This is a genomic window from Lentzea sp. NPDC004782 (assembly GCF_040609115.1).
In the GTDB taxonomy this organism is placed as follows: Bacteria; Actinomycetota; Actinomycetes; order Mycobacteriales; family Pseudonocardiaceae; genus Lentzea.
In genome coordinates this window covers 1-56,482 of record NZ_JBEXJN010000026.1, presented here as the reverse complement: position 1 = coordinate 56,482, position 56,482 = coordinate 1, and the positions used below count along the sequence as shown (strand labels likewise).

Sequence of the window (56,482 nt, the reverse complement as noted above, 5' to 3'; positions counted from 1 at the left end):
GCACCGAAGTTCCACAAAGGCCGGATGTACGACAAGTTCCGCCCGTTCGTCGGCAACGGGCTCGCGGTGTCGAGCGGCACGTTCCACCTGCGTCAGCGCCGGATGATGCAGCCGGCCTTCCACCGCGACCGGATCGCCGGTTACGCCGACGTCATGGTTCGCGCGGCACGTGAGCTGGTCGAGGGGTGGCGACCGGGCGAGGTGCGGCGGATCGAAGCCGACATGCAGGGCGTGGCCGTCACGATCGTCGGCGAGGCCCTCTTCTCCACCGAGATCGGCAGACGCGCGATCGACGAAGCCCGCCGGTCCGTGTTCGTGATCATCAGGAACGGCATCGTGCGCGCGCTCTCACCGGGGTTCGTCGAGAAGCTGCCCATCCCGGCCAACCGCGAGTTCGACGAGGCGATCGCCCGGATGCGCGCGATCGTGCACGAGGTGATCGACAGCAGGCGCGACGACGACACCGACCACGGCGATCTGCTTTCCGTGCTGTTGCTCGCCAGGGATCCCGGGACCGGCGCCCCGATGACCGACGACCAGGTCTTCGACGAGGTCATCACGCTGCTGACCGCGGGTATCGAGACCACCGCGCTGGCGCTCGCCTGGATCTTCCACGAGATCGCCGCCAACCCCGAGGTCGAACGGCGGGTGCTGGCGGAGGTCGACGAGGTGCTGGCGGGTCGCCAGGTGACGATCGACGACGTGCCGAAGCTGACCTACCTCGGCCAGGTGACGAACGAGGTCCTGCGGAAGTACCCGCTCTGGCTCGTCATGCGCCGCACGGCCGAGGAGGTCGAGCTCGGCGGCGTCCGGCTGCCCGCGGGTACCGAGGTGATCCTCAGCCCGCACACGATGCACCACGACCCCGCGAACTACCCCGACCCCGAGCGCTTCGACCCGGACCGCTGGACGCCCGAACGCGTCAGGCAGTTGCCGAAGGGCGCGTTCGTGCCGTTCGGCGGCGGGATCCACCAGTGCATCGGGAACCACTTCGCGCTGACCGAGATCGCCATCGTGGTGGCGACGGTCTGCTCCCGACACCGGCTGGTCCCCGACCGCCCGGTGCGCACCAAGTTCACCAACGCGGCCTACCCCAACGACCTGATGATGAAGGTCGTCCCCCGCTAGCTGGAGGTTGTTCCCCCATGCGTTTCCGTCGGCTCTGTGCCGCCGTGCTGCTCGCTGCCCTCGTGCCGGTGCCCGCGCCGGCGAACGCCGACACCACCTGTCAGGACGTCTACACGCCCGTCCAGTTCGGACTCGTCCAGCAGGTGATGTACGGCCGGCTGTGCGTGCCCCAAGGAGCGACGACGGTCCAGGTGCTCGTCCCCGGTGGCACGTACACCAGCGGCTACTGGGACATCCCCGTGGACAGCGACACCCGTTCGGTCACCCGCGCGATGAACGCCGCGGGCGTCGCCACCATGGCGGTGGACCGGATCGGCTCCGGCAGGAGCTCCAAACCGCTGAGCGTCCTGGTCGACGTGCCCAGCCAGGCGCAGGCGGTGCACCAGGTGATCGGGAACCTGCGCGAGCGGTTCGCGAAGGTGCTGCTCGGCGGGCACTCGATCGGCTCGGCCGTCGCGATGGTCGAGGCGGGCACGTACCGCGACGTCGACGGCCTGCTGATCACCGGCATGACGCACCAGTGGGACTACGTCCGCGCCGTGCCCGCGCTGACCAACCTGATCCCCGCGTCACTCGACCCGAGGCTCGCCCTGCGCGGGCTCGACGCCGGCTACCTGACCACGGCGCCGGGCACCCGCTACACCATGTTCCACGCACCGGGCCCCAACATCCCCGCCGTGATCGACCTCGACGAGTCCACAAAGGACGTCGTCTCGACCAACGAGTTCGTCACCACCGCGCTGATGTCCAACCTCGTGCTTCCGGCCAGCGCCAACATCACGGCGCCGGTGATGATGGTGCAGACGTCGGCCGACTACTTCTGCGGCACCCCGCCGCTCGGCGCCGACTGCTCGTCGCCTGAGGCGCTGGTCGCGTCCGAGCGACCGTTCTACCCGCAGGCACCGCGCCTGAACGCCTTCGTCGTCAACGGTTACGGGCACGTCTTCAACTTCGACGCCGATGACGCCGCGTCCTACCACGCGGCGGTCATCGCGTGGCAGCGCGGCGTCTGAGCACCTGGCCAGAAGTCCGCCCGCAGCTCGCCGAGTGCTCGATGAAGGGCTCCTTCCTCCACCTGACATGCAATGCCAGGAACTCAAGCGGCGACACGTTGCGCCGACCTTCGCGGGCAGGCTCGCGATGAACGGCGCATTTGTTCACCTCAGGTGGACAAATGCGCCGTTCATCCCAGTCGGGTTCGCCGCTCCCGCCGGGCATGCCAGATCTGCCGCACTGCCACGCACCGTGCGATCTGGCCTCGCCAGGCGCGTGGCGACGTGGATGAAGGCGCCCTTGACCCACACCAGGTGGAGCAAAGAGCCCTTCATCGACGAAGGTCGCGCAAGCGTCAGAGGTTCCTCAGGAACTCGCCCGCGTCCAGCGGGCCACCGAAGTGGGCGCCGATCGCGAGGTCGGCGCCCGCGTCGTTCCACCACTTCGCCTGCGCCTCGGTGTCGACGCCGTTCACGCAGATCCGCACGCCGTGCTCGTGCACCGCGGCGATCAGCGCGGCGGAGCGGGGGTCCTGGCGCCGTGTCAGGTCCGGTGGCACGAGCACGGACACCACGGGCAACTCGGAGAGCCATGCGAGGTCACGCGGGCCGAGGCCGAAGTCGTCGAGCGTGATCCGCACGCCCATGTCCGCCAGCGTGGTCATGTTGTCGAGCGCCTCGGCCACGTCCAGGACGCCGACGGGCATGCTGATCGTCAGTCGTCCGTGTGGCATGTCGGTGTCGTAGAGGACCTTCGCCACGCGGGACGCCAGGTCCGCGTCGGTCGACTGGTGGTGCGTGAGCCGCACGCCGAACTGCTGGTCGAGCTCGCCGCGCTGCCGCCACCACTGCGCCTGGCCCGCCGCGATCCGCATCAGCCACTCGCCCATCGGCAGGATGATGCCGCTGGAGTTCGCGAGTTCGGCGGGCCGGTCCGAGAGATCCCAGTGCAGGACGGCCTCGACGCCGGCCAGCTCACCGGTCGCCAGCACGCGGACGGGCTGGTAGCGCACGCCGATGTCACCCTGCTCCCACGCGCCGGGCATCACCACGGCCAGCGCGGCGTCCCGGCGTTCCGCGGCGTCCTGGTTGGTGTGGAACAGCTGCCACTGGCCGCGCCGGTCGCGCTTCGCCTGCCGCAACGCCAGGTCGGCCGTGCGCAACAGCTCCACGGGGTCGATGTCGGGTGACGGCCGGTGCACGACACCCGCGCTCACCGACACCGCCAGCCCGTGATCGTCCACATAGGTCGGTTCGGCGAGGTCGGCGTTGATGGTGGCCATCGTGGTGGCGACGTCCGGTGTGGTCGCGGTGTTCTCCACCACGATGCCGAACTCGTCGCCGTCGAACCGCGCGATCATCGCCCGCTCGCGGGACATCAGCGCCTGCAGCCGGCGCGCCACGTGCTGCAACAGGTGCTCACCGACCCGCGCGCCGAGGCTGTTGCACACCAGGCCGAACGCGTCCAGGTCGAGGTGGAAGATCGTCACGCCGAACTCGGGGTCGGCGCGGCGCAGCACGGTTTCCAGGTGCGTGGTGAAGAACTGCCGGTTCGGCAGCCCGGTCAGCACGTCGTGCAACGACTGCTTGCGCAGTTCTCCTTGCAGCAGCGCGAGTTCCGTGTCGTCGTCAACGATCACCAGCACGTGGCTCGCGCGTCCGTCGTCGTCGCGCAGCAACGACGCCGTGAGCGTCACCTTGGCGAACTCGCCGTCGGCGCGCACGAGCTGCATCGGTTCCCGTTCGAACTCGTCGCGTTCGGCGAGCACCTTCTCCGTCATCTCGCGGAACACCGCGATCGACGTCGGCGCGATCAGCTCCACCAGCCGCGTGCCCGGTTCCGCCGGCCGTCCGATGATCTCGCCGATCGCGTCGTTGCCCCAGACCAGTCGTCCGTCGAGGCCGACGATCAGCACGCCGTTGGTCGACGAGGACGCGAAGCCCTCGAACTTGGCCTCGCTGTGCCGCTGGTCCCGTTGCGCGTCGTGGGCGGCCTTGAGCAACGAGCGCTGCATGCTCTCCTGCTGGTCCAGGATCGAACGGGCCCGCGCAGCGGTGAACCCGCACGCGAGCGCGCCGATCCCGCCGACCACGCGGACCGTGTGCCGGCTCGTGCCGCGGAACTCGTCCAGCGCCAGCAGGCCCTTGCCGAGCACGTCGACGGTCCGGCGCAGGCCCGGCTCGTTGACGTAGCCGAGAGCGACGAGCCGCTCGCCCACCTCCTCGAAGGGAGTGGGGTCGAACGGCTCGTTGTGCAGTGCCGCGCACAACGCGTCGAGCTGGGCGCCCAGTTCAGCGTCCAGCTCGTCTCTGCTCAGCGCGACCACCACGACGCTGCTGATCAGGTAGCTCCACTTGCGCGCCAAGGCTTCTCGCACACGGACGGTGGCGGTGTCCTGAGGTGGAGCGGCATCGGGTTTTCGGCTCGGTTTCGTCATTCCCGTTGCCCTGTATGGGTTTGAAGAGTGCCCGGCAGTCTACCCACCGGGAGTCGACGCCCGTTGCGCCGACAGTGTGAACCTCCGACACTACAGGGTGGTTTCAGTCCTTACGACCGACCCCGGCGTACAGGAACATGTTCATGCTCGCCTCGTCCGCGATGTCGCCGGGTCCGTCCGGCCGCCACTCGCCGCAGCCGACCAGGCCGGGCTCGACCAGCGAAAACCCGTCGAACAACGCGCTGACCTGCGCATGCGTGCGCATGTGCATCTGGTCGACGCTCCTGCTGCGGTTGACCACCTCGGCGGCCTGGTCGACGCTCGCGTCGATCTGGTCCTTGGCGACGTGCGTCATCACGAGGAAGCTGCCGGCGGGCAGTGCGTCGCGGTAGTTGGCGACGAGCTTCCGCGGGTCGTCCTCGTCGGGCACCCAGTGCAGCATCAGCAGCATCAACAGCCCGATCGGCTCGTCGAACCGCAGCAGCCCGGTGAGCTCGGGACTCGACAGCACGGCCTCGGGATCGCGCATGTCAGCCTGCACGATCGCCGTGTTCTCGTTGTCAGCCAACATCAATTGGCTGTGGGCCACGGCAACGGGATCCTTGTCGACGTAGACGACCCGCGCGCCGGGGTCGCGTTCCTGCGCGACCTGGTGCACGTTCGCGACCGTCGGAATGCCGGACCCGATGTCGAGGAACTGCCGAACGCCTTGTCCCAGCAGGAAGTTCACCGCCCGGCCGAGGAACCGCCGGTTGAGCCGGGCGACGCTGCGCAGTCCGGGCACGAGCTTCTCGATCTGGGTCCCGACCTGCCGGTCGGCGGCGAAGTTGTGGGCGCCGCCGAGGATGTAGTCGTAGACGCGGGCCATGCTCGGCACGGTGGTGTCGATGCCGAGGGGCACCCAACTCCGGGGCTCTGCCACGGTGCACACCTCTCCGGTTCGTGTGCGGTTCGGAGGAAGACGCACGAGCTTAGTCACCCGAGCGACCCACGCGCTGAACCAGAAGAGTGACCCTGGAACCACCCGATCGGGCACTGTCGTCTTCCCCCAAACGGCTCCTAGGGTGGTCCGTCCCCATCCGGCCCAACTCTTCAGGAGTCTGGATGCCCGTCCCGGTGGCTCCCCGCCGCTGGCCGTTACTAGGGCACACCCCGGCGATGCTCATCCAGCGCGCCAGGTTCACCGACGCGCTGCACCAGCACGGCGACGTGGTGCGCCTGGATCTCGGCCCGCTGCACGCGTACTTCGTCACGGACGCCGCGCTCACCCACGAAGTGCTGGTGTCCCAGGGCTCGAAGTTCCGCAAGGGCGCGATGTTCGACAAGTTCCAGCCGTACCTGGGGACCGGTCTGCTGCTGTCGAACGGCGAGCACCACCTGCGCCAGCGCCGGCTGATGCAACCGGCGTTCCACCGGGAACGGATCGAAAACTACGCCCCGACAATGGCTCGTGCTGCTGCCGGGCTGGCCGCGCGCTGGCAGCCGGGCGAAGTCCGCGTCGTCGAGAACGACATGCAGGAGCTCGCGGTCACCGTCGTCGGTGAGACGCTCTTCTCGACGGAGATCGGCGCCCGCGCGGTCGAGGAGGTCCGCCGGTCCATCTTCACCGTCATCCAGCAGGGCATGATCCGCGCTCTGTCCCCGTCGTTCGTCGAAAAGCTCCCGCTGCCGGGCAACCGCGAGTTCGACACGGCCATCGCCCGCATGAAAACCGTTGTGCAGCAGGTGATCGAGAGCTGGCGCGCCGACGGCACCGACCACGGCGACGTCCTGTCCACACTGCTGTTGGCGGGCATGACCGACCAGCAGACCTACGACGAGGTCCTGACCCTGCTGACCGCCGGCATCGAGACCACCGCGATCGCCCTGGCCTGGGCCCTGTACGAGGTCGGCAACAACCCGGAGATCGAACACCGCCTGCACACCGAGCTCGACTCGGTGCTGGCCGGCCGCCCACCTGCTTTCGCCGACGTGGAGGCCCTGCCGTACACCACCCAGATCGTGCAGGAAACCCTGCGCCACTACCCGATCTGGTTCGTGATGCGCCGAACCCTCACCGAGGTCCAGCTGGGCGACGCCCACCTCCCGGCAGGCACCGAGGTGATCATCAGCCCGCACGCCCTGCACCACGACGAGCGTTACTTCCCAGACCCCCGGCGCTTCTCGCCGGACCGCTGGACCCCTTCCTTCACCGCCTCGCTCCCGCGCGGCGCGTTCGTCCCGTTCGGCGGCGGCAACCGCCAATGCCTGGGCAACACCTTCGCCACCACCGAGATCGTCATCACGCTCGCCACCATCGCGAGCCGCTGGCGTCTCGTTCCCACCCGTCCGGCGCGCGTGAAGTTCACGTCCGCCCCGTACCCCAGCGGCCTGCTGATGAAGGCCGTCCCCCGAAACTAGCTTGGAGGTCCTCTCCCATGCGTTTCCGCCGGTTGTGCGCCGCGACCCTGCTCGCCACCGGAACACTGCTAGCCCCACAACCCGCCTCCGCCGCCGTGTCCTGCCAGGACGTCACCTACCCGGTGCGGATCCAACTGGCCCCGCTGGTCACCTCGCTGGAAACCATGGCCGGCAGGCTGTGCGTCCCCACCGGTGCCACCACGATCCAGGTCCTGATCCCCGGCGGCACCTACGACCGGACGTACTGGGACATCGGCTTCGAACCGGAAACCCGCTCGTTCACCCGATCCCAGAACGCCGCGGGCTTCGCCACCCTGGCCCTGGACCGCCTGGGCACCGGCCAAAGCTCCAAACCGCTGAGCACCTCCGTCACCGCCTCCACCGAGGCGAGCGCCGTCCACCAGGTGATCCAGGCCGTGAAATCCCAGTTCCCCGAGGTCGTCGTCGGGGGCCACTCCATCGGCTCGGCCATGGCCCTGATCGAAGCAGGCACCTACCGCGACGTGAACGGCGTCCTGGTGACCGGCTTCACGCACAAGATGAACGACATAACCGTTCTCCCGGTCATGGCCAACATGATCCCCGCAGGCCTGGACGCCGGTTACCTCACCACCATGCCGGACACCCGCTACAACTCGTTCCACGCCCCTGGCCCGCTGGTCGAAGGCGCCATCGCCTACGACGAGTCCACGAAGGACGTCTTCGCCGCCACCGAGGCCGTGGACACCATCCTCCTGAACAACGTCATCATCCCGATCTCCCGCAACATCAACGTCCCGGTCCTCGTAGTCCTGGGCGAGGACCACCACTTCTGCAGCTCCGGCATCCCCCTGATGGGCAGCGACTGCTCATCCCCCGCCGCCCTCAAAGCCGACGAGTCCCCGTTCTACCCGTCCGCCCCCACCCTCGACACCTACCTGCTCAGCGGCTACGGCCACTCCATCAACTACGCCCCGAACGCCCCCGACTACCAAGCCGTGGTGGCCACCTGGGCCCAGCGCCTCTAAGCATCGGGCCAAGCCCTACGCGCGTTCGCCGTCGATGAAGGGCTCCTTCCTGCACCTGAGGTGGAAGAAGGAGCCCTTCATCGAGCACCTGGCGCGCCGCGTTCGTGCGCCCGTCACGGACGGAACTTCCGACCAGGTGCTTTGGCTAAACTCGAAGGATGGACGAAGAGATCCACGAGCGGATCCGCGACTTCATCAAGGCCATCCCACGCGGACGTGTCGCCACCTACGGCGACATCGCTGATCTCGCGAAGGCCCCGTCACCGCGGCTGGTCGGCCGCATCCTCAACGAGGACGGCCACGACCTCCCGTGGCAACGAGTCCTCAAGGCCGACGGCACCTGCGCGCCGCACCTGCGGGACACCCAGCTCCAGCTGCTGCACGAGGAGGGCGTCCCCAACCTCGACGGCAAGGTGAACCTCCGCGAGTACCGCTGGGAAGACGCCCGCAAGGAAGAGCTCCCAGGCCTCTGGTAGCCCCTGTGGGGTGGTCCCGTGACGAGATCACCCCACACGACGTCAAGCCGACCGCAACAGCCCGGCCCGAGCCGAGAAGTACTTCCGCACCAAGGCCTCGACCACAAGCGGATGCGCCCCGATGGGCTCGGAAACCAGATCCGCCCCACATCCGGCCAACGCCCCGTGAAACACCCCGGGCGCCAGAAGCCAGGAAGCAACAGCCACTCGCCGCCCCAGCCCCCGAACGCCGGCGACGACATCAGCCACCCGAGGCGAAGCAGTGGCCACGTACCCGATGGCCGAAGCCCCCACCATCCGGGCAGCACGACGAACGTCCGCCAACGCCCGGGCATCGGAAGACCCGGCCGCGGCGAACACCACCACGTCCCCGCGCCGGACCCCGGCCTCCCGCATCCGATCCCGCAGAGCAGGCACCGCGTCCGCCCCGAGCGGCGAGGTCAGCACCACGTCGGACCGAGTCCCGATCTGCGCGGGAATGTCGACCCGGACGTGGTACCCGGCAGCCAGGAACACCGGCACGACGACACAGGGTCCGTCCACAACCGACCGGACATCGGGCTGGCGGACGTCGGCGTAGGCGACCTCGACCGGAACGTCCACAAAGGTCTGAACGGAAGAGGCGATCTCCGAGCAGACCACGGCCCCGCGCGGATCACGGGTGCCGTGAAACGCCAACACCAGCTTCATGCAGGCTCCATCGCAAGTCGATAGCCGCGCTTGACCACCGTGCACACCATCTGCGGCGATCCCAGCGCGGTCCGCAACCGGCCGATGGCCGTCTCGACCGCGTGCTCCTCCCCACCGGAAGGCAAGGCGGCCAACAGGTCCTGCCGGGAAACCACCCGTCCGCGAGCGGCGACCAACGTGCGCAGCACCGCCATCGGAGCCGGAGCCACCGGCCGCAGCTCACCGTCGATCACCACGGCCTGAGCCCGCATCTCCATGTCCCGGGAGGCGATCCGCAACCGGGTGGCGCGCGACGGCAGCTCAACGGTCAGCTCCCGCACCATCGACCCGATCCGCGACCGGACGGGCTGCACGACCGGAATCCCGGCGGCCACGAGCGGCCCCGCGGTGATCGCACCGACGCCGACCACGAGCACGTTGCGCCGCAACGCCTCCACCAGTTCCCCGTACCGGGGACCGGCGGTCCGCAGCACCGAGGACGCGGCCGGTGCGCTGGTGAACGTCAGCGCGTCCACCTGACCGGCCAGCACGGCGTCGATCAGCTGCTCCAACGGGCGGATGTCAGCGGGCGGCTCCCACCGGTAGACGGGAATCTCGACGACGTCGGCCCCGGCGGCCCGCAGGGTGTTCACGAAGTCCGGCAGCGGTTCACCGTGCAGCTGAACGGCCACGCGCTTGCCGGAAACGCCCATCCGCAGCAGGTACTGCAGCAGCTCGGCGTTCGACTCGGACGTCGGCGACCAGGTCTCGACCAGGCCGGCCGCCCGGACCGCGCCCTTCGCCTTCGGGCCGCGCGGCAGCACGACGGCCGACGACAGGGCGCGGTGCAGGCGGCTGGCCAGCCCCCACCCCTCGGCGGCCTCGAACCAGCCGCGGAAGCCGATCGCGGTGGTCGCCACGACGACGTCGACCGGTGCCGCGACCAGCTGCGACGTGGCCTGGTGCAGATCGGCGTCGTCGGGCAGCGGCACGATGCGGATCGCCGGGCCGTGGATGACCGACGCGCCCTTGCGTTCCAGCATGGCGATGAGCTCGTCGGCGCGACGGGCCGCGGTGACGCCGATGGTGAAGCCCGCCAGCGGCCCCGTCATGGCAGCTCCACGACGCCGTCACGCACGCGCACTTGATGCACCGCAACGGACACCGACGGTTCGTCCAGGCACTTGCCGGTCGCCAGCTCGAACGCCTGCTTGTAGACCGGTGACACCACGACGGGAACGCCACCGCGGTCGCCCACGATGCCGCGCGACAGCACGGCGGCGCCGCTGAACGGGTCGATGTTGTCCAACGCGTGCAGCGAACCGTCGGCGGTCAGGAACACCGCCACCTGCGTGCCGTCGGGCAGCAAAGCCGCGACACCCTGCTCCGGACGCAACCTCTCAAAGTCACAGACGACGGTCACCTGACGACCTCCGGAATCCCGAGCTGGACAGGAACGCGCTGACCACGCTCAGCGCGGAACGAGATCGTGGGGTCGGGAGTGCCGGGCGCGTTCACGAACGAGGTGAACCGCGCCAGCTTCTCCGGATCCTCCAGCACACCACGCCATTCGTCGGCGTAGTCGGAGACGTGCGCCGCCATCGCGGCCTCCAGCTCGTCGCAGATGCCGAGCTTGTCGTCGACCACGACCTCGCGCAGGTGGTCGAGCCCGCCGTCGAGCCCTTCGAGCCACGCCGAGGTGCGCTGCAACCGGTCCGCGGTGCGGATGTAGAACATCAGGAACCGGTCGATGACCTTGATCAGCGTCTCGGTGTCCACATCGGACACGAGCAGGTCTGCGTGGCGCGGGGTGAAGCCGCCGTTGCCACCCACGTAGAGGTTCCAGCCGTTCTCGGTCGCGATGACACCGAAGTCCTTGCCGCGCGCCTCCGCACACTCACGTGCGCACCCGGAGACGGCCGACTTGAGCTTGTGCGGCGAACGCAGGCCGCGGTAGCGCAGCTCCAGCTCGATCGCCAGGCCCACCGAGTCCTGGACGCCGTACCGGCACCAGGTCGTGCCGACGCAGGACTTGACCGTGCGCAACGCCTTTCCGTACGCGTGGCCGGACTCGAAGCCCGCGTCGACGAGCCGGCGCCAGATCTGCGGCAGCTGGTCCACGGTCGCGCCGAACAGGTCGATGCGCTGACCGCCGGTGATCTTGGTGTAGAGGCCGAAGTCGCGCGCCACCTCACCGATGACGATCAGCTTCTCCGGCGTGATCTCTCCGCCGGGGATGCGCGGCACGACCGAGTACGTGCCGTTGCGCTGCAGGTTCGCCAGGAACCTGTCGTTGGTGTCCTGCAACGAGACCTGCGCCTCGCCGAGGATGTGCCCGTTGTTGAGCGACGCGAGGATCGAGGCCACGGCGGGCTTGCAGATGTCGCAGCCACGACCGGAACCGTGCTTCTCGATCAGCGCGGTGAACGTCGTGATCCGGGTCGCCCGGACGATCTCGAACAGCTCCGCCCGCGAGTAGGTGAAGTGCTCGCACAACGCCTTGGACTGCTCGACACCGCAGTCGGTCAGCAGCTTCTTGAGCATCGGCACGCACGAGCCGCAGCCCGTGCCGGCCTTGGTGCACGCCTTGAGCTCGGCGACGTCGCACGCGACCCCGGACTGGATCGCGTCGGTGATCGTCTGCTTGGTGACCGCGTGACACGAGCAGACCTGGGCGTCGGCGGGCATCTCGACGTCGACGGACCCACCCGGCTGCAGCAGCGCCGCCGGAACTTCCTTGCCCACCAACGGCCGCAGCGACGGGTACGCCGAGGCGTCACCGACGAGCACGCCACCCAGGAGAGTCTTCGCGTCATCCGACACGACGAGCTTGCTGTAGGTGCCGGCGACCGCGTTGTTGACGACGACTTCCAGCGCACCCTCGGTGACGGCGTGCGCGTCACCGAACGACGCCACGTCCACCCCGAGCAGCTTCAGCTTGGTCGAGACGTCCGCACCGGGGAACACCTTGGTACCACCGGAGAGCTGGTCAGCGACGACCTCGGCCATCGCGTAACCGGGAGCGACCAACCCGTAGGCCACGCCCTCGACGGCAGCGCACTCGCCGATCGCGAACACGCGCGGATCGGCGGTCCGGCAGGCGGAGTCGACCAGGTAACCACCCCGCGGCCCGAGCTCCAGCCCCAGGTCGAGGTCGGTGCGCGGCCGGATGCCGGCGCTGAACACCACCACGTCCAGGTCGAGCTCCAGCCCGTTGGCCAGCTTGGCGATCAACCGCGAGCCGTCCCGTTCGATGGAGGACGCGGACGTGCCGGTGTGCACGGTCAGGTCGAGCTTCTCGACCAGCCGCTTGAGCAGCCCGGCACCACCCTCGTCGACCTGGATCGGCATCAGCCGCGGCGCCAGCTCCACGACGTGCGGCGACACGCCCATGCCGCGCAGCGCGTTGGCCGCCTCCAGGCCGAGCAGGCCACCGCCGAGCACCATGCCGGAGTGGCGTCCCGGCCGGTCGGCGGCCTGCACCGTCGCCCGGATCTCGTCCAGGTCGTCGATCGTCCGGTACACGTGGCAACCGGGCAGGTCTCGACCGGGAACCGGCGGCACGAACGGCACCGAGCCCGTGGCCAGCACGAGAGCGTCGTACTGGACTTCGACACCGGAAGCGCCGACGACAACACGGCGTTCCCGGTCGACCGACACGGCCTTCTCGCCGAGCCGGAGCTCACAGCCGGTCAACGGCGTCAGCTCCAGGTCGGCCGAGTTCCAGGTGTCCACATAGGACGACAACGCGACTCGGTCGTACGCGGGCCGGGACTCCTCACCGAACACGACGATCCGCCAGGACGAGTCACGGAGGATCTCGACGAGCCGGTGGCCGACCATGCCGTTGCCGATCACGACCAGCGTCTGAGTCATCGGGCATCTCCTCCTTCCGCCCAGCTATGCTCACCGGGCGGTGTGTCATCCCAAGTTCCGCAACATTTCGCGGGTGTTAAAGGAAACTCTCTTCGCAGGTCAGTGCGTTGTGCGTCACACGCCCGCGTAGGCGAGCGACGGCCGCGTGGCGAACACGTTGCGCCGCAGGTAGAACCACCACGTGGTGGCGAGGCAGAGCGCGTAGAAGACCAGGATCGCGGTCAGCGCGGGCGTCAGCGTCTTCGAGCCTTCGAGCGAGAACTTGAAGACGAGGTTCACCAGCACGCCACCCGCGGCACCGATCGCGCCCGCGATGCCGACCACCGCGGCGGCCTGGCGCTTGGCCGACTTGTCGTCGTCGACCTGGGTCTTGAAGATCGCCGGGATCATCCGGTACGTCGAGCCGTTGCCGACGCCCGCGAGGATGAACAGCAGGATGAACGAGGCGAAGAACAGCGGGAAGCTCTTCGCGTCCACGCTGACCATGACGCCGATCGTGCCGATGCCCAGGCCGACGAACGTGGCGAGCGTCACCTTCGCGCCACCGATCCGGTCCGCCAGCCACCCACCGGCCGGTCGGGCGATGGAGCCGATCAGCGCACCGAGGAACGCGAGCGACACCCAGGACTTGTAGTCGACGAAGCTGATCTTGATCAGCGACGGGAACGCGAACGAGTACCCGATGAACGAACCGAACGTGCCGATGTAGAGGAACGACATCACCCAGGTGTGCCGGTTGGACAGCGCCTTCTTGTAGGACTGACCGTCCGGCTTGGCCTGCGTGAGGCTGTCCATGAAGAACCACGCGAGCACCGTGGCCAGCACGATGAACGGCATCCAGATCAGCGCCGCGTAGGCGAGGTGGATCCCGGTGCCGATGCTGATGACGATCGGCACGATGAGCTGGGTGACCGCGACACCGAGGTTGCCACCGGCCGCGTTCAGGCCGAGCGCCAGGCCCTTCTTGCCCTCGGGGTAGAAGAACGAGATGTTCGCCATCGACGACGAGAAGTTGCCGCCACCGAGGCCCGTCAGGGCCGAAGTGAGCAGGAAGAACCCGTAGGACGTGCCCGGCGTCGTCACGGCGTACGCGAGCATCCCGGTCGGGATCAGCAGCAGGCTGGCGCTGATCGTGGTCCACAGCCGCCCGCCGAACTTCGGCACCGCGAACGTGTAGGGCACCCGCAGCAGCGAGCCGACCAGGTTCGGCACGATCAGCAGCCAGAACTGCTGGCCGACGCTGAACTTGAAGCCGACCGAGCCGAGGCTGACGACCACGATGCTCATCAGCACCCACACGCTGAACCCGAGGTTCTCCGCGAAGATGGACAACGCGAGGTTCTTGCGCGCGATCCGCTTGCCGGTGCTCTCCCAGAACTCGGGCTTCTCCGGCTCCCAGTGCTCGATCCAGCGGCTCATCTATGTCCTCCACAGGGGTTCGGCAACTGCCGGAAAAGCTAAGAACCTCGGATTACCGAGTTGTTCTGGTCGATGACGGCGGAGGCAACTCCGCCGCACATCACGCCGAGGCCGGTTGTGAGGCCCCGAGCCAGTCGAGCAGCCCGCACACCGCGTCCTTGCAGCCACCACAGCCCGTGGTCGCCCGTGTCGCTTCGGCCAGCTGCGGCAACGACTCCGCGCCTGCCCGCCACGCCGACACGATCTGTCCCTTGGAGACGGTGTTGCAGCGGCAGATCACCGCACTGGACGGCAGATCGGCCGGTGACGCGGCCTCGGCGGGCAGCGCACGGCCCAGCAGCAGCGCCAGCCGGTCCGTCGGGGCGGGGATGCCGCGGTCGTAGAGCTGGGTGATGGTGGCGGCGGCGTCCGGTGCGCCGAGCACGATCGCGCCCGCCACCCGGTCGTCGCGCAGCACGAGCTTCGCGTAGCGGCCGCGCGAAGGTTCCTGGAAGCACAGGACTTCCGCGTCCGGGCAGTCCACATCGGTGTGCACGTCACCCAGCGCCGCGAGATCCACGTCACGTGCCTTCAGCCGCGTCACGACGGAAGTCCCGCGGTACCGGGCCGCCGGGTTCACGCCGGTCAGCCGGTCGGCGAGCACCGCGGCCTGGTCCCACGCGGGCTGCACCAGGCCGGACACCGTGCCGGGGTGCTGCGCGCAGTCGCCGATCGCGTGGATGCGCGGATCGCTGGTGCGCAACGCGTCGTCCACGACGATGCCGCGGTCGACCTCCAGACCCGCCTGGACCGCCAACGACGTCTCGGCGCGCACACCGGCCGACACCACGACGAGCTCGGCGGGCACATGAGTGCCGTCGTCGAGGATCAGCCCGTCGCCGGGCAGGTACTTGGCGGCCAGCGCGTTCAGCTTGAACTCGATGCCGAGCTGACCGAGCGTGCGGGCGAGGACTCCGCCGGCGCCGGGGTCGAGCTGGCGTTCCATCAGGTGGCCGACCGGGTGCACGACGGTGACCAGGCACCCGCGCCCGGCCAGGCCCCGCGCGGCCTCGATGCCGAGCAGCCCGCCGCCCAGCACGGCGACCGGCGCACCCTTGTGCGCCTTGGCCTCGATCTCCGCGCAGTCGTCGAGCGTCCGGAACGCGACGACCCCCTCCGCCAGCCGCCCGTCCTCGACCAGCCCCTCAGCCGGCGGTACCCACGGCGTACTCCCAGTAGCCAGCACCAACGCGTCGTACGCGAAGGTAACGCGGGAGTCCCCCGTTTCCTCCTGGGGCACGCGGGGCCCCCGCGTGCACTCAGAACGAACGAAAGCTCCCCGCGTGCGCTCGACCGTCACTGTGCGTGACGCTCGATCGAGTTCGACGACCTCGTGGCCGAGGCACAGGTCGATGTTGTGCTCGGCCGCCCACTTCTCGTCGTGCAACTGCGTCGCCGAAGGCGTCATGGTGCCCGCGACCACGGTCGAGAGCAGCACGCGGTTGTACGCGGCGTGCGGCTCGGCACCGATGACGGTGATGGAGATGTCCTGGTCACGGCGGCGCAGCTCGTCCGCCAGCCGCGCACCCGCCATGCCGTAACCCACGATCACGACTCGCCTCATGCCCGCTCCAATCGAACCGCGCAGACCTTGAACTCGGGCATCCGGCTCGTGGGATCGAGCGCGGGGTTGGTGAGCAGGTTCGCCCGCCCCTCACCGGGGAAGTGGAACGGCAGGAACACCGCGTCGGCGCGCATGCTCGGCACGCACCGCACGACCGCCGTCACTCGGCCCCGCCTGGACACGACGTGCGCGGGCTCACCGGAAGCGAGGCCCGCGCGCGAAGCTGTGTCCGGGTGCACTTCCACGTACATCTCGGGAACGGCCTTCACCAGCTCGCCGATCCGCCGCGTCTGCGCACCCGACTGGTAGTGCTGCAGGACCCGCCCGGTGGTGGCCTGCAACGGGAACTCCTCGTCCGGCGGCTCCGCCGGACCCTTGTGGTCGACCGGGACGAACCGCGCGAGCCCGTCGGCGTGCGCGAACCGGTCGAGGAAAAGCCTTGGCGTGCCTGGATGTTCAACGGACGGCACCGGCCAGTGCAGCTGCTCGGACTCCAGCCGCTCGTAGGTGATGCCGGAGTAGTCGGACAGACCGCCCTCGGAAGCACGCCGCAGCTCGTCGAACACCACGCGCGGCTCGGTCGGGAACCCGGTGACACCGAGGCGGGAAGCCAGACCGTTGATCAGCTCCAGGTCGCTGCGGACACCGGGTGGCGGGTCGAGTGCCTTGCGGCGCCTGATGATCCGGCCTTCGAGGTTGGTCATCGTGCCGTCCTCCTCGGCCCACTGCGTCACCGGGAACACGACGTCGGCCATCTCGGCGGTCTCGGACATCACGAAGTCCGCGACCACCAGCAGGTCCAGCGCGCGCAGGCGATCGGCCACCCCGGACGCGCGCGGCGCCGACACCACCGGGTTGCTGCCGAACACCAGCATCGCCTTGAGGTCGTCGGCGTTCAGCAGCTCGTACGCGCTGCGACCGACGCCGGGCAGCCAGTCGACGCCCCAGACCTCCATGATGTGCTGGCGCGCCGCGGGATCGTCGAGCTTGCGGTAACCGGGCAGCTGGTCGGCCTTCTGCCCGTGCTCGCGGCCGCCCTGGCCGTTGCCCTGCCCGGTCAGGCAGCCGTAACCGGACCCGACGCGACCCGGCAGGCCCAGCGCGAGCGCCAGGTTGATCCAGGCGGAGACGTTGTCGGTGCCGGACGCGTGCTGTTCGGTGCCACGACCGGTCAGGATGTACGACTTTCCGGCGAGCATGTGCACGGCAGCGCGCTGATCAGCGGCGGAGACACCCGTGACGCGTTCGGTGTGCTCCGGCCACCACTGCGCCGCGACCCGCCACGCGTCGTCGAAACCGGTGGTGCGCTCGGAGATGTACTCCTTGTCGATCACGCCCTCGATGACCGCGGTGTGCAGCAGTCCCAGCGCCAGCGCGAGGTCCGTGCCCGGTGCCGGCTGCAGGTGCAACGTCGCGCGCTCGGCGGTCGGCGTGCGCCGCGGGTCGATGACGATCAGCCGCGCGCCCTCCAGGTGCCGGAGGAACGGCGGCATCGTCTCGGCCGGGTTGGATCCGGCCAGCAGGATCGTGTCGGCGGTCTTGAGGTCGCTGAGCGGGAACGGCATGCCGCGGTCGAGCCCGAACGCCTTGTTGCCCGCGGCGGCGGCCGAGGACATGCAGAACCGGCCGTTGTAGTCGATCTGCGAGGTCTTCAGGGCGACCCGCGCGAACTTGCCGAGCAGGTACGCCTTCTCGTTGGTGAGCCCGCCGCCGCCGAACACGGCGACCTCGTCGGGCTCGAACTCCTTGATCCGGGTAGCGACGAAGTCCAGCGCCTCGTCCCACGAGACGGGCGAGCCGTGCAGCAGGGGCGTGGTGAGGCGGCCTGGATGGCGCAGCAGTTCTCCGGCCGTCCAGCCCTTCTGGCACAGCCCACCGGGACCAGGAGTCACCTGGCCGTCGATGACGCTCATGGAGCACTGCAGCGCGCAGTAGGGGCAATGGGTCACGTCGCTGACGCTAAGAAGCGCGCGTTAACCCAATGCTCCGCAATGTTTCGTACGTGGAAAGTTGTCAGCTCAGAGCAGTGCGGTGACCTGGTGAGCAGCTCGTTCCAAGCCCGCAAACGACTCCTGTGTTGACAACGGGTGCAGCGCGTGCACGGCCAGCCGGAACAGCGTCGCGCGCACGAGCACCTGCGGCCACTCCGAGAGGTGGCTCCAGCGCTTGAACAGGCCGGGATCCGCGCCGCCCCACGCGACGGCGTCCACCGCGACCACGGCGGCGGCCCACTCGGCGGGACGCCAGTACGCGGTGAAGTCGATGACCGCGGGCGGGGCGTCGCCGGCGAACAGCACGTTGCCGAACAGGTCGCCGTGCACGACCTGGGACCTGAGGGTGAGCGGCTTCAGCGTCTCCTTGAGCAGCTCGAACAGCCGACCGCCGAGGTCGGCGTCGAGCGGCACGTCCTCCTCGCCCCACGTCTTGCGGTCGGCGACGGCGAACACGTCCGTGCGCGCCTCCAGGAAGCGCGGCTTGGGCAGCTCGGCCGTGGCCTGGTGCAGGCGCTGGGCGACGGCGATGACCTCGTCGTGACGTGCCTCGGCACGTCCGGCGAGGAACTTGGTGGCCGACCAGCCGCCGACGACGTACCGGCCGTCAGTCGATCTGAGCGGGCGGCCGATGCGCAGGTTCGGCACGTCCAGGCCGTCGAGGGTCTTGGCGATCCAGGTGGCCTCTGCGGGCTTGGGCGCCGGTCTGATCGTGGCGTCACCGCAACGCCAGGCGGGGCCGCCGTCGATGAGCTCCGGCTCGGCGTCACGTGCCCCGAACGCCGCACGCACGTGCGCTGGGGGCGGTTCGGGGGTCCTGGTCACGGCTCGGCACGCTACCTGCTCTGACCACCCGGTTGGCGGAACGCGACACGCCGTGATTCATCCCACCACCCGGATGGCTCAGCGGGTCGGGCGTCTGCAAGTACCACCAACAGTCCAGTCGGCAGTACTTGCAGACGCCGTTCAGCCCATCAGTACGTGGGGAGCGACGGGTCGACTTCGCGCGCCCACGCCAGCACGCCACCGCCGACGTGCACGGCGTCCTTGAAGCCCGCCTTGTGCAGCGCCGCGAGCGCCTCCGCCGACCGGGCGCCGGACTTGCAGTGCAGCACCAGCGGCTTGTCCTGCGGCAGCTCGGAGAACGCCTCGCCGGACAGGATCCGGTCCTTCGGGATCAGCACCGAGCCGGGGATCTTCACGATCTCGTACTCGTGCGGCTCGCGGACGTCCACCAGCAGGAAGTCCTCACCGGACTCCTGCTTGTGCTTGAGCTCCAGCGGCGTGATCGTGTTGCCCGCGGCCGCCTGCTGCGCGTCCGTGGACACGACACCGCAGAACGCCTCGTAGTCGATCAGCTCGGTGATCTTCGGCGACTCCGGGTCCTTGCGGATCTTGATCGTCCGGTACGACATCTCCAGCGCGTCGTAGACCATCAGACGGCCCAGCAGCGGGTCGCCGATGCCCGTGAGCAGCTTGATCGCCTCGGTGACCATGATCGACCCGATGGACGCGCACAGCACGCCCAGCACGCCGCCCTCGGCGCACGAGGGGACCATGCCGGGAGGCGGCGGCTCCGGGTAGAGGTCGCGGTAGTTCAGGCCCTGGCCGTTCGGGGCGTCCTCCCAGAAGACGCTCACCTGGCCCTCGAACCGGAAGATCGAACCCCAGACGTACGGCTTGCCCAGCAGCACCGCGGCGTCGTTCACCAGGTACCGCGTGGCGAAGTTGTCGGTGCCGTCGAGGATCAGGTCGTAGTCGCGGAAGATCTCCAGCGCGTTCTCGGAGTTGAGGTGCGTCTGGTGCAGCACGACCTTGACGAACGGGTTGATCTCGGCGACGGAGTCGCGGGCGGACTCGGCCTTCGGACGGCCGACGTCGGACTGGCCGTGGATGACCTGACGCTGCAGGTTCGACTCGTCCACGACGTCGAAGTCGACGACGCCGAGCGTGCCGACCCCGGCCGCGGCCAGGTACAGCAGTGCCGGGCTGCCCAGGCCACCCGCGCCGACGACGAGCACCTTCGCGTTCTTCAGCCGCTTCTGCCCGTCCACCCCGACGTCCGGGATGATCAGGTGCCGGCTGTACCGCGCGACTTCTTCCTTGGTCAGCTCCGCGGCTGGCTCAACGAGCGGCGGAAGCGCCATTTGCTCCTCCTCGACGGACTGCATGTCTCTGTCTCCGAGACAACGCCTACCCTGCCTGGACTCTTCCTCGTTGGAAAGCTGTCTCAGCCACCGGGAAACGGGTTCGGCGTGCAGACCTTGCCGTCGGCGGGCACGACGTCCTGGCCCGCGTTGAGCTGCGACACGAAGTTGTTCGCGACACCGAACGTCTGCTGCATCATCACGGGCGCCGGCGCACCGTTCTCCGGGCACGGCGCGTGGCCGTTGCCGAGCGCGTGACCGACCTCGTGGTTGATCACGTACGTCCGATATCCGGCCAGGTCAGGGCCGTAGACCATGGCGCCGCGCACCCAGCGGGCGACGTTGATGACCACGCGCTTGCTGGCCGGGTTCCAGCAGGAGGTCTCGAACGGGATCTCCTTGCCGCAGAGCGTGTGCGTCGTCTTCGTGCTGGTCAGGCTGACGATGAAGTCCGGGTTCTGGTTCGCCTCGACGCGCTGCAGCGCGACCTGCTTCGTGCCGATCCAGCTGCGCGGGTCCGACAGGAAGCCCTCGACGGTCCGCGCGAACGCGACGTCGTCGTTGCTGTAGTCGGCGGGTTTCACGCCGTCCTCGATGGCGATCGCGTACTTGCGGAACTTCTGCGCGTTCGCCTCACCGACCCGAGGGCCGCTGCCGGGGATCGTTCGCCACGTGCCGACGCCGTCCTCGGAGAACGACGGTCCGGCGGGCAGCTCGGCCGTGGGCACGTCCAGCTTGGGCTTCTCGGCCTTCACCTCGGTCGCCGGCGCCTCGGGAGTGGTCGTGACCACGTCGGTGGAGCCCGCGCTGCCACCGAGCGCGGGTGACTTCGGCTGCACGGTGTCCAGCACGACGAGCGCGGTCAGCACGAGCAGGACCGGGATCGCGTAGATGCGCCAGCCGTAGTTGGCGACGAGCGACTTCACCCCGCGGCGCCTGCGCGGCCGCCGGTGCTGCGCCGTGCCCTCCGGCTCCCAGGCGGCGGCGAGCGGTTCCGCGCTGGTCCGGCGCTCGCCGCGGCGATAGCGGTCGGAGGGCGGCGCGGTACTTCCTCGCTCGGGGGCGCGATTCACGTTGCCCAGGGTCCCACATCCCCCGTATGGCCGTCGTTCATCACCATGTGTGTCGATCAACCGCCTCCCACATGCCCAGCACGGCCCTGGCCACGGTCGCGGGCCGCTCCATCTGGGCCACGTGACCGGTCCGCGGGAGCACCAGGAGTCGCCCCTTGGGCAGCAGCCGCGCCGTCCGCGGTCCCTTCCGGACGCTCACGAGCCGGTCGTTCTCACCCCACACGACCAGCGTCGGCGCTTTGACCAGCGGAAGCAGGCGCCACAGCGACTTCGGGCCGGGCGTCAGCCAGCTCTGCATCAACCCGAACGTGCTGCGGTTGAGCGCCTGTCCCGCCCACTTCTGCCGGGCGCGCTCCTCGTTCTCCGCGATCGACTCCTCGATGCGGTGGTCCGGCACCAGGCCGGGGTCGGCGAAGCACAGCTCCAGCATCTGCCGGGTGCGGTCGTGCGCGGTCAGCTTGGCGAGCTCGCGGCGCACCTTGGCACCGACGACCGGCAGGAACGCGAGCGCCATCCGCGGGTCCGACATGCGGTCCAGCCGCGGTCGCAGGTCGGGGACCGCCGGTGACACGAGCGTGAGCGTCCGGACCAGATCAGGCCTGGTCGCGGCGGTGATGACGGAGATCGCGCCGCCCATCGAGTTGCCGAAGAGGTGCACCGGCTCCTTCAGCGTCTCCAGGTACTTGATCACCGTGCGCGCGTGCGTGGCGAGGCTGAAGTCGTAACCGGGAATCGGCTCCGAGCGTCCGAACCCGGGCAGGTCCAGCGAGTACCCGCGGACGTGGTCGCGCAGCTGGGCGGCGAGGTCGGTCCAGTTGGTCGCGGACCCGCCCAGCCCGTGCACGTAGACGGCGGGCGGCCCGTCACCGGGGGTGACCCGCACGTGCACCTCGTGGTCGTCGACCCGGTGGAACTCACCTGGCCACGGCGTCTGCGTCGTGTCCAGCGGCGGCAGTGCGACCGCGGACATCGGGGCGGGGATCAGCGCGCTCACCAGACCAGGATGCGGGAAAGAACGCGCAGATGGTTCTTGGATGTGGGCTACTAGCGAGTAAGGTTGCGCTCACGCCTCGGTCAGGCAACCCCTCTCCGACGGCTGGAGAACTCGTGCTGGAGGCACCATGACGGAGACGGCGCAGAGCGCACCCGCAGGAAGGGGCGTTCGACTGCCGCGCACCGCCCGCCGCGCGCAACTGCTGGCAGCGGCGCAGGACGTGTTCGTCGCCAACGGCTACCACGCCGCGGCGATGGATGAGATCGCCGAGCGCGCCGGCGTGTCGAAGCCGGTGCTCTACCAGCACTTCCCCGGCAAGCTCGAGCTGTACATGGCCCTGCTCGAGTCCCACGTGGACGACATGGTCAGCCGGGTCCGCGCCGCCATCGCCTCCTCCACGGACAACAAGCTGCGCGTGCGTGCCGCCGTGGCCGCCTTCTACGACTTCGTGGACGGCGAGGGCCAGGCGTTCCGCATGGTGTTCGAGTCCGACCTGCGCTCGGAGCCCGCCGTGCAGGAAGCCGTCGAGCGCGCGACCACCGACTCCGTGGACGCGATCACCGAGACCATCACCGCCGACGCCGGCCTGGACCCCGAGCGCGCCCGTCTGCTGGCCGTGGGGCTCGTCGGGTTGTCGCAGGTCACGGCCCGTTCCTGGCTGGCGGACAACCGCCGCGTGCCCAAGGAGGACGCGGTCGCGCTGATCTCCAACCTGGCGTGGCGCGGCATCGGTGGCGGTTTCCCGCTCCAGCACTGACCTCTCGTCATTGGGTAACGAACGACCACCCGCACCCGAATCGAGTGGATGACGCCGATTCGACGGGGTGATCCGTGGAACCGCTCCTACGCCTGCTCGACCGCCTGCTCCGCGCCCGCTCGATCGATGAACTGATCATGCTCGTCGACACCACCCCCGAGGCGCTGTCATCCGAGTTCTTCGACGTCATGGGCAGAGTCATGAGCGAGGCGACGGTGCGGGGCGACGTCAACCTCGCCGCCGGGATCGAGCGGCTCGCGCACGTCCTCAACGCGATGCGCGGTGAGGTCCCGGCGGGAGACGCTCGGGTGTTCGCGGTGCTGTCCGAGGTGGGGCCGGTCTTCGTCGACCTCGTGGAGGACGCGAACTGGCCCGGCTGGGCTCGGATCCTCGCCGCGAACCCCTTCCTGTTCTCCGCCGAGTTCATCGACCACCTCTTCGGCCTGCGCGACCTCGTGCGCGCCGACGACCTGTGGCTGTTCGACGCGTTCGCTCAGCTGCTCGTCGAGTGCCACGACGAAGGCCCACAGGCCGCGTTGCCGCGGTGGGCCTCCACCGCGACGGCGGGTGAGGCGGCGTTCCTGCCCTCCGAGCTGCAGCTCGCCGGCCTGGAGTACGTCGCAGAGGCGCTGGCTCCACGCCGGGACCTGGCCACCGCTGAGGCGTTCGGCAACCTCGGCAAGATGCTCTACGCCCGGCAGCTCGGCGACCGGGTCGAGAACCTCGCGCGCGCCGACCAGGCCCTGCGCGCCGCGATCGCGCTGGCCGAGGCCGGTGGTGCCGTGCTGCTGCGGGCCGGCTGCCAGCAGGCGCTGGTGAACGTGGTGCTCGCCACGAACGAGACGGACCAGGACACCGTGCGGGCGGCGTTCGACATCGCCACCGAGGCCACTCAGGGCTGGGACCACGAAAGCGATCCGGAGCTGTGGGGCCTGCTGATGACCAGCCGGGCGAACTGCCTGCGCCAGATGCACCGGACCGACGAGGCGATCGAGTCCTACCACCAGGCGTTGTCCGTTTTCACCAGGGAGAGCGACCCGAAGCGGTGGGGGATCGCCGTGTTCGGACTGGGATCGGCCTACCTCACCCGCGCCAAGAAGCCCAGCGACCTGGAGGACCTCGACCAAGCGATCGTCTTCCTCGAGCAGGCCGCGGAGGTCCGCACCCGTGACGTGCACGAGGGGCGCTGGGCGATGACGCAGGACGCCCTCGCTTGGGCCTACTACACGCGGCGCGGCGAGGAGTCCGACGACCTGGAGCGGGCGGCCGGACACTTCCGCAACGCGCTGGACTTCCACCGGCCCGGCTCGCCGCATCGGGCGCAGTCGCTGAGCGGGCTCGGCCAGGTGCTGCACAGGCTCGGCCGCGGCCGAGCCGACCTGATCAACGCGAAGCAGATCCTCGAGGAAGCGCTGGAGGATCCGGGCCCGCCCTTCCCGGCGGACGCCCATCGCGTGCTCGCGCGCATCTACCACGACCTGGACGGCTCCGACCCCGCCGCGGTCGAGCACCAGCAACTCGTGCTCGACCTGACCCGTGCGGACACGAACACGAGCCAACACGTCATCGACGTCATCCAGCTCTGCGACTACCTCACCGACGTGCACCAGGTCGACGGGGACGTCCGTGCGATCACGTTGCTGAACGAGCTGCTCCCCACTCTGTCCGGTGTGGACAGAGCATTCACTCTGCACAGCCTCGGCACGATGCACACGAACAACCGGGTCGGCGACCGGGCCGAGAGCGCCAGGCTGGCGATGGCCTCGTACCGGGAGGCGCTGACCGAGATCACCGAGGAGACCGCACCGCAGCTGTGGGCACAGCTGCACTGCCGGATCGCCGGCCTGCTGATCCCAGGCGTGCGCCGCCGCGACCAGGACGACGAGGCCGAACGACAGCGACGCGCGGAGGTGTTCCGGCTGCTGGACATCGCGCTCGACAGCGCCACCCGCCACCGGAACGACTCCCTGGTGAACACGATCAGACTGACGCTGGTCGAGGCGCGTTCCACCATCGACCGCGAGCCGGGGATCGAGGACCTGGAAGCGATCAGGGAGCACTACCGCAGGGAAGGCGACGTCCTCGAGTTCGCCAGGACGCAGAGCCGGCTCGCCAAGGCATACGGATCCGATGATCGCCGGACGATCTGGGCGGCGGACACCGCGCGGAGGCTGCTGCCGATCGCGAGCGACCCCGGCGAGTTCGGACTGGCCAGTGAACGGCTCGGCGCGGCCTACGTGCGGCAGGGAGAGCAGGAACGGGCCGGCCACGCCTACCGCGACGCGGTGCGGGCGCGTGGCCTCGCCCTGCGGCTGGCCCGGCTACCCAGTGACGAGCAGCAGGTGCGAGCGTCGTTCCGCGGCAACATGGCGGAGCAGGCGTGCCTCGCGTTCGCCCGTGCCGCCGAGCAGAACACCGATCCGGCGAAACGGCGCACGCTCGCCGTGCTCGCGGTCGAAAGCCTGGACGAAGGCCGGATGCGGGGCTTCCCCGAGTTCGCGACCACCCACCTGGACGAAGTCACCCGCGTCGACCCCGAACTGGCGCGGGCCTACCGGGAGGCACTGGCGCGGCTCAGGGCCTGCACCCGCGCCGACCGGGCGGTCATGACAGGCAGCCTGACCGGGCCGAAGCTGCTCGTCAACGACAGCGGCGACTGGCTTGCGACCAGGGACGAAGCGCGGGTCGCGGCGGCGGAGCTCGACCGTGTGCTGCTCGCGATCCGCGAGCGCACCGGCCTCGACCTGGCCATGCCACCGTTGTCGGTACCGGAGATCGCCGCATTGCTCGCACCGGACGAGGCCTTCGCCTACCTGCTGTCCGACGACGCCGGGGACGGCACGCAAGGGCACCTGCTCCTGCTGGTCCGGGCCGACGGCGAGGTGGTGTTCCGGTGGGCGACCCCGAAGGTCAACGAGTTCTACGAGGTGGCCACGTGGCTGCCGAACCAGAGCGCCTTCTCGTCGGGAAGCGCCACCAAGCTGCTCTCCGACGCTCTCGGCGCGGCGTTCCCGGTCGCCGCCGAACTGCTCACCGGGCCGCTCGCGGAAGAGCTGCGGCGGGCGGGAGCGACGCGGGTGCACCTGGTGCCGTGCGGCATTCTCGGCAACTTCCCGTTCCACGCGGCTCCGGCACCGGACCGTCCGCTCGGCGAGGAGTTCGCGGTGTCGTACCTGCCGTCGGCCGCAGTGCTGAAGTCGTTGCGGCAACGGGCGTCCACGACAGGACCGAGCCGGCTGGTGACCGTCGCCAACCCACTGCCCAACCCGAAACCGCTGCCGTACGCCCTCCTCCAGCAGGAGGTCGTCACGGCCGCTGCCCGTACGTGCGGCATCCCGTCGGTCGAACTCGCCGAGCACGCCGCCACCCTGCAGGCCGTGCGCGATGCGATGCCGGCCGCGACGCACCTGGACTTCGCCTGCCACGGGCGGCTGGACCAGGGGTGGATGCTCGACTCCGGGCTCACGCTCGCCGACGGTCAGCTGGTCCTGCGGGACGTGCTGGACAGCGACCTGCTCGCCGGGGTGCGGCTGGTGACGCTCACGTCGTGTCAGAGCGGCGCGGCGCCCGGCAACCCCTTCCAAGACGAGCCGATGTCGTTCGCGACCGGCTTCCTCGTGGCGGGCGCCGGCGCCGTGCTGGGCACGCTGTGGCTGGTGGACGACCTGGCGACAGCGTTGCTGTCCGGGCGCTTCTACCACCACCACCTGGTGGACGACCTGCCGTTGCCGGTAGCGCTGGGCCGGGCCCAGCGGTGGTTGCGCGAGCTGACGGCCGCGGACCTCGCCGCCGAGCTGGGCGAGCCGAGCTCGGACCCGGTGCACGCGTTGATCCGCCCGTTCGAGCACCCGTTGTACTGGGCTTCGTTCGTGCTCAGCTGCGAGTAGAGGAGGACCGCTTGACGACCAGGCTCGCGGACGTGAGCACACCAGCCGATGAGGCGGGGGTGTCGCTCGGCGGCGACCCGGCGCGGGGACTCCTCGACGGTGTCACGCCGACCGGTGGCGAGACCGAGCCGGCCGCGCTCGTACCCGGCGACCTGCCGCTGGAACGCGCGTTCCGGCTGCTGCTCGCCCATCCGGACATCCGCTGGCTGGTCACACCGGACGGCGGGCTGGTCAGCAGGGCCCAACTGGTGCCGGCCGCGCTGGAACGCCTCGCGCAGGGCTCGCGGGCCGCGCTGCACGGCGATCCCGTCGCGCCGGGCAGCGGACTGAGGTACCGGTGCCCCGCCGATCCGGACGAGCACGTGTTCACGTCCGCCGACATCGAGGTGTGGACCACCGATCTGCGTGCGAAATGCCCGCGGGACGGCCGCGTCCTGACCGCGTTCCTGCCAGTGTCCGAAGAGGAGTGACGTGTTCGGCGCCTTCGTCAACCGCATCGGCAGCCTGCTGGACCGCAGGTTCCTGGTCGGCAGCTGGCTGCCCGCGCTGTGCGGTCTGCTGGTGGCCACAACGGCGTACGCGGTCGCGCACGGCTGGCGGCGCACCGCGGCGGAGTGGACCGGACTGGGCGCTCCAGCGCAGATCTGGCTGGGTGTGGCGGCGCTCGCAGTGGTGACGCTCGGCGGGTTCCTGCTGCACGTGACGCCGGTGATCCGGTTGTTCGAGGGCTATCCGCTGCCGGGGTGGCTGCGACGGTGGGGCCGTGCACGTCAGGAGAAGCGCCGCGCGAAAGCCGGCGAGGTCACGTCGTTGCGCCGGTATCCGCGCAACCGGGAGCTGATCCGGCCGACGCTGCTGGGCAACGTGCTGACCGCGGCCGAGGAACACCCCTACCTGCGCTACCGCATCGACGCGGTGGTGTGGTGGCCGCGGATGGCGCCGGTGCTGCCGCAGGTCATGCGCGACCAGCTGGACGAGGCGCTGCTGCCGCTGCTGTCGCTGCTGAACTTCGCGCTGGCGTTCGGGATCGGCGGCCTCGCCGGTGGGATCGCGCTGGCGGTGAGCACGAAGTGGACGTACACGGCCATCTGCCTGGCCGGCACGGTTTTCGCCGTTCTCGTCGCCTACTACTGTGCGCTGCCTCAGGCCCGCAGCTACGCGGACACGCTGCGCGCGGCGTTCGACCTCTATCGGCACGAGGTGCTGAAGACGATGCACGTGCCGTTGCCCGACGACCTCGTCGCCGAACGGAAACGCTGGGAGGAGCTCACCCAGTGGATCTTCCGGGGTGAGCCCCTCCAGCTCGAGTACGACCACCCGTCGGACGAAGACGACGAGGAGTCCTGACCGCTCACATCAAGGCGGCTATTCGCCTCGCCACGTCTTCCGAGCGTTCCAGCGGCAGCATGTGCCCCGCCTTCGGGTAGATCACGAACTCCGCCGACGGCAGCGCGTCCGCCAGCACCCGTGAGTGCCGCATCGGCGTGAGCACGTCCCACGACCCGGCCATGACCACGGTGGGGATGTCCGAGAGCACCGCGAGCGCCTCCCGGCGCTGGTGCAACGTCAGCTCCTCCCGCAACCCGACGAACGCGGCGCCGGTGGTGTTGCCCGCCATCGCCGCGGCCGCCCGCACGTCGCTCCACTTCGGACGAAGGCCGAACGTGACGCGCAGACCAGGCGTGATCAAGCGGCCGAACCCGACCTTCGGCCGCTTGACCAGCCATCGCCCGGCGAGCCGCTCCACACCGCTCAGCCCGGGCAGGTCCCCGCACGACGTGGCCACGAGGGCCACCCCCGTGACGCGCGAGAACAACTCGGGGCGCTGCTCGGCCAGCGCCATGATCGTCATGCCGCCCAGCGAGTGGCCGGCCAGCACGACCCGCCCGGTCGGGGCGCACTCCTCCAGCACGGCCGCCAGGTCGTCGGCCAGCTCGGAGATCGTGCCCACACCGGTCGACCTGCCGTGGCCGCGCACGTCGTAGCGGACGACCCGTCCCGGTAACGCCGCAGCCACGCGGTCCCACGTGGTGAGGTCCATCGTCCAGCCGTGCAGCAGAACGGCGGTCACGTCGGAGGAGGACGAGGACCCCGACGTGACGACGTTCAGCCGATCAAGAACGAGCGACGCCACGAGCGCATCCCCGGCTTTCCGATCAGGCCGGCCTCGTCCAGGAACGACATGATCCGTTCCCCCGACCAGCGGATGGTCTCCTGGAACCGCGGGTTGGCCAGCGCCTGACGGCGGGCCTCGCGCACGTCCAGCCCGACGGCGGCGTACACGGCCGGGTTGATCAGCGTACGGGTGATCATCATCGACACGTACCCGATGAGCCACTTCTGGTAGGGCAGCTCGTAGCCCTTCAAATCAGCCATCCCGCGCACCAGCTCCTCGCGCGCGAACCGCACGTGCCGCGCCTCCTCCAGCACGTGGATGCGGTTCACCATTCGCACGATCGGCTGAATCGACGAGTCGTTCATCACCTCGCGCTGCAACCGGTCGAGGATCTCCTCGGCGACGAGGATCGAGCCGTACATCGCGGGGCCGTAGCCGATGGTGGGCAGCAGCTTGCCCAGCCGGTGGGTCGAGCGAACGGGCCCGTAGGGCGGGCAGCCGATGCGTTCCACCAGGCGCGCGAACATCGTCGAGTGCCGGCACTCGTCGGCCACCTCGGTGAGCGCGTACTGGGCGTGCCGGGACGTCGGGTCGGTGTTGTAGACGACCTTCACCAGCATCTGCATCAGCAGCAGCTCGAACCACAGGCCGACGGACGCGATCGAGGCCAGCTCGTGCTTGGACAGCTCGATGCGCTGCTCGGGCGTCAGCGAGTCGTACAAGGGCGTGCCGTAGAGCGAAATGCGCTGTTCAGGGATGTAGAAGAGACCGTCGGCCAGAGGTGCGGACCAGTCGATGTCCACCTCGGGGTCGTAGAACTTCTCCGCGGACGACTTCAGCAGCCTCTCCGCGGTCTTCTCCCGATCGGCGACCCTCATCGGTTGCCCTCCCCGGTAAGTGTTACTTGAGGTAACGGTTACTTCTGGTAGCGTGCGTCACATGGGACGCACTGTCAAGGGCCCGGACGCGCGCCGCGAACGCTGGAAGGGGCACCGCGAGCAGCGCAGGGCGGAGTTCGTGGAGGCCACGATCGCCGCCGTGGCCAAGAAGGGCCCGGACGTCGGCATGGAGGACGTCGCCGCGGAAGCGGGCGTCAGCAAGCCGGTGCTCTACCGGCACTTCACCGACAAGTCCGACCTGTACCTGGCAGTGGGCCAGAAGGCCACCGAGATGCTGATGGACCGGATGGGTCCCGCGCTCGCCGCCGACGGCCCCATCCGCGCCCGCATCGAACGGATCGTCGACGCCTACCTGTCGGTGATCGAGGAGAACCCGAACCTCTACCGGTTCGTGGTGAAGGGGTCCTTTGTGGACCATCCGGTCGAGAAGGACGTCGTCGCCGAGGACAAGAACCTCATCGCGACCACGCTGGCCCGCATCCTCGGCGACTACCTGCGGGCGTTCGACATGGACTCCGGCGGCGCCGAACCGTGGGCGCACGCGCTCGTCGGCATGGTGCAGAACGCGGGCGACTGGTGGCTCGACCGCCAGACCATGTCCCGCGCGAACCTCAGCGACTACCTCGCCACGATCATCTGGCACGCCGTCGACGGGCTGCTGCGCTCGGCGGGCGTCCAGGCGGACCCGGCGAAGCCACTCACCCCACTCCGATTGGTGGACTGATGAGCGACGAAGACGGTTACTCCGGCGAGGCCACCCTGACGTTCGGGGAGACCGAAGTCCCGGTGGAGGTCGAGCTGCGCGGCTACTTCCAGCCGATCGACGGCCGTTACCACTGGTACGGGCGCGTGAAGCAGAACGACGAGGTCACGAGCCGGGTCGAAGGGGGTGCGCGGACCGCGCTGCTGCGCACCCCCACCGGGCAGGCCGAGGGCACGCTGACCGACCCCGACCCGTGGGGCCGCTACCGGGTCGGCGGCACCTCAACCCCGCCCTACAAGATCCAGGAACCCGCCTAGCAAACGATGAACGGCGCTTTCGCCCACCTGAGGTGGACAAAGCGCCGTTCATCAAGTGCTTCAGGCGCCGAACCCGACCTTGCGCGAGTCCTGCGGGCCGATCTCCACGTACGCGACGCGGCCAGCGGGCACGACGAACCGCGCACCCTTGGCGTCCACCAGCGACAGCACGGCAGACTTGCCGGACACCGCGTCGGCGACCTGCGCCTCGACCTCAGCCGGGCTGAGGTCACTGGTCACAGTGAGTTCCCGCGGGCTGTCCGCGACGCCGATCCTGATCTCCACGCTGACCTCCGTGCATAAAGAGAGAAATCCAGGCCCGAGCCTACCTAGCCCAGACCCAGCTGCGTCATGCGCCGCGCGTGCGACTGCTGCAGCCGCCGGAACAGCTGGCCGATGCCGGCGAGGTCGCCGGAGCCCCGCACGATCAGCTCCGAAAGCCCGTCCCGCTCCGCCACCACGTACTGGGCCTGCGTCAACGCCTCGCCGAGCAGCCGGCGGCCCCACAGCGCGAGCCGGTCGCGCACGCGCGGATCCGACTCGACGGCGGCCAGGACTTCGCGCTCAGCGAACGCCGAGTGGCCCGTGTCGGCGAGCACGGCGAGCACCAGCTCGCGCGTCGGCTCGTCCAGCCACTCGGCCACCTCGCGGTAGAAGTCGGCGGCCAGGCCGTCGCCCACGTACGCCTTCACCAGCGACTCGAGCCACGACTTGGGGCTCGTCGACTCGTGGAACGCGTCGAAGCCCTTCACGAACGGCGCCATCGCGTCCTCGACGGCGATGCCCTCGGCCGCGAGGTGCTTCTGCAACAGCGTGAAGTGACCGATCTCCGCGGCGGCCATCTGCGCCAACGCCGCGCGTCCGGCCAATGTCGGCGCCGAGCGCGAGTCCTCCGTCATCCGGTCGAAGGCCGAGAGCTCGCCATACGCGAGCGCTCCGAGAAGATCGACAACACCCTCCGCAACACCCATGGGAACGAACTCTAGTGGTCAATCGGGTCTGTCCAGGTAGAATGGCCACGGACGCCCGGCGTGACGAGTGTGACGAACCGCCGAGTCCCATGAATTTTGGGCAGGCGCACGAATGGTGCGCGTACACCTTTCCCGCAGCTGACTTCAAGCGCGGTCGAGAGGCCCGGCCAGGGCTCGTACGCGCTTGGTACGAGAGAGGCTGATCATCCTGACCGCTGAAGTAGAAGCACATCTGGACCCGATCCTGCTGGAGCACAGCGAGGCCGGAGTTCCCGAAGAAGACCCGTCGCACCCGCTGCAGGCCAACGCCCCGGTGCGCACCGACTCCCCCACGTTCGCCGAGCTGGGGGTCCGCGACGAGATCGTCAAGGCCCTCGGTGAAGCGGGCATCGAACGCGCGTTCGCCATCCAGGAGCTGACGCTCCCCATCGCCCTGGCGGGCGACGACCTGATCGGCCAGGCGCGCACCGGCACCGGCAAGACCCTCGGGTTCGGCGTGCCGCTGCTGCACCGCCTCGCCACGCCCGGCGACGGCACCCCGCAGGCACTCGTGGTCGTCCCCACCCGTGAGCTTTGTCTCCAGGTCTCGCACGACCTCACCGACGCGTCGAAGCACCTCGGCGTGAAGGTCGCCGCCATCTACGGCGGCATCCCGTACGAGCGGCAGATCGCGCAGCTGCGCAAGGGCGTCGACGTGGTCATCGGCACGCCCGGCCGCCTGCTCGACCTGGCCGAACAGCGCCACCTGGTGCTCGGCAAGGTCCGCATGCTGGTGCTGGACGAGGCCGACGAGATGCTCGACCTGGGCTTCCTGCCCGACATCGAGCGCATCCTGACCATGGTCCCGGACGAGCGGCAGACGATGCTGTTCAGCGCGACCATGCCGGGCCCGATCATCACGCTGGCCCGCACGTTCCTGAAGCAGCCGACGCACATCCGCGCCGAGGAGAACGACGCCGGCGCCACCCACGAGCGCACCAAGCAGTTCGTCTACCGGGCGCACTCGCTCGACAAGCCGGAGATGCTCGCCCGCGTGCTGCAGGCCCGCGATCGCGGCCTGTCGATGATCTTCGCGCGCACCAAGCGGACCGCCCAGAAGGTGGCCGACGACCTGACCGAACGCGGGTTCGCCGCGGCCGCCGTGCACGGTGACCTGGGTCAGGGCGCGCGGGAGAAGGCGCTGCGGGCGTTCCGCAGCGGCAAGGTCGACGTGCTGGTCGCCACGGACGTCGCGGCGCGCGGCATCGACATCGACGACGTGACGCACGTCATCAACTACCAGTGCCCCGAGGACGAGAAGACCTACGTGCACCGCATCGGCCGCACGGGCCGTGCCGGGCGCGAGGGCGTCGCGGTCACGTTCGTCGACTGGGACGAGACGGCGCGCTGGAAGTCCGTCAACGAGCTGCTCAACCTGGGCATCGACGAGCCGGTGGAGACCTACTCCACCTCGGACCACCTGTTCGAGGACCTGGGCATCCCGTCCGGCTCCACGGGCAGGCTGCCGCTGAGCCACCGCACCCGCGCCGGTCTGGACGCCGAGGAGGAGGAGAAGCTCGACAACGGCAAGCGCAAGCGCCGTCGCCGGGGTACCTCCGGCCGCGGTTCCGCCGAGCAGGCCGCACCCGAGGCGAGCGAGGAGACCAGGCCGAAGCGGACCCGGTCGCGCACGCGCAGCCGCGGTGGCGTGCCGGTGGAGGGCCAGCAGGCGGAGACGGCTGCTCCGGAAGCGGCCGACAAGCCCGCCTCGGACAAGCCCCGCAGGCGCCGTCGTCGCCGAAGCTCTGCCGAACAGGCCGCTCCTTCGGCAGACTGATCGCCATGTCGTCCCCCGGTTCCGACGTCACCGACATCGAGGACGTCCTCGACGAGCCCGCTCACGAGCCGCCGCCCGTCGAGGAACGTCCGCGCGCCCGGTCGTGGCGCACCCGCGCCGACTTCGTCGCGGTCGCGCTGATCGCCGTGGTCTCGGTCACCGCGACCGTGCTGACCTGGGTGTTCAGCGATGCCCGCGCCACGACGTCGATCACCGGGCCGTCCTCGTGGGAGCCTCTGCCCGAGGTCGTCGCGCTGCCTCCGACGCTCGCCGAGGTGTGGCGGGCCCGCAGCGGCGCGACGCAGTCCCCCGTGGTGGTGCAGACCCCGGCGAAGGACACCGGCGAGGAGAAGCCGTCGACCGTCGTCACCGGTGACGGTGGCGAGGTCAACGGCCGCGACCCGCTGACCGGTGACGTGCGGTGGACGTACAAGCGCGACCTGCCGCTGTGCGTGGCGAGCACCGCGTGGGGCCGTGCGATGGCCCTGTACTCGAAGGGCACCAACTGCTCGGAGCTCACCTCGCTCGACGGCGTCACCGGCGAGCGGCGGGCGCAGCGCAACGGCGACGCGGAACCGGGCACGGCGCTGCTCAACGAGGGTTCGCACCTCATCACCACCGGGTCGAAGTACCTGGAGGTCTACCGGCGCGACGACCTGGTGAAGTCGCTGGAGTACGGCAGCCTGCGCGCGATCGTGAACCCGAACAAGCAGCCGCGCGTCGGCTGCGCGTTCGGCTCGGTCGCGGTCACGTCCGGGAGGTTCGCGATGACCGAGCGCTGCCCGGACGACAGCTCCGACCGCGTCACGGTGCTCAAGCCGAACCCGGACAAGTCCGACGAGCCGAAGGTGTTCGCGAGCGTGCTGACCGGCGCCAAGAACACGCAGGTGATCGCCGTGACGGACAAGCTCGTCGCGGTCGCGATGCCCGACCCCGCCCGCATCGTCGTGTTCGACGCCGAGACCGGCAACCAGATCACCGAGTCACCGGTCGACGTGCCGGCCGGGGACTTCACCGAGCCGCCGAACCACGTGGCCCGCAGTTTCGCCACCAAGACCAACGTCTTCTGGTTCACCGGGTCGAAGACCATCGCCCTTTCACAGGACACGCTCACTCCACTGTGGACGGCGGAGGGCACGCTCGGTGCCGGCACGACGCTCGCGGGCCGCGCGCTCATCCCGGTGAGGGACGGCCTGCGGGTCTACGAGCAGGCCACCGGTGCCGTCGTGGGCACGATCCGGGTGAGGCGCGACGGCTACAACGGGCCTGTGCAACTCGCCACAGCCGGTCCCGTTGTGCTGGAGCAGCGTGGCGAAACCCTGGTCGCGCTGCGATAGTTCCCTCGTGTACTCGCAGATCAGCCCGCACCGGGCACAACGCGTCGACCTCCCCGGCCGCTACGGCGTGATCGCGGCGCTGCGCGCGCCCGCGGTGGGCGACGACGCGTTGCGCACGACGGCGTTGCTCGTGCCCGGCTACACGGGTTCCAAAGAGGACTTCGCGCCGATGATCGACCCGATCGCGGACGCGGGGTTCGAGGTGCTCACGATCGACCTGCCCGGCCAGCAGGACTCGCCGGGCCCGGACGACGAGGCGTTGTACCGGCCGGGTCCGCTGGGGTCGGTGCTCGCCGAGCTGATCGGGAAGATCGCCGCGGACGGCCGGAAGGTGCTGCTGCTGGGCCACTCCTACGGCGGTCTGGTGGCGCGGGCGGCGGTGTTCGCGGGTGCCCCGATCGCGGGGCTGACGCTGATGTCGTCCGGCCCGTCCGAGTTGCCCGCCGGTGAACGCCGCACGGTGCTGGAGGTCGGCGAGCACGTGCTGGCCGAGCAGGGCGTCGAGGGCACCCAGAAGCTGAACGAGCTGCGGTCGGCGCAGAACCCGGCGTGGGCCGCGCTGCCGCAGGAGCTGAAGGACTTCTACCGCAACCGGTTCCTCAAGTCGCCGGCCGCCGCGTTGCTCGGCATGGGCAACGGCCTGCGCTACGAACCGGACCAGGTGGCGAAGCTGGCCCGCGCGCTGCGGTCGTCGGGCACGCCGGCGCTGGTGGTGTGCGGTGACGCGGACGACGCGTGGAGCCCAGCCGCCCAGCGCGACATGGCCGAGCGGCTGGACGCCGACTTCGCGGTGCTGCCCGGCGTGATGCACTCGCCGAACACCGAGGCACCTCACGAGCTCATCGCCACGCTGCTGCCGACGTGGCGGGCGTGGCTCACTTCGTGACGCGATAACCGGAAGCCGTGCCCGTCCGGTGAGGTGCAGGGCCCGACAAAGTCGTCCAGCCCGCCCGATATGCCCGATGAGAGCGTGCCCACGCAACGAGCGTTGTCGATGAAGGGACCCTTCCTGAACCTGGGGTGGATGAAGGCGCCCTTCATCCACCACGACCAGCAGCCCGGACATGACCCGGCCCGGCAGGTAGTACCCGCCCTGTGCGACGACGGCCGCGGCGAACGCGGCGACCACGAACGAGCCCGGCATCGGCAACGCCACCGATTCCCGGTGCGCGCCAACGACTTCCCCCACCGCCATCGAGGCTCCCCCAGCCTTCGGACCCGCCTCCCCAGACGGATCGAGTGCACTGCAGGGGTCTTCGACGTCGCAGCGGAAGTGCGAATTCAGATCAGCTCAGCAGCACCGCGGTGAACGCTCCGAGCAACATGAACGGCCCGAACGGCAGCGTGCTCTTGAGCGTGACCTTCCGCAGGAGCAACAGGACCAGCGACACCACAGCCGACAGGACGAACGCGAGCGCGGCACCGAGCAGGAGCACCGGCCAGCCGAGCCACGCCAGTGCCATGCCGACCACCCCGGACAGCTTCACGTCGCCGTAGCCCATCCCGGCGGGGTTCAGGAACTCGAGCACCCGGTACACGAACGCGAGCGTGAGCCCACCCAGCACGGCCCTGCCGAGCGCGCCGATCGTGCCGCCGGTCAACGCGGCCACGGTCAGCAGGATCAGCACCGCGGGGTACGCGGGCAGCGTCAGCACGTCCGGCAGCCGGCGCACCGCCGTGTCGACGAACGCGAGTGCGACCCCGACCGCGCCCAGACAGGCGAACGCGAGGACCTCCACCGAGCCGGCGAACCTGATCGCGAGCACGGCCAGCACGGCGGCCGACACCAGCGGCAGCGCGATGCCCGCGCGCGTGAACCGGTTGACCAGGTCGCGCAGCGCGAAACCGGACGCGAGTCCGCCGACAGCACCGCCCGCGGCCCAGAGAAGAGTCATGCGGCCGACGGTAGGTCGCCAGCGATGTCAACGGAACGTCACGACACCAAGTCCGGCCGACGGGCCGACACCGTGTCCCCCGATCGACCGACATGTCCCCCGAAGTGCACCTTCGTTACAGCTCTTCGTCCGATACCGAACCCCTGTCGCCGTCACGCAGAGTTGCGACGTCCCGAATCGGATCCCGATCTCTCAGGAGACCGCCATGCTCACGTTTCTCAGCTACGTCCAGACGTTCCTCACTCGCAGTGTGAAGAGCGGCGACGACCGCGGTGCCACCGCCGTCGAGTACGGCCTGATGGTCGCCCTCATCGCGATCGTGATCATCGCCGGTGTCACCCTGCTGGGCCAGAACCTGCTGGCTCTCTTCAACAACATCGCCGGCCAGCTCTGATGCCGAGACGTCAGCACGAAGTGGACCGCGGCGCCACCGCCGTCGAGTACGGCCTGATGCTGGCGTTGATCGTGGTCGCCGCGATGGTGGCCATCACTGCCGTCGGCGTGAACATGAACCAGATGTTCGAGTTCATCGCCAACCTCGTGAATGTCTGAAGTCTCCTGTTCCCGCGCGGCCGGCGATCCCTCCGCCGGCCGCGCAACTTCTTCGGAGCGGTCATGAAGAACAAGGCTCGCGATCGCGGCGCGACCGCTGTCGAAGTCGCTCTGCTGATGCCCGTCGTGCTGTTCCTGGTGATGGGACTGATCGACTTCGGGCGCGCGGTGAACGCCAAGATCACCCTCAGCCAGGCGGCCCGCGAAGGCGTCCGCGTCGTCGCGCTGAACAAGTCCGACCCCACCGGCCGCGCGGTGAGCGCCGCCACCGGGCTGAAGAACGTCAGCGCCACGGTCGTCTCCAGCTGTCCCGCCGGTTCGGCCGGGACCAAGAACGGCGAGCTGAAGGCCAGCTACACGTTCGACTTCATCACACCGGTCGGAGGGTTCGCCGGGATGTTCGGCGGTGGCAGCTTCGGTTCACCGATCACGTTGAGCGCCACGGGGGTCATGCTGTGCGAAAGCTGAAGAGCAGTGATCGCGGCGCGATCGGTGTGCTGATCAGCATCCTGCTCGGGTTCGGGGTGCTGCTCGGCATGGGCGCGATCGTCATCGACACCGGCTTCCTCTACGAGGAGCGCGCCGAGCTGCAGAACGGTGCCGACGCGGGCGCGCTCGCCGTCGCCCAGGGTTGCGCCAAAGGTGCCTCGACCTGCCTGGTCAACAAGGCGAACTACTTCGCCAACCACAACGCCCGGGATGGCGTGTCCACTGTGGACAAGGTGTGCGGGTTCGACGGCAACGGCGTGCTCTCGTCGTGCGGTTCCTCCTCCGGCACGATGATCGACTGCCCGGCCAAGCCGTCGTCCGGTACCAAGTACGTGGACGTGCACACCTCGACGCAGACTTCCGGCGGCGGCACGCTGCTGCCACCGGCGTTCGCGAGGACGTTGGCGGGCAACGGTTCCTACGCGGGGTCTCGCGTGCACGCCTGCGCCCGTGCCACCTGGGGGCCGCCGAAGACCGCGACCACGATCGCCCTCACGATCTCGTGGTGCGAGTGGTCGACGGCGACCGCCGGCGGCACGGTGTACGGCCCGACACCGCCCGCCACGCCACCGCCGTCCGTGCATCAGGTGCTCAAGCTGCACACGACCAGCGGCACGGGGTGCCCGGGCGGGCCCTCGGGCGCCGACGGTCCCGGTGAGTTCGGCTGGGTCGACGACGCCGACCACGACTGCTCGGTGCTGATCAACAACAACACCTACAGCTCGGACACGGGTACCTCACCGGGCAAGGACTGCAAGACCGCGCTCGCCGCCGCCTGGTCGTCCCGTCAGCCCGTGTGGCTGCCCATCTACACGAAGGTGAGCGGCACCGGCACCGGCGGCACCTACTCGCTCTCGGGCTTCGCCGGCTTCGTGATCACCGGTTACTGCCTGTCCGGCAGCAAGCAGGACGACTGGCTGGTGAAGACCACGTGCAAGAACTCGCCCACGGACTCGGACAAGTGGATCGGCGGCTACTTCGTCCAGGGCCTCATCCCCGCCACCGGCACGATCGGCGGTCCCGATCTCGGTGTCCGCATCGTCCAGCTCACCGGCTGAGATTCCAGGAGTCGTCATGAAGAACCGCGCATTCATCATCATCCTGGCGGTGGTGCTGGCCGTCTGCGGCAGCGCCGGGGTGTTCCTCTACGTCCGCAGCGCCGACTCGCGGGCCATCGCGGGCCAGCAGGCCGTGACCGTGCTCGTCGCGAAGGAGCGCATCCCCGCCGGCACGAGCGCCGGATCGTTGGCGGACCTCGTGAAACAGGAGCAGATGCCCAAGAGCAGCGTTCCGGAGAACGCCATGTCCTCTGTGGATTCCTCGGTGGTCAGCCTCGTGACGTCGTCCGAGATCGCCGAGGGCCAGCTGGTCACCAAGTCGCTGTTCACCGAGGCGGCCTCGCTCGCCAAGGGCATCTCGATCCCGGACGGGATGATCGCGGTGACCGTGCCGACAGAGGCGTGGCAACGAGCGGGCGGCCTCATCCAGAAGGGCTCGAAGGTCGCGGTCTTCGACACCTTCACCGTGATGGACGGCAAGGGAAACACCCCGTCCGGTGACGGTCTTTCCAAGCAGTACGAACGCAACCAGTCCACCCGCCTGCTGCTGACCGGGCTCGAGGTCCTGTCCGTCGTCGACGAGAAGAAGGCCGCGGAGGACGGCGACGTCGGCAAGGCCATCGTCACGGTCGCGGTGAGGCAGGCGGACGCCGAGAAGCTCATCCACGGCCAGCAGACCGGAACGCTCTACTTCGCGCTGCTCGGCGGCAAGTCCGAGGTCGCGCCGGGCAACGGCGTCGACAACCGCTCCCTGTTCGGAAACTGAGGCGTGCCATGACGATCCTCTGCGAGCCGGCCCACCGCGCCGGCCAGCTCTCCCCCGCGCTCGGCGGTGACGTCCGCGCCGCCCGGACACTGGACGAGACCAGCAGGCTGCTCGCCTCCGACCCGAACGAGACGCTGGTCGTCGTCGGCTCGGCGATCGACCTCGACCGGGCCCTCGCGTTCACCGCGGCCCTGCGGATCGAACGACCCGCGGTCGGTGTGGTGCTGGTCCGCGACGCGCTCGACATCGCGGTGCTGACCAGGGCGCTGCGCGCCGGTGTGCGGGAGGTCGTCGCGCGGGACGACCTCGCCGCCCTGGTCGACGCCTGCACGCGGTCACGCGCACTGTCCGCCCAGGTGACGGGCGTGCCGCAGCCCCGAGCCGACGAACGCAGGCAGGGCCAGGTGCTCACCGTGTTCGCGGCCAAGGGCGGGTGCGGCAAGACGACGCTCGCGGTGAACCTCGCCGCGGTCCTCGCCGCCGGTGGCGAGCGGTCGGTCTGCCTGGTGGACCTCGACCTCGCGTTCGGCGACGTCGGCATCTGCCTGCGCGCGGAGCCCGTCCGCACGATCGTGCACGGGCTCGGGATGCTCGGCCACGTCGACGTCGCGGGCGCGTCCTCGCTGCTCACGGCGTGCCGCCCCGGCCTCAGCGCGTTGCTCGCACCGGTCGAACCCGGTGATGCGGAACGGATTCCGGCCGCGCTGGTCGGTGAGCTGCTGGAGGTGTTGCCGACGATGTTCGACTTCGTCGTGGTCGACACGCCTTCGGCGTTCACCGAGCACGTGCTGGCCGCGATGGACGCCTCGCACCACCACGTCCTGCTGACCACACCGGACGTGCCCGCGTTGAAGAACCTGCGGGTGACGCTCGACATGCTGGACCTGTTGTCCTACGCGCACGACATCCGGTCGGTCGTGCTGAACCGGTCCGACGCCAAGGTCGGCCTGACGATGGACGACATCGAACGCGTGGTGCGCAGCGACATCCGCGCGCACGTGCCGTCCAGCCGGGACGTGCCGATCTCGGTCAACAAGGGCAACCCGATCGTCCTCGACCTGCCGAAGCACCCGGTGAGCGAGGCCATCACCCGGTTCGCCCGTGAACACGTCCTGGCCGAGCCCGCGGTCGTCGCCGCGAAGTCGAAGAGGTGGTTCCGATGAGCCTGGCCAACCGCATCGCCGCGCAGCGGGAGTCCGCCTCGCCGGCTCCGCAGCTGCGCAGGCACGCCCGTGCGGCCGACCCGTTCGCCGAGGTCAAGCGCAGCGTGCACGCGGGGCTGCTGGAGGTGCTGGGCCCCAAGCTCTACGACGCGCACCTCGACCAGCGCGAGCTCGAAACCCGTGTGCGCCAGACGTTGCAGGCCGTGCTGGAACGCGACGAGACGCCGCTGACCAACGCCGACCGCGCCCGCATCGCGTCCGAGGTCCTCGACGAGATCCTCGGTCACGGACCGCTGGAGCCCTACCTGCGGGACCCGAGCATCTCCGAGATCATGGTCAACGGCCACGACCAGGTCTACGTCGAACGCTCGGGCCGGTTGGAGCCGGTTCCGGTGGCGTTCGCCGACGAGTCGCACCTGCGCCGGACGATCGACAAGATCGTCGCCAAGGTCGGCCGGCGCGTCGACGAGGCCTCGCCCATGGTCGACGCCCGGCTGCCCGACGGCAGCCGCGTGAACGCCGTCGTGCCGCCGATCGCGCTGGACGGTTCGGTGCTGACGATCCGCAAGTTCGCCACCGACCCGTACACCGTCGACGATCTCGTCGGGTTCGGCACGCTGACGCCCGCGACCGCGTACCTGCTGCAGTGTTGCGTGCACGGGCGGATGAACATCCTGATCGGTGGCGGCACCGGCTCCGGCAAGACGACGTCGCTGAACGTGCTGTCGTCGTTCGTGCCGGCCGACGAGCGCATCGTCACCATCGAGGACGCCGCCGAGCTGCAGCTGCGGCAGGACCACGTGCTGCGCCTGGAAGCCAGGCCGCCGAACGTGGAGTCGCGCGGTGAGGTGGCCGTGCGGGACCTCGTTCGCAACGCGCTGCGCATGCGGCCGGACCGGATCATCGTCGGCGAGGTCCGCGACGGTGCCGCGCTGGACATGTTGCAGGCCATGAACACCGGCCACGACGGCTCGATCACGACCGTCCACTCGAACTCGCCGCGCGACTCGCTGGCGAGGCTGGAGACCATGGTGCTGATGGCGGGCGTGGACCTGCCGGCGCGGGCGATCCGCGAGCAGATGGCGTCCGCGATCGACCTGATCGTGCACCAGTCGCGGCTCAAGGACGGCACACGGCGGATCACCCACATCACCGAGGTCATCGGGATGGAGGGAGAGGTCGTGACGTTGCAGGACATCTTCCAGTTCGACTTCCACGCGGGCGTCGACGATCGGGGTTTCTACCGCGGCTCGTTGCAGTCGACCGGGTTGCGGCCGCACTTCGTCGAGCGCCTGAAGGACCGCGGCATCGACGTTCCGCCGCACCTGTTCGTGGGTGGTGTGCGATGACCAGAGTGCTCGTGGGCGTCGTGATCGGCGCCCTGCTGACGTTCCTGTTCAGCGCTTTCGGCTTTGCTTCTGCTTTTGCCGCACCATCTCGCGGGGTGGTGGTGCTGCTCGACACCAGCGGGTCCATGGCGCCGGACCGGATCGTCCTCGCCCGGCAGGCGATCGCGACCTACGTGGGTTCGCTGCCCGAGGACGTGCAGGTCGGCCTGGTGGAGTTCTCGTCGAAACCGTCGCTGGTCGTGGCACCGACCGCGGACCGACGTGCCCTGGTGGGTGCGCTGGACCGGTTGCAGGCCAAGGGAGACACGTCGTTGTTCGACGCCGTGCCCGTGGGACTGTCGGCGCTGCAGGGCTTTTCCGAACGGCGGATGGTCATCATCTCGGACGGCGAGGACACGGTCAGCAAGTCCACTTTGGACGCGGCTGTCGGCGCCATCGCCTCCGCCGGGGTGCCGACCGACGTGATCGGCTTCCAGTACAGCGACGAGGCCCTGCGCCGGATCGCCGCGGCGGCCGGTGGACGGCTGCTGACCGCCTCCGACGCGGGCGCACTGGCCGCCGCTTTCGCCGCGCTGGCAGCGCCTTCGTCCGCGGTCACGACTCCTCCGCCGGTGTCGGTGGCCGCTCCCGCACCGGTCGCCGTCGCTCCTCCGGTCGTGGCTCCCGGCCACAACTGGCAGGCCGGGGTGCTGATCGCCGGCACGTTCCTGGTGGTGTTCCTGGCCGTGATGGTGCTGCTGACGCCACGCCGGTCCGGCGTGGGCCGCAAGCTCGAACGGCACCTTGAGCACTACGGCACGCAGGAGCCCGTGGCGCAGGAGGAGAGTCAGGCCGCGCAGACCGCCGTCGTGTGGACCAGCCGGGTGATGAGCGACGTCACCGCCGCCCGGCTCGCCGACCGGCTAGACCTGGCGGGGATCAAGGCGAGCCCGGCGGAGTGGACGTTGCTGCGGATCTGCGCGTCGGTGGTGCTCGCCGCGCTGCTCACGCTGGTGACGACGTGGTGGATCGGCATTCCGCTGGGCGCGCTCTGCGGCTGGCTCGTGACCGCGCTGTACGTCCGGATGCGGAGGTCGAAGCGCCGTGCGGCGTTCGCCGACCAGCTCCCCGACGTGCTGCAGCTGATCGCGAGCTCGCTGCGCTCGGGCTTCTCGCTGCCCCAGTCGATCGACGCCGTGGTGCGGGACGACACCCAGCCCACCGCGGGCGAGTTCTCCCGCGCGCTGGCCGCCACCCGCATCGGTGCCGAGCTGGAGGACGCCCTGGAGCGAGTGGCGTCGCGGATGCAGAGCGCGGACCTGGCGTGGGTCGTGATGGCCGTGCGCATCCAACGCCAAGTGGGCGGCAACCTCGCCGAAGTCCTGTTGAACACCGTCGCCACCATGCGCGACCGTTCGCAAACACGCAGGCACGTCCGTGCACTGTCGGCAGAGGGTCGTCTGTCCGCCTACGTCCTGGTCGGTCTGCCGGTCTTCCTGGCGGGCTTCCTGTTCTGGTTCCGCGCGGACTACATGCGGCCGCTCTACAGCACGTTGATCGGTCTCGTGATGCTCTCGGCCGCGGCTGTGCTGGTCGTGCTCGGCTCGTTGTGGATGCGCAAGCTCGTGCGCGTGGAGGTGTGACATGGTGCTCGTCGTCGGTCTCGGCTGCCTTCTGCTCGCGCTGGCACTGGGCGTCGTCGCGCTCGTGCTCAAGCCACCGGTCACCGCCGCCGGTTCGCTGGCCCTGATCGAGACCAGCTACTCGGCCGCGGTCGTCTCGAAGCAGGAGGTGGGCGCGTCGCCGAGCTGGCTGCGGTCCATCGCCCTGCGGCTGTCTCCCGCGGGCGTGGCCGTCCGGCTGCAGCGCCGCCTCGACCTGGCGGGCAACCCGCCGTCCTGGACCACCGACCGAGTCCTCGCCGCCAAGGGCCTGGGCCTGTTCCTCGGTGCGGGCCTGGCGGCTCTGCTGACCTTCCGGTCACCTGGCTGGCTGGTGCTGGGCCTCGCCGCGGGCGCGGTGTCCGGCTTCTTCCTGCCCGACCTGCTGCTGGTGAACGCGGGCCAGAAGCGCCAGGAGAAGATCCGCCGGGCGCTGCCCGACGCCCTCGACATGCTGACCGTCTGCGTCGAGGCCGGCCTGGGCTTCGACGCCTCGCTGGCCCAGGTCGCCCGCAACACCACGGGCCCGCTGGCCCAGGAGTGCGCCCGCGTCCTGCAGGAGATGCAGATCGGCAAGTCCCGCAGCGAGGCCCTGCGATCCCTCACCGAACGCACGACGGTCGCCGAGCTCCGCGCGTTCGTCTCGGCCCTCGCCCAAGCGGGTGAACTTGGCGTGCCCATCGCGTCCGTGCTGCGCGAGCAGGCCCGCGAAATGCGCATCCGCCGCCGCCAGCGCGCGGAGGAACAGGCCCAGAAGGTGCCGGTCAAAATCCTGTTCCCGCTGATCGTGTGCCTGTTCCCGGCGATGTTCGTGGTCATCATCGGCCCCGGCGCGATCAGCATCGCCCGCGTCCTCATGCACCTCTGACAGGCCCTGGCCGCACGGGACCAAATGCTCTATTGGTCCCTTCGGTGTAACCATTCGAGACGGATCGAACGACATGCGAGTTGAACCTTCACCCGAGAGGGGTCAGCTCATGGCGATCAGAGTCGTTGTCGTGGACGGACACACGCTCACCCGTTACGGCCTGACGACGCTCGCCGCCGCGCACCCCGATCTGGAGGTGGTGGCGGAGGCGAGCACGGCAGCCGAAGCCCCGGCCGTCATCGCCGCGGCCGCCCCGGACGTCGTCACCGTGGCTGTCGGCCTCCCCGACGCCGACGGCCTCCGCCTGGCCCGCGACCTGCGCGACCGCCACCCGTCACTGGGCATCGTCGTCCTGACCGCCCAAGGCGAGGACGACGTGCTGTTCCGCGCCCTGGAAACCGGCGCCTCGGCCTTCGTCGGCAAGACGGCCCCGGTGGAAGAGATCCTCTGCGCCATCCGCCACGCAGCCGTGGCCGCCTCGTCGTTCACCGCGGCGGGCCTGGCCATGGCGATGGCCCGCCGCCAGTCCACCACCGCCCGCCTCGCCCTGTCGCCACGCGAACGCGAGGTGCTGGCCCTGCTGCAGGACGGCGTGTCGATCCCGGCGATCGCCCGCACCCTGTACGTGTCGCCGTCGACGGCCAAGACCTACGTCTCACGCCTCTACGAGAAGCTCGGCGCCTCGAACCGGGCCCAGGCCCTGATGGCGGCGCTGCGCAACGGCCTGATCCGCAACGACGCGGCAACCGCCTGAGCCGCCTGCGCGCTCGCCGTCGATGAAGGGCTCCTTGCTCCACCTGGGGGTCCAATGCCAGGAACTCAAGCGGCTCCGGGTGCGCGATCGACGAGGCTCGCGAAGGTCGCGCTGGTGGCCAGTTGGTCGGGAAGCTGCCGACCAGCGGCTCTTGATCGCGAACTGACGCACGGCCCGGCGCATGTCGCAACGCGGACGCGCACCTCAAACGTGTGGTCGAGGCCGACTCGAATCCGTGCTGGTTGATCTTTATGAAGGGCTCTTTCATCCACTCCAGGTGGAGGAAGGCGCCCTTCATCGAGCACCCGAGGCGACGCAGGAGCGGCTAAGCCCACCAGAAAGTCCACAGCGTCGCCCCGGTCACCGCCAGCACCGCGAGCGACGCGACCGGCGCCTTCCAGTCCGCGTACCGGTCGGCCACGATCTGCCCGGCGATGACGAGCAACGCCGCCACAACGTGCGCCACGACCGACAACGTCCCAGGTCCAGGCAGGTCACGCGAGTTCGCGTAGAACTGGACGCCGATGTTGCCGAGCGCGAGCAGCACCACGCCCACCGCGAGCACACCGCTCACGGCGCGCAGGATTCCGTAGGTCCGCGACGGCCGCTTTGCTGCTTCCACGTCCACTCCCGCCACCCTACGGGGCGGCCGATGCGGGTGCCCTCAGGGTCCGCAGGCCCCGCCGGTCACGGCGCCAACAGCGACCAGGGCTCGATCTCGGGAGCCGCCGCCTGCCCCTCGGGACAGCTGCGCCGGAAATCGCACCACTGACACTGCCGCCCGGTGACCGGCGGGAACAACACCTCCTGATCCCCACCGGCCTTCAACGTCTCCGTGGCCAGGTCGATCTCGTCGGCCGCCTCCTCGGCCCGCCGGACGTGCCGGGCCAGCGACTCCTCCGTGTGCTCCCACACCGCCACCGACCCGGACGGCAGGTGGTGCAGCTCCACCCGGCGGCACGGTTTGCGCAGGGTGCGGCGGGCCGCCAGCGCGTACAGGGCCAACGCCTGCGAGCCCCGTGCGTCGTCGGAGGTCAGGACGTGACGGCCGGTCTTGTAGTCGACGATCACCAGTTCGCCGTCGCGGTAGTCGATGCGGTCGACGCGGCCCTCGGCCACGATCCGCTCGGTCGGCGACGACACCCAGCGCTCCACCCCGAGCGGTTCGAAGTCCACGTCGAGCGACGCCACGTAGTCGTGCACCCAGCGGCCCGCACGCGCGCGGTACTCGGCGGCCTGGTCGACGTCGCGGAAGCCCTCGGACTTCCACTGCCGGTTCACCAAGGCCACGGCCTGATCGGGGGTGCGACGGTCGGCAGGCAGGTCGAACAGGGCCTTCAGGGCGTTGTGCACCACCGCGCCCAACGTGTTGTGCGCCCAGGCGCCGCCGCGGGGTGGGGTCGGGCGGTCCAGGTACGTCATCCGGAAACGGCGTGGGCAGTCCGTCCACGTCGCGAGCTTCGCGGGCGTCACGCGCACCAGCCGCCGGGGCTGAACACCGAAGTCGAAGCCGAGTTGTTCCACCCCGACCAAGTTACTCAGCCACCCTGACAGAAAATGAACGGCATGGAGATCTGGCACAACCCGCGCTGCTCCAAGAGCCGCGCCGCCAAGCAACGCCTCGACGACGAGGGCGCCGAGTACACCGAACGCCGCTACCTCGACGACACCCCCACCGAAGAGGAGCTGGACCACGTCCTCAAGCTCCTCGGCAAACAGCCGTGGGAGATCGCGCGCACCAAGGAACCCGCGTACCCCGAGCTCCTCGAACACGACCGCGCCAAGTGGATCGCGCACATGGTCGCGAACCCCAGCCTGATCGAGCGGCCCATCATCATCGACGGGGACAGCGCGCACATCGAGCGTTAGACGCCGGAAGAGATGAAGCCCTGCACCGAGGACGCGACCAGCTGCACGGCGATCGCGGCCAGCAGCAGGCCGGCGATCTTGGCCATCAGCAGGATCCCGCTCTCCTTGAACACCTTGATCAGCAGGCCGGCCGACCGCAGCGTCCCCAGCAGCACCAGGTGCACGGCCACGATCGCCGCGGCCAGCGCCACGTACGAACCGACAGCCCCGTCCGCCTGACGCACGAACACGATCGTCGCGGCGATGGCACCGGGTCCGGCCAGCAGCGGTGTTCCCAGCGGCACCAGCGCGATGTTCACGTCCTCGACCTCGGGGTGGTTGGTGGCACCCTTGCCGGTCAGCAGGTCCAGCGCGATCAGCAACAGCAGCAACCCGCCCGCGCCCTGCAGGGCGGGGATGCCGATGTGCATGTACGCCAGGATCGAGTTGCCCGCGACCGCGAACAGCGTGATCACCAGGAACGACACCAGCACGCCCTGCCGCGCCGCCCGCTTGCGCGCGTCCCGCGACTTGCGGCCGACCAGTCCCAGGAACACCGGCACGGTGCCGGGCGGATCCATGATCACCAGCAGCGTGATCGTGGCCTCGATGAAGAGCCGCAGGTTGAACACGAGAAACCGCCCTATCCCACGAGGATCTTGCCGCCCGTCGCCCTCGAAGCCAGAGCATCCAGCATTTCCGGGGCCGTCGTCTCCGCGCCGAGCCGCACCGTCTTGTTCGTGCCGTGGTAGTCACTCGACCCGGTGACGATCAGACCCAGCTGGTCGGCGAGCGAACGCAACGACCGGCGCGTCGCGGCATCGTGGTCCGGGTGGTCGACCTCGACCCCGGCCAGGCCGGCGGAGGCCAGCGAACGCACCACGTCCGGCGTCACGATCGGCCCGCGCGACACCGCGAACGGATGCGCCAGCACCGTCACGCCACCGGCCTCGGTGATCATCTCGATGGCGCGCTCGACGGGCGTGTCGGTCCGCCCCACGTAATAACGGCCACCCGTCAGGTACGTCGCGAAGGCCTCGTCGACCGAGGAGACCACCCCGGCCCGGATCAGCGCCTGCGCCAGGTGCGGGCGACCGGCCGGCGCGTCGAACGGCAGCCGCGCCATCAGGTCGGCCGGGTCGATCGGGAAGCCGTCGGCCCGCATCATCTCGGCCATCTTCTGCAGCCGGTGCCGCCGCTCCAGGCGCAGCCGGGACTGCTCGGCCATCAACGCCACGTGCGTCGGGTCGTAGAGATACGCCAGCAGATGAACGGTGATCGTGCGGCCACGGCCGTCAGGGCACGCGCACGACAGCTCGGCACCGCGGACCAGCCGCAGGCCCGCGGGCAGCGCGGCGGCCGCCTCGGCCCAACCGGCCGCGGTGTCGTGATCGGTGATCGCCACCGCGTCGAGTCCGGCCAGCGCGGCCGCCTTCACCAGTTCGGCAGGGCTGTCGGTGCCGTCGGACTCGGACGAATGGGTGTGCAGATCGATGACCACGTCGTCCAGTGTGGACGACGCCCCGCACGGTCGGTGTTACGGGACCATCTTCTTGCCGCGTGCGGCGCGCTGAGCCTTGATCATCGAGAACCGCTCGGCCTGCGCCTTCTTGTCGCCGAAGGTCAGCTCCGAGATGGCGTCGTACACCTCTTCGGGGTCCGGCAGGAACTCCAGGCGGTTCAGCGCCTGGATCTGACCGGCCGACTCCACGATCAGCGTGCCGTAGCCGAGCATGCGCCCGCCCACGGTCCGCTCATAGGTGAGGTCGGTGACCTTGCTGATGGGCATCATCGCGACCTTGGTCTCGAAGACGCCCGATGTCAGCATGAACCGCTTGTCGGTGACGACGATGCGCTCGACCCACCACTCGATGATGAAGTAGGCGAGCCGCAGCAGCACGAGCAGCCCGCCGTACCACAGCACGTTCTGGATCACACCCGCGTTCGACGGCAGCAGGTACGAGATCATCATGAAGCCGGCGAGCAGCGCAGCCGCTTCGAGGACGTCCCAGATCAGGTAGGACCAGTGCCTGCGCACCCGGATGACCCGACGCTCGCTCGACAGCAGGTAGTCGTCCGGATCACGTGGTGCGAACATGCGCTACCAGCCCTTCCTGGTACCAGCCAGTGCCTGTCCCTGCTCTCCCGGAAAGTCCGGGCGAACTAGAACAATTGTCGCACGAAGGTGATCAGCGCCTCAGCCGCAGTTCGCAGCGAGTTGAGGATGTTCGTCACCAGCTGTGCGGCCTGCTGCGGCTCCGCGATGAGGAAGAACAGCAGCAAGGCGATTCCGGCGAAAGTGAGGATCTTCTTCAGGTTCACGGTGTCCACCCCGTCCGCGTTCCGCACCCGTTTGGCGCCGTTCGTGACCGTTGTACAGCACGATTCAGCGCCTTGGGAGATTTGTACCGCAGCCGGGGTAGTGCGCTGCACCGCCGTTGAGGGGTGACTACGCTTCGTGTTCGTGACGGTCAGCAGTGAGCGCACCATCCGTTGTGTCGGTGCGGTCGTACATGACTCGAACGGGCGACTACTGCTCGTGCGACGCGCCAATCCGCCTGGTGAAGGCATGTGGTCGATACCAGGGGGACGCGTGGAACCAGGCGAGACGGACGAGGCTGCCGTGACGAGGGAAGTCGCCGAAGAAACGGGACTCTCCGTCACCGTTGGCCGTCTCGTCGGCAGCGTCGAGCGACCGGCCCCGAACGGGGTTTATTTGATCTTCGACTACGAATGCCAGGTCACGTCGGGTGTGCTCCGAGCGGGCGACGACGCATCGGATGCCTCGTGGACGGACAGTGCGACCTTGGCCACACTTCCGACCGCGGACGGCCTTTTGGAAGCGCTTTCCGACTGGAACTGCCTGCCCAGGGCCTGATCAGGGTTCACGCGATCGGGGACCGCGCTCACCGCCAAACGAGACGTTGCCCGTGGGCCTCGGTGGTCGCCAGAGTGGTCTTCTCCACGCCCGCGTCACTCACACGGACAAGCCGCAGCTCGCCGTCCTCATGGGCCGCCCACCACGCCGGTCTGCCCAAAGAGGACAACGCGGGCACGAGGTCGAGGCCGGAACCGCTCGAGATGACCACGAGCGGGGCGTCGATCCCCTCGACCGCCTTGGCGAGGTCCGCGACCGGGTCACCGGCCACGAGCCGGGGAGGGTTCTTCCGCAGCACCGTGCACGCCACCCCGAACAGCCGCAGCCGCTCCGGCTGGTCGGCCCACACGCACGCCTCAAGCCAGGCGTAAGCGTCCTCATCGGTCAGATCGACGGGTGCCACGCCGATGCCCGCCTTCGCGGCCACCTTGACCGTCTTGGGCAGCTTCGGCAGCACCGCGCCCGGTGCGAGCTCCAGCGCGCAGTGCAGGCCCAGCGCGGCCTTGGCGGGCCCGGCGACGAGCTGGCCGGCCTCCGCGGTCTGGTAGCGGTACGAGTACTGGTCGAGCCCGAGCAGCAGGCCCGCGGTCGTGGCGGCCTCGACGAGCCCGATCGGGCCGCCCGCCTGCTTCGCCGCCGCGGCCACCGCCGGGTACAGCAGCGCGGCCCTGCGCACCTCGTTGGTCTGGATCACCTGCGAGCTGACGAGCCCGCGCACGCGTTCGGCGCGTTCCAGCACGAAGTCGCGGAACAACGGCCAGGTGCTCTCGTCCGCGCCGTAGGTCCCGCCGAGCGACGGGTAGTAGTTCGAGAGCTGGTGGAACGGTTCGGCTTGCACGAGCCGATGCGCCGCCGCCAGCAGGAGCTCGCCGGAGGCGTTGCTCCCGGGGCTGGCGGCGGTCAGCAGATCGGCGACCTCCGGATCCTCCGCGGCACGCGACGCGAGGTGCTCGTAGAGCGGCGAGATGCCCGCCGCCTCTGCCGCGAACTCGCGCAGACGCTGCTGTGCCAGATCCAGAGAAGTCACTTCACTCCTTCGGTTCGGGGCGCCCCGGCTGCTCGCCGCCACGAGCTTCACCGTAGGACCTCTTCGGCACCATGACCTTGCGGCGGAAGATGCACACGACCGTGCCGTCCTGCTTGTAACCGCGAGTCTCCACGTAGACCACGCCCCTGTCGTCCTTGGACTTGGACGGCGTCTTGTCGAGCACCTCGGTCTCGCCGTAGATCGTGTCACCGTGGAACGTCGGCTTCACGTGCCGCAGCGACTCGATCTCCAGGTTGGCGATCGCCTTGCCGGAGACGTCGGGCACGGACATGCCCAGCAGCAACGAGTAGATGTAGTTGCCGACCACGACGTTCTTCTTGAAGTCGGTCGTGTTCTCCGCGTAGTTCACGTCCATGTGGAGCGGGTGGTGGTTCATGGTGAGCAGGCAGAACAGGTGGTCGTCGTACTCGGTGACCGTTTTGCCCGGCCAGTGCTTGTAGACCGCTCCGACCTCGAACTCCTCGTAGTACCGACCGAACTGCACCGCGCCTCCAACTACGTGTGATCGAGATCTGACTCAGGTGGGGAGACAGTCTTTACGCGGAGGGAGTACCCTCGGCAACCGGTGTGTGAGGATTTCCACCACCCGCGAACTTCGCCCCGAGGAGGTGAGGACCCCTAAATGAGCAAGGACCCCCACCCTGCCAGTACCAAGCGCGTCCTCACCGAGGTGGCCTGCTAGATCGTTCTAGTCAGCTGAGTTTTCCCCGGTCAGGACGCCCGTCGTGTTTTCACCTGCAACGACGTGTGGCCCTGGAGGAACTCACCATGCCCAGCTTGCCCTCGATTCGCGGACGTGGCGCCCAGCAGCGCCCTGCGCCGCACATCACCGTGCCGTTGTCGCACTACGTGGTCGATTGCGCGGTCTACGTCGACGGCAAGCGTTTGCCAGGCCGCTGGACGCACACCGACGCCGTCAAGGAAGTGCGCAAGCGCAAGGACGGTTTCGTCTGGATCGGCCTGCACGAGCCCGACGCCGAGCAGATCGAGGGCATCGCGGAGACGTTCGGGCTGCACGAGCTCGCCGTCGAGGACGCGGTGCACGCGCACCAGCGCCCGAAGCTGGAGCGCTACGACAACACGCTCTTCATGGTCTTCAAGACCGTCCGCTACGTGACCAACGAGTCCCCCGACACCGCCAACGAGATCGTCGAGTCCGGCGAGATCATGGTGTTCCTGGGCAAGGACTTCGTCATCACCGTGCGGCACGGCAACCACTCCGGTCTGTCCAAGCTGCGCCACGAGATGGAGGACGACCCGGAGCGGCTGGAGATCGGCCCCTCCGCGGTGCTGCACGCCATCTCGGACCACGTCGTCGACAACTACCTCGATGTCACCGACCACATCGAGGACGACATCGACCGCATGGAGGAGCGGGTCTTCGCGCCGCGCACCGAGGTGAGCGCCGAGCAGATCTACATGTTCAAGCGCGAGGTGGTGGAGCTGCGCCGCGCGGTCATGCCGCTCGCGAACCCGTTGCGCCGCTTGGCCGAGGGCTACACGCCTCTCATCCCCGAGCAGGTGCGGGCGTTCTTCCGCGACGTCGACGACCACCTCACCGAGGTCTCCGAGCGGGTGACCGCGTTCGACGAGTTGCTGACCACGCTGGTCGACGCGACGCTCGCGAAGATCACGCTGCAGCAGAACATCGACATGCGCAAGATCACCGCGTGGGTCGCGATCATCTCCGTGCCCACGATGGTCGTCGGTGTCTACGGCATGAACTTCGACTACATGCCAGAGCTGAAGTGGAAGTTCGGCTATCCCCTGGTGATGAGCCTGGTCCTCGTCGCCTGCCTGACGCTCTACCGAATATTGCGCCGAAATCGCTGGCTGTAGGTCCCGGTTTCGCTCGCTTTCTGTTCTGTAGAAGGGCTTTGTCATGACCAGACTGCTGACCAACATCCGTTTCTGGATGCTCGCGTTCCTGCTCTGCTGGATCACCACCGTGTTCGTCCTGATCAGCGGAACGCCCTGACGTGTACCGCCGGCTGAACAGTCTGCGGCCCTGGATCTTGGTCTTCGTCGTCGGCTGGCTCGCGATGGTCTTCATCTCCATCGCGAACTGGCCGGCCGCAGGTGCCCAGTCGCCGGACGAGCTCGCTGTCGAAGTGACGAACGCGTTGCGCACGAACGACTTCCACAAGTTGCAGCCGTTGCTGGCGGTCGGTGGCGAGGACGTCGCCAAGTCGACCACCGAGCACTTCGCGACCGCTCGGGTGGAGGACGGTTTCTTCCGCGACGGCGACGTCGTCGTGCAGTACACGCGCGACGGCACGCGTTCGGAGTTCAAGCTGCCCGTCGAGGAACGGGACGGGCGCTACCTCGTGAACGCGGTGGTCACTCCCACGGGGTGACGTTCCAGGTGAACGGCGCGCCGTGGCCGCTGCCGTACCCGAGGTTCAGCGAGATCCCGGCCGGCCAGAGCTTGAGCAGCAGTTCGAACCGGTAGCCCTCCGCCGCGTCGTCCGAACGGCGCGACTCGAACACCAGCAGTGCCAACGGTGTCGTGGGCGTCGCCTTGGTGGCGGCGTCGGCCAGCACCGCTCGTCCCATCGCCCGATCCGCGGGTGAGACGTACTGCCACACCACGGAATGCCACACGACGGTCAGCACGTCGCGTTCGGCGCGGGCGAGCTGTTTCGCGAGCCATTCCGGCCCTGCCGACCTCTCGACCTTCACCGGGTCCGTCGCGGCGAGGTCCAGCGCGTCCTTGAGACGGTTCAACCGCTCGACCTGGTCCGCCCAGACGAACGAGCAGAGGTGCAGCCGTCCATCCTCTGTGGACACGTCGACCGGGGTGAGGTCGCAGCCGGCCCTGCCGACGACGCGCAGGCGGTGGCCGAGGTCCGCGGGCGGCCTGCCGGTCCACCGGGGGTCGAAGACGAGCAGGCTGTCCGGGTCGCCGAGCACGGTGCCGTCGTCGAGCCGGTAGCCGACGTGGTGCGGCCGCAGGTTGAGCCCGCCGCTCGCGCCCACTTCCAGCAGCCGCACGCTGAACGGCACCGAGCGCCCGGCGGCGATCGCTGCCTCCTGCGCGGCGACCATCAGCCCGCCGTAGAGGGGAGCGCTGCGGGCGGGTTCGTTGGTCTGCACGGTCGTGGCGCTGATCCGCTGCCTCAGCAGGTCGGCGTGCTCGGTGAGGACGGGCAGCGCGTCCTCCCACAGCTTCTCGAGGTCCGGCTGCCCGCCGACGGACGGGTAGTGCTTCGCCAGGCCCGGAGCGCGCCCTTCGAGCACGAGGCGGTGCACCGCGCCCGCGAACCGCAGCCCGGGCATCGTGCCGTCCCGGTCGCGCTGGGGGCCCGCCATGATCTTGGCGGTGACGCCGCCTCGTCTGAGGTCTTCCGCGGCGTCCTCGATGAGTCGTGTGGTCAGCGGACTGCGGTCGCGGGGCGCCCCGGCGTCCGCGGCGAACAGCTCGGCAAGCACGGTGTCGACGCTAGTGGGCGCGCTGTCCCGCGTCATCCCGGCGAAGGCTTATTACGCTGCTCGAATGGTTCGGGTGCTCGCGGTGGCGGACGAGGTCGTGGAGGGACTGTGGTCCTCCCAGGTGCACCAGCACGACGGTGTCGACCTGATCCTGGCGGCGGGTGACCTGCCGTTCGACTACCTGGAGTTCCTCGCGAACGCCCTGGACAAGCCGCTGGTGTTCGTCCCGGGCAACCACGACGTGGACCTCTCCGGCTACTCGAACGTGCGCGGTCTGTGGACCAAGGCGGGTGTCCCGGTCCGCTGGCCAGGTCCAACCGGTGCGGTGAACGCGGACGAACGCGTGGTCGACGTCGCCGGCCTGCGGATCGCCGGTCTCGGTGGTTCGATCCGGTACAACAAGGGCCCGAACCAGTGGACGGAACGGCAGCAGGCCCGCCGCGCCCGCCGGGTGTCCCGGCTGGCCGGGTGGCGCAGGCTGCGGGACGGACGTGGCGTGGACGTGCTGCTGACCCACTCGCCTCCTCTCGGCTGCGGTGACGAACCGGATGCGCCGCACCGCGGTTTCGACTGCTTGCGCGGGCTGGTCTCGCGGCTGCGGCCGGCGTTCCTGCTGCACGGCCACATCCACCCGCACGGCGTGCCGCGCCCGGACCGCGTTCTGGGCGCCACCCGCGTGATCAACGTCGTGCCGCAGAAGGTCCTGGACATCTCGGGGGTTCGCGATGAGACGTGACACCGGTTTTCCCGTGGCCGACGCCGAGAACGACTTCCTGCGCGCCCGCCGCCGCCAGGTGATGTCGCGCCTCGCGGCCTGGCTGCGCCGCGAGCCCGACGACGTCAACATCATGCTGCCGTTCCACGAGGTCGTCGACGCGCTCGGCATGGTGTCCGAGAAGCGCCTCGGCCTGCAGTCCATCCGGCTGGACTCGATCGTGGGCAGCGTCGACCGCACCCGCGACTTCGACCGCCGCTTCCGCCCGACCTCGGGCCGCGTCCGCGAACGCTGGCAACGGCTCGCGCTGGCCGCCCGGCGAGGCGAGAACGTGCCGCCGATCGAGGTGTACCGGATCGGCGAGCTGCACTTCATCATCGACGGTCACCACCGGGTGTCCGTCGCCCACGCCCTGGGCCTGTCGGTGATCGACGCGTACGTGACTCAGGTGATCACGCGGGTGAACGCCGCCGGCATCCGCTACCGCGGCGACCTGATCGTGAAGGACTACCGGCGGCTGTTCCTGGAGCGCGTGCCGTTGACCGGCGAGGCCCGTGCCGCCGTGGTCCTGTCGGACCCGTGGGACTACGCCCAGCTCGGCGAGCACGTCGAAGCGTGGGGCTTCCGGCTCATGCAGGACACGGGCCAGTTCCTCGACCGGTCGGAGGTCGCCCGCCGCTGGTACGCCGACGAGTACACGCCCGTCGTGGGCATGCTGCGGCAGGCCGACATGATCGGCGATCGGACCGAGACCGAGGCCTACATGTGGGTGGCGGCCGAGCGGTACCGCCTCATCCGCACGCACCGGTGGGACCCGGACGTGATCAACGCGGTGCGGGAGCGGAACCGCGGCTGAGCGCCGAATCGGTGCGCGTTCGCCGTCGATGAAGGGCTCATTCATCCACCTCAGGTGGATCTGGTGTTTTAACCAGGAGGCGCCTGGGCTTTGACATGGGCACGGCCACCGCTTGATCATCTTCGGGTTCCGCCAAGAACTCGAACTGAACAAGG

The 56,482-nt window shown here is 69.4% G+C and carries 57 protein-coding genes (1 of these 57 cut by a window edge); 30 read left to right on the top strand and 27 right to left on the bottom strand.

Going from position 1 to position 56,482, the window contains the following annotated elements:
- Positions 1-1,128, top strand: the 3' portion of a protein-coding gene (locus ABZV40_RS24185) for a cytochrome P450 (RefSeq protein WP_355445572.1). Its footprint begins 186 nt before the window's first position; 1,128 of the gene's 1,314 nt are visible here — the last part of the coding sequence; its start codon lies beyond the left edge, outside the window; the stop codon is at positions 1,126-1,128.
- Between the two features lie 17 nt (positions 1,129-1,145).
- A complete protein-coding gene (locus tag ABZV40_RS24180) occupies positions 1,146-2,141 on the top strand; it encodes an alpha/beta fold hydrolase (RefSeq protein ID WP_355445569.1) in 996 nt (331 codons plus the stop codon).
- Positions 2,142-2,476: 335 nt separating this feature from the next.
- On the opposite strand, the gene ABZV40_RS24175 is transcribed toward ABZV40_RS24180, so the two are convergent.
- A complete protein-coding gene (locus tag ABZV40_RS24175) occupies positions 2,477-4,498 on the bottom strand; it encodes a diguanylate cyclase (RefSeq protein ID WP_355445566.1) in 2,022 nt (673 codons plus the stop codon).
- A 163-nt stretch (positions 4,499-4,661) separates the two neighbouring features.
- Entirely contained in the window at positions 4,662-5,480 is an 819-nt protein-coding gene (locus tag ABZV40_RS24170; RefSeq protein WP_355445563.1) for an SAM-dependent methyltransferase, read from the bottom strand.
- A 182-nt stretch (positions 5,481-5,662) separates the two neighbouring features.
- On the opposite strand from ABZV40_RS24170, the gene ABZV40_RS24165 reads away from it, so the two are divergent.
- The 3 genes from ABZV40_RS24165 (at position 5,663) to ABZV40_RS24155 (ending at position 8,441) form a co-directional block, all read left to right on the top strand.
- Positions 5,663-6,958, top strand: a complete 1,296-nt coding sequence (locus ABZV40_RS24165) for a cytochrome P450 (RefSeq protein ID WP_355445560.1) — start codon at positions 5,663-5,665, stop codon at positions 6,956-6,958.
- 17 nt (positions 6,959-6,975) lie between these two features.
- Complete coding sequence (locus ABZV40_RS24160) at positions 6,976-7,965, top strand: alpha/beta hydrolase (RefSeq protein WP_355445557.1); 990 nt, start codon at positions 6,976-6,978, stop codon at positions 7,963-7,965.
- Positions 7,966-8,123: 158 nt separating this feature from the next.
- On the top strand, positions 8,124-8,441 hold the full coding sequence (locus ABZV40_RS24155) for an MGMT family protein (protein ID WP_355445555.1): 318 nt from the start codon (positions 8,124-8,126) through the stop codon (positions 8,439-8,441).
- Between the two features lie 42 nt (positions 8,442-8,483).
- Here the strand turns inward: ABZV40_RS24155 and ABZV40_RS24150 are convergent, their stop codons facing one another.
- The 11 genes from ABZV40_RS24150 to ABZV40_RS24100 form a co-directional block, all read right to left on the bottom strand.
- Positions 8,484-9,131: a CbiX/SirB N-terminal domain-containing protein gene (locus ABZV40_RS24150; protein WP_355445552.1), complete on the bottom strand. Its 648-nt coding sequence runs from the start codon at positions 9,129-9,131 to the stop codon at positions 8,484-8,486.
- Positions 9,128-10,222: a uroporphyrinogen-III synthase gene (locus ABZV40_RS24145; RefSeq protein ID WP_355445549.1), complete on the bottom strand. Its 1,095-nt coding sequence runs from the start codon at positions 10,220-10,222 to the stop codon at positions 9,128-9,130. Before ABZV40_RS24145 ends, ABZV40_RS24150 begins: the two co-directional genes overlap by 4 nt.
- Positions 10,219-10,533, bottom strand: coding sequence for a nitrite reductase small subunit NirD (nirD, locus tag ABZV40_RS24140; protein ID WP_355445546.1), 315 nt, complete (start codon positions 10,531-10,533; stop codon positions 10,219-10,221). The genes ABZV40_RS24145 and nirD overlap by 4 nt, the downstream gene beginning before the upstream one ends.
- Positions 10,530-12,986, bottom strand: a complete 2,457-nt coding sequence (gene nirB, locus ABZV40_RS24135) for a nitrite reductase large subunit NirB (RefSeq protein ID WP_355445544.1) — start codon at positions 12,984-12,986, stop codon at positions 10,530-10,532. The genes nirD and nirB overlap by 4 nt, the downstream gene beginning before the upstream one ends.
- A 114-nt stretch (positions 12,987-13,100) precedes the next feature.
- Positions 13,101-14,405: a nitrate/nitrite transporter gene (locus ABZV40_RS24130; protein ID WP_355445541.1), complete on the bottom strand. Its 1,305-nt coding sequence runs from the start codon at positions 14,403-14,405 to the stop codon at positions 13,101-13,103.
- A gap of 100 nt (positions 14,406-14,505) precedes the next feature.
- Complete coding sequence (locus tag ABZV40_RS24125) at positions 14,506-16,008, bottom strand: FAD-dependent oxidoreductase (RefSeq protein ID WP_355445538.1); 1,503 nt, start codon at positions 16,006-16,008, stop codon at positions 14,506-14,508.
- The gene (locus tag ABZV40_RS24120) at positions 16,005-17,921 is read right to left on the bottom strand and encodes a molybdopterin oxidoreductase family protein (RefSeq protein WP_355445773.1); all 1,917 of its coding nucleotides are present in this window, start codon (positions 17,919-17,921) and stop codon (positions 16,005-16,007) included. Before ABZV40_RS24120 ends, ABZV40_RS24125 begins: the two co-directional genes overlap by 4 nt.
- A 105-nt stretch (positions 17,922-18,026) precedes the next feature.
- Positions 18,027-18,824 carry a TIGR02569 family protein gene (locus tag ABZV40_RS24115; RefSeq protein ID WP_355445535.1) on the bottom strand — a complete coding sequence of 266 codons (798 nt, stop codon included), beginning with the start codon at positions 18,822-18,824 and terminating at the stop codon, positions 18,027-18,029.
- A 149-nt stretch (positions 18,825-18,973) separates the two neighbouring features.
- Positions 18,974-20,146, bottom strand: coding sequence for an adenylyltransferase/sulfurtransferase MoeZ (gene moeZ / locus ABZV40_RS24110; protein ID WP_089909914.1), 1,173 nt, complete (start codon positions 20,144-20,146; stop codon positions 18,974-18,976).
- Between the two features lie 83 nt (positions 20,147-20,229).
- The gene (locus ABZV40_RS24105) at positions 20,230-21,219 is read right to left on the bottom strand and encodes a DUF3152 domain-containing protein (protein ID WP_355445532.1); all 990 of its coding nucleotides are present in this window, start codon (positions 21,217-21,219) and stop codon (positions 20,230-20,232) included.
- 40 nt (positions 21,220-21,259) lie between these two features.
- Positions 21,260-22,189 (bottom strand): alpha/beta fold hydrolase, encoded by a 930-nt coding sequence (locus tag ABZV40_RS24100; RefSeq protein WP_355445770.1) that lies wholly within the window; start codon positions 22,187-22,189, stop codon positions 21,260-21,262.
- 151 nt (positions 22,190-22,340) lie between these two features.
- On the opposite strand from ABZV40_RS24100, the gene ABZV40_RS24095 reads away from it, so the two are divergent.
- The 4 genes from ABZV40_RS24095 (at position 22,341) to ABZV40_RS24080 (ending at position 28,204) form a co-directional block, all read left to right on the top strand.
- On the top strand, positions 22,341-22,970 hold the full coding sequence (locus ABZV40_RS24095; RefSeq protein ID WP_355445529.1) for a TetR/AcrR family transcriptional regulator: 630 nt from the start codon (positions 22,341-22,343) through the stop codon (positions 22,968-22,970).
- A 74-nt stretch (positions 22,971-23,044) separates the two neighbouring features.
- Complete coding sequence (locus tag ABZV40_RS24090) at positions 23,045-26,857, top strand: CHAT domain-containing tetratricopeptide repeat protein (RefSeq protein ID WP_355445526.1); 3,813 nt, start codon at positions 23,045-23,047, stop codon at positions 26,855-26,857.
- Between the two features lie 11 nt (positions 26,858-26,868).
- Positions 26,869-27,327, top strand: a complete 459-nt coding sequence (locus tag ABZV40_RS24085; protein ID WP_355445523.1) for a hypothetical protein — start codon at positions 26,869-26,871, stop codon at positions 27,325-27,327.
- 1 nt (position 27,328) lies between these two features.
- Complete coding sequence (locus ABZV40_RS24080; RefSeq protein WP_355445520.1) at positions 27,329-28,204, top strand: hypothetical protein; 876 nt, start codon at positions 27,329-27,331, stop codon at positions 28,202-28,204.
- A gap of 4 nt (positions 28,205-28,208) precedes the next feature.
- On the opposite strand, the gene ABZV40_RS24075 is transcribed toward ABZV40_RS24080, so the two are convergent.
- Both ABZV40_RS24075 and ABZV40_RS24070 read right to left on the bottom strand, forming a co-directional pair.
- Positions 28,209-28,991 carry an alpha/beta hydrolase gene (locus tag ABZV40_RS24075; protein ID WP_355445517.1) on the bottom strand — a complete coding sequence of 261 codons (783 nt, stop codon included), beginning with the start codon at positions 28,989-28,991 and terminating at the stop codon, positions 28,209-28,211.
- Positions 28,964-29,851, bottom strand: a complete 888-nt coding sequence (locus ABZV40_RS24070; protein ID WP_355445514.1) for a diiron oxygenase — start codon at positions 29,849-29,851, stop codon at positions 28,964-28,966. Before ABZV40_RS24070 ends, ABZV40_RS24075 begins: the two co-directional genes overlap by 28 nt.
- A 61-nt stretch (positions 29,852-29,912) precedes the next feature.
- Here ABZV40_RS24070 and ABZV40_RS24065 point away from each other — a divergent pair, with 61 nt between their 5' ends.
- Positions 29,913-30,596 carry a TetR/AcrR family transcriptional regulator gene (locus ABZV40_RS24065; protein ID WP_355445511.1) on the top strand — a complete coding sequence of 228 codons (684 nt, stop codon included), beginning with the start codon at positions 29,913-29,915 and terminating at the stop codon, positions 30,594-30,596.
- Complete coding sequence (locus tag ABZV40_RS24060) at positions 30,596-30,892, top strand: DUF4873 domain-containing protein (RefSeq protein ID WP_355445508.1); 297 nt, start codon at positions 30,596-30,598, stop codon at positions 30,890-30,892. Before ABZV40_RS24065 ends, ABZV40_RS24060 begins: the two co-directional genes overlap by 1 nt.
- Positions 30,893-30,952: 60 nt before the next feature.
- Here the strand turns inward: ABZV40_RS24060 and ABZV40_RS24055 are convergent, their stop codons facing one another.
- Both ABZV40_RS24055 and ABZV40_RS24050 read right to left on the bottom strand, forming a co-directional pair.
- Positions 30,953-31,177, bottom strand: a complete 225-nt coding sequence (locus ABZV40_RS24055; protein WP_355445506.1) for a DUF3107 domain-containing protein — start codon at positions 31,175-31,177, stop codon at positions 30,953-30,955.
- Between the two features lie 44 nt (positions 31,178-31,221).
- Positions 31,222-31,863: a ferritin-like fold-containing protein gene (locus ABZV40_RS24050; RefSeq protein ID WP_355445504.1), complete on the bottom strand. Its 642-nt coding sequence runs from the start codon at positions 31,861-31,863 to the stop codon at positions 31,222-31,224.
- Between the two features lie 241 nt (positions 31,864-32,104).
- On the opposite strand from ABZV40_RS24050, the gene ABZV40_RS24045 reads away from it, so the two are divergent.
- The 3 genes from ABZV40_RS24045 to ABZV40_RS24035 are packed head-to-tail and all read left to right on the top strand — an operon-like array spanning position 32,105 to position 35,902.
- Entirely contained in the window at positions 32,105-33,679 is a 1,575-nt protein-coding gene (locus ABZV40_RS24045; protein WP_355445767.1) for a DEAD/DEAH box helicase, read from the top strand.
- A 5-nt stretch (positions 33,680-33,684) separates the two neighbouring features.
- The gene (locus tag ABZV40_RS24040) at positions 33,685-35,016 is read left to right on the top strand and encodes a hypothetical protein (protein WP_355445501.1); all 1,332 of its coding nucleotides are present in this window, start codon (positions 33,685-33,687) and stop codon (positions 35,014-35,016) included.
- Between the two features lie 7 nt (positions 35,017-35,023).
- Positions 35,024-35,902, top strand: coding sequence for an alpha/beta hydrolase (locus tag ABZV40_RS24035; protein WP_355445498.1), 879 nt, complete (start codon positions 35,024-35,026; stop codon positions 35,900-35,902).
- Positions 35,903-36,302: 400 nt separating this feature from the next.
- On the opposite strand, the gene ABZV40_RS24030 is transcribed toward ABZV40_RS24035, so the two are convergent.
- The gene (locus tag ABZV40_RS24030; protein ID WP_355445495.1) at positions 36,303-36,911 is read right to left on the bottom strand and encodes an A24 family peptidase; all 609 of its coding nucleotides are present in this window, start codon (positions 36,909-36,911) and stop codon (positions 36,303-36,305) included.
- Positions 36,912-37,116: 205 nt separating this feature from the next.
- Between ABZV40_RS24030 and ABZV40_RS24025 the strand changes: the two genes are divergently transcribed.
- The 10 genes from ABZV40_RS24025 (at position 37,117) to ABZV40_RS23980 (ending at position 45,550) form a co-directional block, all read left to right on the top strand.
- On the top strand, positions 37,117-37,305 hold the full coding sequence (locus ABZV40_RS24025) for a Flp family type IVb pilin (protein WP_355445493.1): 189 nt from the start codon (positions 37,117-37,119) through the stop codon (positions 37,303-37,305).
- The gene (locus ABZV40_RS24020; RefSeq protein WP_355445490.1) at positions 37,305-37,463 is read left to right on the top strand and encodes a Flp family type IVb pilin; all 159 of its coding nucleotides are present in this window, start codon (positions 37,305-37,307) and stop codon (positions 37,461-37,463) included. Before ABZV40_RS24025 ends, ABZV40_RS24020 begins: the two co-directional genes overlap by 1 nt.
- Positions 37,464-37,526: 63 nt before the next feature.
- A complete protein-coding gene (locus ABZV40_RS24015) occupies positions 37,527-37,931 on the top strand; it encodes a TadE/TadG family type IV pilus assembly protein (protein WP_355445487.1) in 405 nt (134 codons plus the stop codon).
- Positions 37,919-39,010, top strand: coding sequence for a TadE/TadG family type IV pilus assembly protein (locus tag ABZV40_RS24010; protein WP_355445485.1), 1,092 nt, complete (start codon positions 37,919-37,921; stop codon positions 39,008-39,010). Before ABZV40_RS24015 ends, ABZV40_RS24010 begins: the two co-directional genes overlap by 13 nt.
- A gap of 16 nt (positions 39,011-39,026) precedes the next feature.
- A complete protein-coding gene (gene cpaB / locus ABZV40_RS24005) occupies positions 39,027-39,776 on the top strand; it encodes a Flp pilus assembly protein CpaB (protein ID WP_355445482.1) in 750 nt (249 codons plus the stop codon).
- Positions 39,777-39,784: 8 nt separating this feature from the next.
- A complete protein-coding gene (locus tag ABZV40_RS24000) occupies positions 39,785-40,939 on the top strand; it encodes an AAA family ATPase (RefSeq protein ID WP_355445479.1) in 1,155 nt (384 codons plus the stop codon).
- The gene (locus ABZV40_RS23995; protein WP_355445477.1) at positions 40,936-42,288 is read left to right on the top strand and encodes a CpaF family protein; all 1,353 of its coding nucleotides are present in this window, start codon (positions 40,936-40,938) and stop codon (positions 42,286-42,288) included. Before ABZV40_RS24000 ends, ABZV40_RS23995 begins: the two co-directional genes overlap by 4 nt.
- Positions 42,285-43,910 (top strand): VWA domain-containing protein, encoded by a 1,626-nt coding sequence (locus ABZV40_RS23990; RefSeq protein WP_355445474.1) that lies wholly within the window; start codon positions 42,285-42,287, stop codon positions 43,908-43,910. Before ABZV40_RS23995 ends, ABZV40_RS23990 begins: the two co-directional genes overlap by 4 nt.
- A 1-nt stretch (position 43,911) precedes the next feature.
- A complete protein-coding gene (locus ABZV40_RS23985) occupies positions 43,912-44,796 on the top strand; it encodes a type II secretion system F family protein (protein ID WP_355445471.1) in 885 nt (294 codons plus the stop codon).
- 109 nt (positions 44,797-44,905) lie between these two features.
- Positions 44,906-45,550, top strand: a complete 645-nt coding sequence (locus ABZV40_RS23980) for a response regulator transcription factor (RefSeq protein WP_355445468.1) — start codon at positions 44,906-44,908, stop codon at positions 45,548-45,550.
- A 325-nt stretch (positions 45,551-45,875) separates the two neighbouring features.
- Here ABZV40_RS23980 and ABZV40_RS23975 read toward each other — a convergent pair whose 3' ends face one another.
- A complete protein-coding gene (locus ABZV40_RS23975) occupies positions 45,876-46,172 on the bottom strand; it encodes a hypothetical protein (protein ID WP_355445465.1) in 297 nt (98 codons plus the stop codon).
- A gap of 65 nt (positions 46,173-46,237) precedes the next feature.
- Positions 46,238-47,074 (bottom strand): PD-(D/E)XK nuclease family protein, encoded by an 837-nt coding sequence (locus tag ABZV40_RS23970; protein WP_355445462.1) that lies wholly within the window; start codon positions 47,072-47,074, stop codon positions 46,238-46,240.
- 42 nt (positions 47,075-47,116) lie between these two features.
- Between ABZV40_RS23970 and ABZV40_RS23965 the strand changes: the two genes are divergently transcribed.
- Positions 47,117-47,419, top strand: coding sequence for an ArsC/Spx/MgsR family protein (locus ABZV40_RS23965; RefSeq protein WP_355445459.1), 303 nt, complete (start codon positions 47,117-47,119; stop codon positions 47,417-47,419).
- Here ABZV40_RS23965 and ABZV40_RS23960 read toward each other — a convergent pair.
- From ABZV40_RS23960 to ABZV40_RS23945, 4 genes are all read right to left on the bottom strand, one after another.
- Positions 47,416-48,030 carry a MarC family protein gene (locus ABZV40_RS23960; RefSeq protein ID WP_355445456.1) on the bottom strand — a complete coding sequence of 205 codons (615 nt, stop codon included), beginning with the start codon at positions 48,028-48,030 and terminating at the stop codon, positions 47,416-47,418. The two genes, ABZV40_RS23965 and ABZV40_RS23960, sit on opposite strands and share 4 nt — an antisense overlap.
- 11 nt (positions 48,031-48,041) lie before the next feature.
- Positions 48,042-48,908 (bottom strand): PHP domain-containing protein, encoded by an 867-nt coding sequence (locus ABZV40_RS23955; RefSeq protein ID WP_355445764.1) that lies wholly within the window; start codon positions 48,906-48,908, stop codon positions 48,042-48,044.
- A 27-nt stretch (positions 48,909-48,935) separates the two neighbouring features.
- Positions 48,936-49,496, bottom strand: coding sequence for a PH domain-containing protein (locus ABZV40_RS23950; RefSeq protein ID WP_045314770.1), 561 nt, complete (start codon positions 49,494-49,496; stop codon positions 48,936-48,938).
- A 65-nt stretch (positions 49,497-49,561) separates the two neighbouring features.
- Entirely contained in the window at positions 49,562-49,720 is a 159-nt protein-coding gene (locus ABZV40_RS23945; RefSeq protein ID WP_167971300.1) for a hypothetical protein, read from the bottom strand.
- Positions 49,721-49,862: 142 nt separating this feature from the next.
- On the opposite strand from ABZV40_RS23945, the gene ABZV40_RS23940 reads away from it, so the two are divergent.
- On the top strand, positions 49,863-50,276 hold the full coding sequence (locus ABZV40_RS23940) for an NUDIX hydrolase (RefSeq protein WP_355445451.1): 414 nt from the start codon (positions 49,863-49,865) through the stop codon (positions 50,274-50,276).
- 28 nt (positions 50,277-50,304) lie between these two features.
- Here the strand turns inward: ABZV40_RS23940 and ABZV40_RS23935 are convergent, their stop codons facing one another.
- Complete coding sequence (locus ABZV40_RS23935) at positions 50,305-51,303, bottom strand: DUF2332 domain-containing protein (RefSeq protein WP_355445448.1); 999 nt, start codon at positions 51,301-51,303, stop codon at positions 50,305-50,307.
- A gap of 1 nt (position 51,304) precedes the next feature.
- Entirely contained in the window at positions 51,305-51,808 is a 504-nt protein-coding gene (locus ABZV40_RS23930) for a MaoC family dehydratase (protein ID WP_355445445.1), read from the bottom strand.
- Positions 51,809-52,092: 284 nt separating this feature from the next.
- On the opposite strand from ABZV40_RS23930, the gene corA reads away from it, so the two are divergent.
- Both corA and ABZV40_RS23920 read left to right on the top strand, forming a co-directional pair.
- Complete coding sequence (gene corA, locus ABZV40_RS23925) at positions 52,093-53,163, top strand: magnesium/cobalt transporter CorA (RefSeq protein WP_355445442.1); 1,071 nt, start codon at positions 52,093-52,095, stop codon at positions 53,161-53,163.
- Between the two features lie 140 nt (positions 53,164-53,303).
- Positions 53,304-53,681 (top strand): hypothetical protein, encoded by a 378-nt coding sequence (locus ABZV40_RS23920; RefSeq protein WP_355445439.1) that lies wholly within the window; start codon positions 53,304-53,306, stop codon positions 53,679-53,681.
- Here the strand turns inward: ABZV40_RS23920 and ABZV40_RS23915 are convergent.
- Positions 53,665-54,756 carry a DUF2332 domain-containing protein gene (locus ABZV40_RS23915; RefSeq protein ID WP_355445436.1) on the bottom strand — a complete coding sequence of 364 codons (1,092 nt, stop codon included), beginning with the start codon at positions 54,754-54,756 and terminating at the stop codon, positions 53,665-53,667. The two genes, ABZV40_RS23920 and ABZV40_RS23915, sit on opposite strands and share 17 nt — an antisense overlap.
- A gap of 64 nt (positions 54,757-54,820) precedes the next feature.
- Here ABZV40_RS23915 and ABZV40_RS23910 point away from each other — a divergent pair, with 64 nt between their 5' ends.
- Entirely contained in the window at positions 54,821-55,492 is a 672-nt protein-coding gene (locus ABZV40_RS23910) for a metallophosphoesterase (RefSeq protein WP_355445433.1), read from the top strand.
- Positions 55,482-56,327: a chromosome partitioning protein ParB gene (locus ABZV40_RS23905; RefSeq protein ID WP_355445430.1), complete on the top strand. Its 846-nt coding sequence runs from the start codon at positions 55,482-55,484 to the stop codon at positions 56,325-56,327. Before ABZV40_RS23910 ends, ABZV40_RS23905 begins: the two co-directional genes overlap by 11 nt.
- Positions 56,328-56,482 lie beyond the last annotated feature (155 nt).

Bases quoted from the DNA above. Each gene is read 5' to 3' on its own strand.
- ABZV40_RS24180 (WP_355445569.1), top strand. From the start codon at position 1,146: ATGCGTTTCCGTCGGCTCTGTGCCGCCGTGCTGCTCGCTGCCCTCGTG.
- ABZV40_RS24165 (WP_355445560.1), top strand. From the start codon at position 5,663: ATGCCCGTCCCGGTGGCTCCCCGCCGCTGGCCGTTACTAGGGCACACC.
- ABZV40_RS24160 (WP_355445557.1), top strand. From the start codon at position 6,976: ATGCGTTTCCGCCGGTTGTGCGCCGCGACCCTGCTCGCCACCGGAACA.
- ABZV40_RS24155 (WP_355445555.1), top strand. From the start codon at position 8,124: ATGGACGAAGAGATCCACGAGCGGATCCGCGACTTCATCAAGGCCATC.
- ABZV40_RS24150 (WP_355445552.1), bottom strand. From the start codon at position 9,131: ATGAAGCTGGTGTTGGCGTTTCACGGCACCCGTGATCCGCGCGGGGCC.
- ABZV40_RS24145 (WP_355445549.1), bottom strand. From the start codon at position 10,222: ATGACGGGGCCGCTGGCGGGCTTCACCATCGGCGTCACCGCGGCCCGT.
- nirB (WP_355445544.1), bottom strand. From the start codon at position 12,986: ATGACTCAGACGCTGGTCGTGATCGGCAACGGCATGGTCGGCCACCGG.
- ABZV40_RS24130 (WP_355445541.1), bottom strand. From the start codon at position 14,405: ATGAGCCGCTGGATCGAGCACTGGGAGCCGGAGAAGCCCGAGTTCTGG.
- ABZV40_RS24125 (WP_355445538.1), bottom strand. From the start codon at position 16,008: ATGAGGCGAGTCGTGATCGTGGGTTACGGCATGGCGGGTGCGCGGCTG.
- ABZV40_RS24120 (WP_355445773.1), bottom strand. From the start codon at position 17,921: ATGAGCGTCATCGACGGCCAGGTGACTCCTGGTCCCGGTGGGCTGTGC.
- moeZ (WP_089909914.1), bottom strand. From the start codon at position 20,146: ATGGCGCTTCCGCCGCTCGTTGAGCCAGCCGCGGAGCTGACCAAGGAA.
- ABZV40_RS24100 (WP_355445770.1), bottom strand. From the start codon at position 22,189: ATGTCCGCGGTCGCACTGCCGCCGCTGGACACGACGCAGACGCCGTGG.
- ABZV40_RS24095 (WP_355445529.1), top strand. From the start codon at position 22,341: ATGACGGAGACGGCGCAGAGCGCACCCGCAGGAAGGGGCGTTCGACTG.
- ABZV40_RS24070 (WP_355445514.1), bottom strand. From the start codon at position 29,851: ATGAGGGTCGCCGATCGGGAGAAGACCGCGGAGAGGCTGCTGAAGTCG.
- ABZV40_RS24065 (WP_355445511.1), top strand. From the start codon at position 29,913: ATGGGACGCACTGTCAAGGGCCCGGACGCGCGCCGCGAACGCTGGAAG.
- ABZV40_RS24060 (WP_355445508.1), top strand. From the start codon at position 30,596: ATGAGCGACGAAGACGGTTACTCCGGCGAGGCCACCCTGACGTTCGGG.
- ABZV40_RS24050 (WP_355445504.1), bottom strand. From the start codon at position 31,863: ATGGGTGTTGCGGAGGGTGTTGTCGATCTTCTCGGAGCGCTCGCGTAT.
- ABZV40_RS24040 (WP_355445501.1), top strand. From the start codon at position 33,685: ATGTCGTCCCCCGGTTCCGACGTCACCGACATCGAGGACGTCCTCGAC.
- ABZV40_RS24030 (WP_355445495.1), bottom strand. From the start codon at position 36,911: ATGACTCTTCTCTGGGCCGCGGGCGGTGCTGTCGGCGGACTCGCGTCC.
- ABZV40_RS24025 (WP_355445493.1), top strand. From the start codon at position 37,117: ATGCTCACGTTTCTCAGCTACGTCCAGACGTTCCTCACTCGCAGTGTG.
- ABZV40_RS24020 (WP_355445490.1), top strand. From the start codon at position 37,305: ATGCCGAGACGTCAGCACGAAGTGGACCGCGGCGCCACCGCCGTCGAG.
- ABZV40_RS24015 (WP_355445487.1), top strand. From the start codon at position 37,527: ATGAAGAACAAGGCTCGCGATCGCGGCGCGACCGCTGTCGAAGTCGCT.
- cpaB (WP_355445482.1), top strand. From the start codon at position 39,027: ATGAAGAACCGCGCATTCATCATCATCCTGGCGGTGGTGCTGGCCGTC.
- ABZV40_RS24000 (WP_355445479.1), top strand. From the start codon at position 39,785: ATGACGATCCTCTGCGAGCCGGCCCACCGCGCCGGCCAGCTCTCCCCC.
- ABZV40_RS23995 (WP_355445477.1), top strand. From the start codon at position 40,936: ATGAGCCTGGCCAACCGCATCGCCGCGCAGCGGGAGTCCGCCTCGCCG.
- ABZV40_RS23990 (WP_355445474.1), top strand. From the start codon at position 42,285: ATGACCAGAGTGCTCGTGGGCGTCGTGATCGGCGCCCTGCTGACGTTC.
- ABZV40_RS23985 (WP_355445471.1), top strand. From the start codon at position 43,912: ATGGTGCTCGTCGTCGGTCTCGGCTGCCTTCTGCTCGCGCTGGCACTG.
- ABZV40_RS23980 (WP_355445468.1), top strand. From the start codon at position 44,906: ATGGCGATCAGAGTCGTTGTCGTGGACGGACACACGCTCACCCGTTAC.
- ABZV40_RS23965 (WP_355445459.1), top strand. From the start codon at position 47,117: ATGGAGATCTGGCACAACCCGCGCTGCTCCAAGAGCCGCGCCGCCAAG.
- ABZV40_RS23950 (WP_045314770.1), bottom strand. From the start codon at position 49,496: ATGTTCGCACCACGTGATCCGGACGACTACCTGCTGTCGAGCGAGCGT.
- corA (WP_355445442.1), top strand. From the start codon at position 52,093: ATGCCCAGCTTGCCCTCGATTCGCGGACGTGGCGCCCAGCAGCGCCCT.
- ABZV40_RS23910 (WP_355445433.1), top strand. From the start codon at position 54,821: ATGGTTCGGGTGCTCGCGGTGGCGGACGAGGTCGTGGAGGGACTGTGG.
- ABZV40_RS23905 (WP_355445430.1), top strand. From the start codon at position 55,482: ATGAGACGTGACACCGGTTTTCCCGTGGCCGACGCCGAGAACGACTTC.